This window comes from Vibrio ostreae, from assembly GCF_019226825.1.
Lineage (GTDB): Bacteria > Pseudomonadota > Gammaproteobacteria > Enterobacterales > Vibrionaceae > Vibrio > Vibrio ostreae.
This window is the reverse complement of the sequence record NZ_CP076642.1, coordinates 1-57248: the sequence shown is the minus strand read 5'-3', so window position 1 is coordinate 57248 and position 57248 is coordinate 1. Positions and strand designations below refer to the sequence as shown.

Below are 57248 nucleotides of genomic sequence, written 5' to 3'. Positions count from 1 at the left end.
AGATCCCCGCTTGCTCAAAACGCGGCGGCACGCTCAATTTTCCTTTGCCTGCCGGACGACGAATCCACCACATAACGCCCCCCGTCACTGCAATCAGAATAAACGACAAACAAAACACCACATTTAGCCATTTGTTTAGCGGGCTCAGATCACCCTGGTGCAGCGATACGCCAGCTGCCATCGCCTTGGCAAACAGAGTGTAGTCCTGCCAGGTCACGCCCATCAACACCTCGCCACTGTACTGGTCGAAATGCATCGTTTGATCGTCACGCGGATCATGAATATCGCCGGCCATGGTATTGGCGGTGACAGTGTAAACGCCTGTCGCGCCGGTCGGGAAAAACACCCGATAATAACCAAATCCCATCTGCTTGGCCTTCGCCATGATGGTATCGATATTCAGCGCGCCATGCCCCATGGCATGCACTTCGCCCATGCCCATTTTGGAGTGATCATGCGCCTCTTCCGGTTGCCCGCCGGCCATAGAGGGCGCGCCGGCAGCCATCGGCTGCTCCTCCATTACCGGATGCGTCGACTCGGGCATCGGCGTCAGTTCCAGGTTCCACGGCAGTTCTTTTTCTGTACCGTGGTTAAGGCTGGCATGCGTCATCGGCTTGGATTGCGGTTTTTCACCGTAGGTGTAGTAAGTCGGAAATGAGTTCCAGGTCTGAACAAACGTCTTGCCCCAGAACCCGGTCCAGGACAGACCGGAAATCAGGAAAAACAACAGGACAATAGAAAGCACGCCACCCAGATTCGCGTGCATATCACGCATCACGATGCGTGAGCCGCTGCCGAAACGGATTTTGAGAAAGCCCGAACGACTGGCGTTATCACGTGGCCACCATAAATATAACCCGGTCACGAGCAGCAAAATTCCCAGGCTGGCAGCAATTTCCAGCAGATAGTCTCCGGCATCACCGATCAACAAAGTGGCATGAATGCCATTCGCCAGCTGGTACCAGCTTTGAGTGCGGTCGATACTGCCCAGCACTTCCCCGCTGTATGGATTGACGGTAATAAACCGATCGCTGCCATCAGCCATCCGCACGGAAAATTTATTGGCAACATCAACGGCCTGCGCCGGGATAAACTCCGTCACAATGCCATGAGGATAAGCACTTTGCACCGCGGCCAGTTGCTGCGAAACCGCCACCTGATGGTGTTGGGGTGTTACCTGCAGGATATCGCTGTAGCGAGCCTGCTCAATTTCACCGTCAAACATCATCACGATGCCAGTAACCGCCAGGATTAAAATAAACGGCACGACAAATAGACCGGCGTAAAAATGCCAGCGCCAGGTTAAAAAGTAGAGAGATTTTCCGCGCTCGACAGATTCGTGAGACGCGGCAGACATTCTCGACATGGAGTTTCCTTATACGATTCGGACGAACGGCTCCCTTCCGCTAAGACTGCGGGGAACCGCCTGAAATATGAATTATTTTGGGTTATTAAGATTTAACGTCGAGTCCTGGCAACGCCCGCCAGCCCACAATCATCGTTGATGCATCAAGAAGGCTCGGACGGCTTGCATCGGCAATATAACGCTCAGGACACATGACCGAATGGCGGGGCGCGGGGAATCGATAAGCCAAAGCGCTGCTTGCGCGCAGTGAATGCATAACGCTCTGCGGTGAATAGCGCTCTGCTTGCAACAGACTGAATGGTGGTCAGCCCGGCATAGTGAAAATTAGAGAAGTGCGCGCACGGGCAAGGTTTACCATGCTGCGAATGAACTTTGGTGTGTTTGGGGTGAGTATGACCTTCAGACGGATGCGCCGTCTCTACATCACCGCCGGCCAATACGCAAAATGTTTGCCAGATATTCTGCTGGCCGCTGTGCGCATTGAGCACCGGCATCAACGTCACCAGCAGCCAACTTAGGACACTGGTACAGATCATAATGCGGTGAAAACGGCAAAGGAGGTTCATAAAGGTTCTCAAACAAATTGCCGCTACTATACAGACTCAGCAAAGTACACCGACTCAGCAAAGTATACCGACTCAGCAGAGAATGTATATCTGATGGCAAAAATCAGCCCCGTAGTATCGGCGTAGTATCGGCGTAGTCTCGATCAACGTTCGTTTAACCGGCACTACGGAGCAGAATAAACCACAATAATGGGTAATGATCAGCCGAACAGGCGTTTCCAGATACTTGGATTACGGCCTTCGTGATACTCTTTTTCAGATTATCGACACCACGCAGTGACGTTTGCGCCGCTTCGAATTCACCATTTGCTAGTTCGTTCTCGATTTTATCCAGCGCGACACTCAGCTTATTAAAGCCTTCCAGGTAATAATCCTGTTTTTCCGGCGGATACTCACCCTGTTTGGCATGGGAGATCAGCTCGTTGAGTTGCGCGACCGGCGCTTTCATTTCCTCGATGCTCTGAGCCTCAGCGGCATGTTTAAATGCCACTTTCATCTGTTTCATCGTCTGCTTCAGATCGACCTCAGCAGCAAAAACCTGGCTGCTAAGTAACAATGCAGCACTCAGTATCATGCCTTTCTTCATTATATCTGCCACCCTTTGAGTTCAGTCGCCATAGTGTACTTGAATCTGATCATCCAATTTAAGCTGAAATTGTTTCAAATACTTACATTCGCCGCCCGGCTGACCAAAAACATTAAAGGTTCTGAAACGCTTCAACCGGATGACGTCCACGTAAAGCAAGAAATTGCACAAACTGCGCTGCGGTATGCGTGATGACTTTTTCCGACGCGATTCCTACCCGGTCCAAAAGCTCGCTGGCCAAGGCTAAGTTACCGACATCCTGGCAAAAATGCGCATCACTGCCCGTGGTAATCCAGGCTCCGCACGCTTTGGCAATTTGTGCAATTTCATAGCATCGGTCAACGCTACCTGCGCGGCTGTGCCCCTTCAGAGTACTGTTATTAATTTCAATCGCGACATTGTGCTGTGCGGCACAATCAATCACCGGCTGAAAATCAAAGTCAAAATGCGGATTACCAAGATGGCCCAGAGCATCAACACGGCCGCTGCGAATGACGTTCAGCAGCGCTTCGGTATGTTGTGCTTTCGTGCCTGGGCGAAATACCGGCTCGTGAAAACTGGCAATGACCCAATCTAGGTTCTGATCCACTGAAGGATGGATATCTATCTCTCCGGCGGTATTGAGTATATTGGATTCAACGCCACGAACCACCGCGACACCGTGCAGAAAACGCGGTAAAACGCGTTGATTGGAGAAGAACCAATAGTGCGGTGCTCCGGGCATCGACTCTGAATGGTCTGTGGTACAGAACATGGTCAGATCCTGCTTGGCCGCTGACTGGGCATTCTCAATCAATGTGCTGTAAGCATGCCCGCTGGCATACGTGTGGGTGTGGGTATCAACCGCTAATTTCATCGCTACTTCCCTCCGTTATTCAATCAGTTTAACAATATCCCCTGGTGGATACCAATCTCTGAATGGTGCTGCTGATGACGACTGAGATGTGAACGGCCCTGCTTAACGACACGAAATTTGTGAGCCCTAAACAACTTTCAGCAAAATAGAAACTCGCTAATTGGTTGATTTTTGCAAGTTATGGAACTTGAACAATACTTATACCATCGTCGAACTAGAGATGGCTTTATGACCAAACGTTGCTACCCGCTGAGCATTCAAATCAGTACATTATTTGTCGTTTTAGTAACATTAGTTGGATCAGCATTAATTGCTGTCAGTTACTATCATTCACAGCAGTTACTGACCACCAGTGCCAAAGAGCTCAGCCATGAAAATAGCCGCAAACTTGAAGCAGCGTTTAGTCAGAACGCGTCACCGGTACTGACGACTCTCGATTTCATGGCTTTTAGTCACTTTGTCGATCAGGGTTTGCCGCCCCAGGAAGCGAAAAACTGGTTTGCGGCGCTAAGCCTGGTGTTTAAACGTAATCAGGATTTAATTGCACTGTATTACGGTAATAATCAGGGCGACTTCACGATGATAAGGCCGCTTAACAGTGCCGAATCACGCAAACAGTTTGACGCACCTCCGGAAGCACAACTGTTTATTAACCGCACCCGGATGGATGGCAGCAGTATCGTATTATTTGTCGATAGCGAACTGAATACTATGATGACTCGCCAGAGCCACGACAATACATACGACCCACGAGAGCGCCCGTGGTACATTCAGGCTCAAGACGATGGCATCACACGACTCACCGAGCCCTACTCTTTTCACTTTCTCCAAACCCACGGTGTCACACTTTCCAGACGCTCTTATGATGGTCAAACCGTGGTAGCGGCAGACTTCACGTTAAATTCACTCTCTAACCAGATGGCCCGTATCGGTTATTCGCCCGATGCCAAACTTGCGCTGTTCGATCATCAATTCCGCCTGCTGGCTGAACACAATACCGGGATGACGGTGAGCGACAGCGATCAGCAAACCAAACAAAAACTGGCCTCCGGTATTTTCGGTTCGATAGCCAACCGTATCAGCAGCCAAACCTTATACACCACCACCCATTTTGCCTCTGACGAATGGTCCGTCACCCTGACCCCGGTGACGCTCAACGAGCACGTCCATCTGCTCCTGGCGGAAGCAACGCCTCAAAAAGCGCTACTAGCTAACCTGCTGTCTATGCGCGATCAGCAAATCATGGTCGCCATTTTTCTACTGATGGGCTGTTTCCTGATTGTCTGGTTCACGGCGCGGCGTCTGGCCAGTCCGCTGGAAAACCTGGTGGTACAGACAGATAACATCGCGCGCTTTGATTTTCAGAAAACCCGCTATCCGAAAAGCGTGATCAAAGAGGTGGCCGATCTTACTCAGTCCATCGAATTGATGGAACACACTCTGCACGACCTGCTGAAACTATTGCGTGAAACCGCTTCGAATCAGGACTTTGATGTGCTGGCGAAAACCATTACTCATCAGAGTTACATCGTGACCAGAGCGGAAACCATTTTGCTCTATTTGTATTCGAATGAATGTCAAACGTTCACGATTGCCGCCAATCATGCAATTATTCCGTTCAAAATCGATATCAATCAGTTAGTTCAGGACACACCCTGGCTACTTTCTGAACTGAAGAAAGGGGAACTGGTTCACCTGACTCGTGATGACAATATCCTGCGCAAACACAAAGACTATTTGTTTAACAGCGATATCTATCTTTTTCCGTTACTTAACCGCCATCGTCAGCTCGTCGGCGTACTCAATCTCAGCTATGAACGTACCACCACCAAGGCACAACTCGATAAACACGCGTTTTTACGTGAGGTACTCAGTTTTGCTGAAATAGCCAAAGACAATATCGACAAAATGCAGCAGCAAAAAGATATGCTGAATGCCTTCATCGCCTTGATCGCCTCTGCCATCGATACCAAATCTCCATACACTGGCGGACATTGCCAGCGTGTCCCCGAGCTCGCCAAGATGCTGGCCAAAGCTGCGGTGGAGGATCATCATTACTTCCCACGCTTCACCATGAACAGTGAACAATGGGAAGAGCTTAATCTGGCCGCCTGGATGCATGACTGCGGTAAAGTCACCACGCCTGAGTTCGTAGTTGATAAAGCCACCAAGCTCGAGACCATTTATGATCGTATCCATGAGATACGCATGCGTTTCGAACTGCTCAAAATGCAAGCTGAAGCCGAGTATTGGCAAGCCGTTGCTCAGGGCGGCGACCCAACTGAACTTCAACAGCAACTGGACAGCACCCGACACACGTTAGACGAGGAGTTCAGTTTTGTCGCTCAATGCAACATCGGCTCTGAATTTATGCGTGATGAGGACATTGAACGCTTGCAACAAATTGCCAGGCGTCAATGGAAACGGACTCTGGACAACAGGCTGGGCGTTTCCCATCTGGAACAACAACGTTACCCTGACAATGAGAGCCTGCCCGTTATGGAAGGCTTGCTGGCCGATAAACCAGAGCACCTAATCACCTGGGCCAAAGACACCCAACCAGCAGCGGTACAGCAGTCAGAGTTCACACTCAAACCGCTCGATGTCCAATACAATCGCGGCGAGCTACATAATTTGAGTATTCGCAGTGGTACGCTGACCGATGAAGAGCGCTTCGTCATTAATGACCATATTATTCAGACTATCGAAATGCTGCGTCGCCTGCCCTATCCGGAACATCTGCAGAATGTGCCGGACATTGCCGGCAACCACCATGAACGTATGGATGGGAAAGGTTATCCGCGCGGGCTGAACGAAGAGCAGTTATCAATCCCGGCCCGGATCATGGCCATCGCTGATGTGTTTGAAGCTCTGACATCCAGTGACCGGCCATACAAAAAAGCCAAAACGCTGACTGAGTCGATAGCCATCATGACCCAGATGGCAACCTCGGGCCACATTGACCCTAAACTGTATGTGCTGTTTCTGGAGACCGGTGTTTATGCTGAATACGCCCAGCGCTTCTTAAATACGCAGCAATGTACCGAGGTCGATATTGGCGAAGAGATTAAAACCGTTAAAGCCTTTATGAAGGCTCAGTTTTAAAAACAAGGCCGGTTCGGAGATAAATTCAAACTAAGTTTACCAGTCAGTACCTTTAAAAATTAGTAAGTTAGCTAAAAAATAACTCAATTATTGGTCGATTGCGCTATCAATAGTTGATGTGTGTCAAATTGTCGTAGACAATACCCCTCCGGGCGAGATCTCATATTTGCTATTTATGTGATCTCCCTATCGGTTTTGCCTATCGACAATATAGGCATCACCTTCTTTCTATTTGTGTATTGCGCTGCTAGGGTTGGCGCATGCTAACTACCTCGTTTTTAAGGGAAAGATGATGGTAATACCTGAAAACAGCAGCATCGTGATTTTTGGTGCTTCGGGCGACTTAACTTACCGTAAGTTGGTTCCTGCTCTGTATCATCTGTATGCAAGCAAGCAATTGCCTGAGTCCTTTGCTATTTTGGGCGTGAGCCGTACTGAATACAGTGATGAATCATACCGCGAGAAGCTGAAACGCTCGCTTCAGGAACTGGAGAAAACAGAACCTGAAATCCTTGATGCCTTCTGTGAACACCTTCACTATCAAGCTATTAATACATCCGACCAGGATGATTACTCAAAACTGACCACCCGCCTTGACCAACTGGCTGATAAATACAACCAGACTGAACGCAATACACTCTTCTATCTCGCGACGCCGCCAAGTCTTTACGGTGTGATCCCTGCGTGTCTTGCCTCTCAGGGTCTGAACGATGAATCCAATGGCTGGAAACGCCTGATCATTGAGAAACCGTTCGGTTACGACCTTAAATCCGCTCAAGAGCTGGATATCGAAATCCATAACCACTTCAAAGAACATCAGATTTACCGCATTGACCACTATTTGGGCAAAGAAACCGTGCAAAACCTACTGGTTTTCCGTTTTGCTAACGGTATGTTTGAACCACTTTGGAACCGTAACTTCATCGATTACGTTGAAATTACCGGTGCGGAGTTCCTGGGCGTAGAAGGCCGCGGTGGTTATTACGATGGTTCAGGCGCAGTGCGCGACATGTTCCAGAACCACCTGCTGCAAGTTCTGGCCATGGTGGGTATGGAGCCGCCGGCGGCTATCAACGCCAATTCCATTCGTAACGAAGTGAATAAAGTCCTGCAGAGCCTGCAACCGCTCTCCGATGACGACTTGCGTAACAACCTGGTATTGGGTCAGTACACCGAATCTGAAGTTCGTGGCAAATTCCTTCCGGGCTACCGCGACGAACCGGGCGTGGCTGAAGATTCACGTACCGAAACCTATATGGCACTGAAGATGTTTATCAACAACTGGCGTTGGAATGGCGTACCATTCTACGTGCGCAGTGGTAAACGCCTGCCAACCCGCGTGACTGAAGTGGTTATCCACTTTAAGCGTACGCCGCACCCAGTGTTTGGTCAAAATGCGCCAGAGAACAAGCTCATCATCCGTATTCAGCCTGACGAAGGCATTCTGATGAGCTTCGGTCTGAAAGAGCCGGGCGCAGGCTTTAAGGCAAAAGAAGTGTCAATGAACTTCCACTATGCCTCTCTGGAAGAGACCAAAATGCTGACAGCATACGAGCGCCTGCTTCTGGATGCACTGAACGGTGATGCGACACTATTTGCGCGCACGGATGCCGTGGAAGCGTGCTGGCGATTTGTTCAGCCAATTCTGGACTTCAAACAAGATCCTCAATCTCTGTACGGCTACGCCTGCGGTACATGGGGACCTAAAGAATCCGATGACCTGCTGAGCAATGATGGCCGTGAATGGCGCTTCCCTTGTAAAAATCTGACCAATACGGACTATTGCGAACTATGATCAATCACAAAATTCTGCCAACCGCGGATGCCGTTGTGGAATCACTCGCGAATGATATGAAGTCATTCAGCGAGCTGGGCCGCCCGGTACACATTTCTCTGTCTGGCGGCAGCACACCAAAAATGCTGTTCAAACTGTTGGCTTCTGAGCCATACGTAAGCTCTATTCAGTGGCAAAACCTGCACTTCTGGTGGGGTGATGAGCGCTGCGTAGCGCCGGATGATGCAGAAAGCAACTACGGTGAAGCGAACACTCTGCTGTTCAGCCAAATCGACATCCCGGCTGGTAACATTCACCGTATTTTGGGTGAAAACGAGCCTCAGGCAGAAGCTGAACGCTTTGCTCAAGAAATGGCTGACGTGATTCCATCAGACAATGGGACGCCTGTCTTTGACTGGATCCTGCTGGGTGTCGGCGCTGACGGCCACACTGCTTCTCTGTTCCCGGGTAAAACCAACTACGATGATGAGAACTTGTCTGTCGTCGCCTCTCACCCTGAATCAGGCCAGCTTCGTGTGTCTAAAACCGCGAAGGTACTGGAAGCAGCAAAACGTATTAGTTACCTTGTTCTTGGCGCTGGTAAGGCCGAGATCGTTTATGAAATTCACACCACTCCTGCTGAAGATCTGCCGTATCCAGCAGCGAAAATCCAGTCTTCGGCTGGTGAAACAGAGTGGTTTTTAGATTTAGACGCAGCAGCGAAGATTGCGTGAAGGAGAGAAAAATGAAAGGCGATATTGGTGTAATTGGCCTGGCAGTCATGGGCCAGAACCTTATCCTGAACATGAACGACCACGGCTTTAAAGTGGTGGCACATAACCGTACTGCGGCGAAAGTCGACGAATTCCTGCAAGGCCCGGCGAAAGGCACCAACATTGTAGGTGCTTACACCCTGCAAGAGCTGGTCGACAAACTGGAAGCGCCACGTAAAGTGATGCTGATGGTTCGCGCTGGCGCTGTGGTTGATGCATTCATCGACCAACTGGTTCCTCTGCTGGACAAAGGCGACATCATCATCGATGGCGGTAACACCAACTACCCTGACACCAACCGTCGCGTTGCGGCTCTGCGTGAAAAAGGCATCCACTTCATCGGTACGGGTGTATCCGGTGGTGAAGAAGGCGCACGTTTCGGACCTTCTATCATGCCTGGCGGCGCGCCGGAAGCATGGGAAGCGGTTAAGCCTATCTTCCAGGGCATCTCTGCAAAAACTGATGCGGGTGAGCCTTGCTGTGACTGGGTTGGCAACGACGGTGCTGGCCATTTCGTGAAAATGGTACACAACGGCATCGAATACGGCGACATGCAGCTGATCACTGAAGCATACCAGTTCATGAAAGATGGTCTGGGCATGTCTGCAGATGAAATGCAGGCCGTATTTACTGACTGGAACAAAACTGAGCTGAACAGCTACCTGGTGGAAATCACGGCTGACATCCTGGGCTACAAAGACGAAGACGGCGAAGCACTGGTTGAAAAAATCCTCGACACCGCGGGCCAGAAAGGTACCGGTAAATGGACCGGTATCAACGCACTGGACCTGGGCATTCCACTGACTCTGATCTCTGAGTCTGTGTTCTCTCGTTGCCTGTCTGCCCTGAAAGACCAACGTGTTGAAGCCGAGAAGCTGTTCGGCAAAACCATCACGCCGGTGGAAGGCGACAAGCAAGAGTGGGTGGATGCACTGCGTCAGGCTCTGCTGGCTTCAAAAATCATCTCTTACGCACAAGGCTTTATGCTGATGCGTGAAGCGTCAAACGAAAACGGCTGGGATCTGAACTACGGTAACGTCGCTCTGATGTGGCGTGGCGGTTGTATCATCCGCTCTGCGTTCCTGGGCAACATCCGTGACGCTTACGAAAACAACGCTGAACTGGCTTTCCTGGGCTCAGATGACTACTTCAAAAACATCCTGACCGGCAGTCTGGCCGCATGGCGTAAAGTGGCAGCGAAATCGCTGGAAGCAGGTATCCCGATGCCATGTACTACTTCAGCGCTGACGTTCCTGGATGGCTACACCACGGCTCGTCTGCCAGCGAACCTGCTGCAGGCACAACGTGACTACTTCGGTGCGCACACTTATGAGCGTACTGACCGTGCACGCGGTGAGTTCTTCCACACCAACTGGACAGGTACCGGTGGTGACACAGCGTCAACAACATACGACGTATAAGACGTGTTGAGGGGGAATTCACCCCCCTCTTCTACGCCTGAAAATTAAGCATCAGGGAGGATGTTAACTTAGTTAACATCCTCTATTTTTTGTCTGAATTCAGTTACAGAGAAACCACGATGACATTTTATAAAGACTATGTATTTGTTCCACAGGAAGCGGAACATGAAACACATAACGGAAATGAGTGTTCATCTGAGCAGAAAGCTCTGCGCCTGGCGATGGTAAAACACGCCCAGCAACAAGGTGGATGCTAATCCCGCTGAAAAAGAGACTCTCGTTTCGATTTAGCACGGCGGAACAGGCTGAAGGCATAAATAAGAAAAGCACCCTGCGGTGCTTTTCTTATTTATGCTTCTTGTTATGGCCTTTACCCGGGTTGTTGTGTCCATTAAAGCTATGATTATCCTTTTTACCGCCTTTGGCTTTATGCTTATGAGTATCACAATCGCCGCCACCCACTTTTATGCCACCAGCCTCAACGGACATACAGTCAGTCGAAATATCTAACTTATCGCCGATGCTGATCCCGGCCTGTGCGCCGCTGCAAGCCATCAGTAAGGCCAGAACAATTCCTGTACGTTTCATTCTAGTTATCCTTGTCAGTTTACTAAGCTGCGCATTTAACTATTGTCCGGCGCTGACCTCAATAGCAGACACCAAGCCTGACAGTAAAATGACTCGCTCTATACAGGCCACTTATAATATGGCATAACACCGTGCGTCTGAATGCACAGATCCGACACTAGAAAGATGACTTCAGTCCATCACATTGCTGACGGGCTTCATTATTCTCAGGTCCACTTTACGGCACCGTTTAAACATTGCGCTTAAACACGCACCCGCGGGTGCGTTTTTCATTGTTGTCACTCCGTCAGCAACAACGAACAAAACTTCAGCATCTGAACATCAATTTACGATTACAATCGGGTTTTGAGTTGAATGTTATCTCAATAACCTTTAGTTTATAGACGTCTAAACGTCTTTGCGCTTAAACATCCAAAACAACAACAGAGGGTTTATTTATGTCAAATCATACAGTCAGTGTTCTCGATGGTGGAATGGGTCGTGAATTAGAAAAACGTGGCGCGCCGTTCCGTCAGCCCGAATGGTCAGCACTGGCGATGATCGAAGCTCCTGACATTGTCCGTGATGTTCATTGCGCATTTATTCAGAGTGGCTCTCAGGTCATTACGACCAACAGTTATGCCTTAGTTCCTTTTCATATCGGTGAGGAACGCTTCAAGCGTGAAGCTCAGTTACTCGCTCACCGCGCCGGTGAAGTGGCTCGTCAGGCTGTAGCCCTGGAAGGTAACACCGCCCGGGTCGCCGGCTCACTGCCACCGCTGTTTGGTTCTTACCGCGCTGATCTGTATCAGGCCGATCGGGTCGCAGAGATCGCTACACCTTTGATCGAAGGACTGAAAGATAATGTTGATTTTTGGCTGTGTGAAACCCAAAGCCTGATTGCCGAACCAGTGGCGGTCAAAGCACTGCTCGACAAACTAGATAGCGAACACAAACCGCTGTGGGTATCATTTACACTAGAAGATTCAGAGCCGACTGATGTACCGCGCCTGCGCTCAGGCGAATTGGTTGAAGATGCCATCAATGCGATGCTGGCTCTTAACGTTAGCGCCATCTTGTTTAACTGCTGCCAGCCTGAAGTGATTCAGGAAGCCCTGACCATCGCCAAGCGTTGCCTGGACACAGCAGGGGCACAGCAAGTTCAGCTTGGTGCGTATGCCAACGCATTTCCTCCTCAGCCAAAAGACGCGACCGCCAACGATGGCCTGGATGAACTGCGTGCCGACCTGACACCGCCAGCCTACCTACTGTGGGCAGAGAAGTGGCAACAACAAGGCGCCAGCCTGATTGGCGGCTGCTGCGGTATCGGTCCGGAGCATATTGCTGCGCTGCATCAGCACTTCGCTTAATCGGAGCGAGTGATGCAACAACCGCAAAAAATCGGCCTGACCACGCTGACTGCTCTGGTGTTCAGCTCCATGGTCGGCGCCGGTATTTTCAGCCTGCCACAAAATATGGCAGAAGTCGCTGGTGTGGATGCCATTCTCACAGGCTGGCTTATTACTGGCGTAGGCATCTTACTGCTGGCCGGCTGTTTTTTACATTTGTCCCGTCTTAAGCCTGAACTGGATGGGGGTATCTATACCTACGCCCGCACAGGCTTTGGCGACACTGCAGGCTTTTTATCCGCCTGGGGCTACTGGCTGTGTGCCACAATTGGCGTGGTCGGTTACCTGGTGGTTGCCTTTGCCGCCATTGGCGCCTTTGTCGATACACCACAATCGGTCATTTTTGGCGACGGAAACACCCTGCCCGCATTTATCGGCGAATCGCTTATCCTGTGGGCGGTACACTATCTGGTGCTGCGCGGTATCAAACAGGCAGCCTTCATCAACCTGCTGGCAACCCTGGCAAAATGTCTGCCACTGATTGTGTTTATTGTCCTCGCCTACTGGGCATTTGAGCCGGCAACGTTTAACTTCGACCGTGCGGGTCAAAGCTTACAAACCCCGTTCATTGAGCAGGTAAAAGGCACCATGCTCATTACGCTATGGGTGTTCACCGGCATTGAAGGGGCAATCGTATTATCGGTGCGTGCCAAACGTCGCAATGATATCGGTAAAGCGACCTGTCTGGGTGTGATATTTGCGCTGATTCTGTATGTGTCCATTACTCTGCTATCTCTGGGCGTAATGAGCCGGGCAGATGTCGCCGCCCTGAATAATCCATCCATGGCCGGGTTGATGGCACACATGAGTGGTAGCCTTGGCCAGTGGGTAATCAGTCTCGGACTTATCGTATCAGTTCTGGCCTCTTACCTGAGCTGGATCATGTACTCAGCAGAGGTGCCGTGCACTGCTGCACAGCATGGCGCTTTCCCGCGCTTTTTTGCCAGACAGAACGAACAAGGCACATCACCGGCCTCGCTAACGCTAACCAGCGTGACAGTCCAGTTATGCCTGGTGCTGATCATGTGGACCGGGGAGAGTTATAACACTCTGGTACTTATCTCGACTTCGATGATCCTGATACCTTACTTCCTGGTGGGTGCTTATCTGGTCAAAATCGCCTTCGGACAAGCCGCAAGTTGGAACATCAAAGCCATTGGTCTCGGCGCCAGCCTGTATGGTTTGTGGCTGATTTACGCCGCGGGCCTCAACGCTCTGGTCTTATCCACCCTGCTCTATATTCCGGGTCTGATGGTGTTTTACTACAGCCGTCGTAAACATCGTCAACTGGCATCGGCCACATGATCTGCTGACACCCCCTGCTCATCAGGGGGCTGTCGCACACTAGTGCCAACATCCGCGCTGAGTTCCTGCACCAACTGTTGCCAGTCGTTAATCTCCCCTCGAAAATAGGCAATTTGCTTATCTGACGCCAAGCGTACAATCTCAACCAGATACTTATCGGAAATGGCTTGATTGTATTGAAATTTAGCACGCAGAACCGGACTGTAGAACTGCTCGGGAGCAAACAATAACGCCTGTAACTGCGCGCTGAACAAAGCTTCATTGTGTCGCAGTGTAAACAAATGAGTTAACTCGCGCCGCAGGCGGCTGTGAAAGGCAACCCAGTCTGCCGTGGTCACTTTCATCTCGTTTACCCACTGCGAAACCACGTCCTCTTGCTGAGCGCTAAGGCTGCCAAACCACTCCTCCAGATTGTCTGTTATCCGTTCCCGATAACGTACGCGAGCCTGACTTTGAGTCGTGTCACGATACTTTTCGGCAAACTCTTGCTGGCGCTCAGTTAATCCCTGCATAAATTGCTCAATCTGAGCATCGCTCAGAGTATTAGCCAACAGATACGCATCCGGCAGGAGATGCATTACCAAGCGCTGATAATGCTGCTGCACCTCCGTTCGGTGCAAGTCGAGTTGCCGTGGGCTAAATTGATCCGGTTGCAGTAAGGACAGCTGCTCTAACTGATGCAGGTAACGTGGCATCTCTTCCTGTTGTTGCCAGGTACTGAACGAGGCAATTTTATCGCTCAGCAATGCTTTCTGCGTCGAGTTCAATTCCACGTAATCTTCAACATAATCAATCACAAACCAATCAATATTGTTGTAGACAAACTTGGCACCGCAACCGGTCAGCACCAGCGCAGTGATGATTATTGCTATCCATCTTACCATCGGGCACGTCCTTTCTCGCTCTGTCAGTAACCATAGACTGCGTTCGAAGCTTATGCGACTTTTAGCGTATTCCTCGCGACATTCTGCTTCAGAAAATTCTTTTAACTTAACAACATAATCTATTTATTATACGGCAGGATTGTTGGTTTTTTGAGCTTGGGAGTTGGATCTCATTAAACCGTTTTTACTTCGGTTAGTCTGGTCAGGCACTCCAAAATTAGACCATGTATCAACATGGCTGCTTGTCTGAACAAACGCTACCAATAAAAAGTGAACCTATGCAGTTACACGAGCAATTAGCGCAGCGTATCGTCGATCGCGCGCAGAAAATCATCAAGTATCCGCTGAATGTCATGGACGAGACCGGCATCATCATTGCCTCCACTAATCCGGCGCGGCGCTATCAAAAACACGGCGGAGCCGTTCTCGCCCTGACGGAACTCAAACCTATCGAAATCTCCGAAACCATGCTGCCAGAGTTCCCCAATGTTAAGCCGGGCGTCAACTTACCGATTGTGTATAACAACGCAGCGATTGGCGTCATTGGTATTTCCGGCCCCTTGGTGGAAGTGCGTCCGTTTGGCGAAATGGTAAAAATGGCGGCTGAAATGGTGGTCGAATACACCTCGATGATGGAGATGACCCGCTGGAGTGAACGTAAGCTTGAAGAACTGCTACTGGAATGCATTGACCGAAGTTCCTCGCTGGAACACATCACCAATATGGCCGCTCAGCTCAAAGTCGACATCTTCAACCACCATGCGATGTGTGTGATTGAAGTGGACAGTTCAGAGGCGCAAAAAGAGGTGGTCAAAGTACTCAACAACTGGTCACGTAAGCGACTGAAAGCCGAATACTCTTATAAGTCGAGCGTAGTGCTGCTGAATGTCTCCGAATCGGAACGCGAGGATGGCAAAGCGATTGATGACTGGCAAAGTATCCGCAGCTATTTGAGTGAGTCGCTGAAGGTACCGTTTCAGTGCTCTCTGGGCGCGGTTTACAGCCAACCTAAGGAACTGCCGTTTGCGTTTGAAAGCGCGATGGCGGTGATGAAATGCGGGCAACGTCTCAATCCGAAGCAGCAGTTCTACCCTTACCACGAATACGAGCTGCCGGCACTGTTTGAGGGCTGCTTATCTCACTGGCAACGAAATAAGCTAGCCACTCATGCACAACAGCTTGAACTCCACGATCCGACACTGATCAATACTGTGTTGTGTTGGTTTGAAAATAACTGTGATATCAAAAAAACGTCTGCAAAATTATATGTTCACCCTAACACGCTGCGTTATCGCATAAAAAGGGTGGAAGAGATCTGTAACATCAATTTGCACCACTACAATGACATGTGTTGCCTGTATTTTAGTTTGATTTTATAGAGTATTAGCAGAGCTGTTGCCCGACTTTCAGGGCAGCAGCAATATTGTGTGCGCTGCGAATCACGTTGAATTTTGCCTGAGCAACAATCTCCTCAAAGGTCGTCACCTTGTAGACGGAGTCAAAGGCAGCATCAATTCCGTGGGAGTACACGGCCTCGATATCATCCCCCAACGCACCGACAATGGCGATAACAGGGAGATCATAACGTTTGGCAATACTGGCAACACCAACCGGTACTTTGCCATTCACACTCTGACTGTCGAGGCGCCCTTCTCCGGTAATCACCAGATCCGCTTCTTTAATCAGCTCCTCCAGCCCGACCGCTCGAGTCATGATCTCGATACCTGGCTTGAGCTCTGCATCGAGAAACGCGTAAAACGCGGCTCCCATCCCGCCCGCAGCCCCTGCACCCGGAATGTCACTCACTTTACGCTGCAGATCTTGCTCGACAATTACCGCGAAGCGGGTCAATGCCGCATCCAGTTGCTCGACCATTTGCACAGTTGCCCCCTTTTGCGGGCCGTACACATGTGAAGCGCCATTACTTCCGGTCAGCGGATTACTGACATCACAGGCCACTTCTATCAGACATTCTTTGAGGCGGGAATCCAGCGCGCTGACATCGATATGAGCCAGCTCCTGTAACGCAGCACCGCCAAACGGCAACTCGATTCCGCTGGCATCGGTGAACGACACCCCCAATGCCTGCAGCATGCCACAGCCTGCATCGTTGGTCGCGCTGCCGCCAATACAGAGGATCAAATGACGGATACCCTGATTCAAGGCATGCTCGATCAATTGGCCGGTTCCGTAACTGGTCGCGACCAGCGGGTCACGTTTTGCGCTCGGAATCAGTTCAATACCGCTGGCCGCCGCCATTTCAATAAATGCGGTTCTCTTATCTCCGGAGACACCATAAAAAGCATCATGTTGTTCACCGAGTGGCCCGACCACATTCACCGTGACCCGTTCGCCACCGGAGGCATCGACTAATGCTTCCACGGACCCTTCTCCTCCATCCGCGGTCGGACACTTCACATACTGCCAATCCGGAAAAACCTGTCGGAATCCCGTTTCAATCGCTTCTGCGACTTCAATCGCGCTTAAACTTTCTTTGTATGAATCAGGGGCGATAACAATTTTCATCAATAAGCACCACTTGATAGAAATTATGAAGCAGCAGGTTGTCACAACCTGCTGCATTTTATTTAGCTCGCTACCGTAACCTTAGCCAGTTTTTCGTAATGCAACGCTAAAGCACAATGATCTTTTGATGCCAGGTCATCCGCTTTCAATGCCTGCATCATCTCCATTACTTGTGCGGTAAGCGGCAATTGTGCCCCAACTCCGTGCGAAGTATCCAGCGCGTTAGCTAAATCTTTAATATGCAGGTCAATGCGAAACCCAGGTTCAAAATTACGATTCAGTACCATAGGCGCCTTGGCATCCAGTACGGTACTGCCGGCCAAGCCGCCACGAATAGCTTGATAAACCAGTTCAGGGTTCACACCTGCTTTGGTTGCCAGAACCAAAGCCTCAGACATCGCAGCGATATTGAGCGCAACAATCACCTGGTTAGCCAACTTAGTGACGTTGCCAGCACCGATATCACCGGTATGCACCACAGATCCTGCCATGGATTTCATCACATCGTAATACTGTTCAAACAAACCCTTGTCACCGCCGACCATGACGGACAAGGTGCCGTCAATCGCCTTCGGCTCCCCGCCGCTGACCGGTGCATCCAGCATGCTCACACCCTGCTCGGCCAGCACTCTGGCGATCTCCTGGCTTGCCAACGGAGCAATGGAGCTCATGTCTATCAGGGTCAGTCCGGCATGCGCGCCTTCAATTAGGCCATGCTCACCCAAGGCAACTTCTTTGACGTGCGGTGAGTTCGGCAACATGGTGATTACCACATCACACTGCTGTGCAACCGCTTTTGGTGATGTGGCCGATTCTGCACCAGCATTGACCAGCTCATTCACTGATTCCTGATTGCGATCCAGTACCACCAGAGAGTAACCCGCTTTAAGCAGGTTTTTGCTCATAGGTTTACCCATAATGCCGAGGCCAATAAATCCGATTTTCATAACACTTCCTCTTGCCTTGATTTACTTAATAAATTTCTGACACAGTGCCTGTGTCGCTGCTTTGAATGCGCCTAAATCACTCCCCACCGCCACTAAGTTGGCACCCCATTCGAGGTAACGCTGCGCGTCTTCATACACCGGAGCCAGAATGCCGATGGTTTTGCCTTTCGCATGACCTTTTTCAAACACCATACGAATGGCACCCTGCACGTCCGGATGGTTAGCATTGCCCAAATGCCCCAGTGCGGCCGCCAAATCGCTCGGTCCGACAAAGACCCCGTCAATTCCCTCAACACTGAGAATACTGTCGAGGTTATCCAACGCTAACTGGCTCTCGATCTGCACCACCACAGCAATGTTGTCGTTGATATCCTGAAAATAATTGGTGGTTGTACCGTAGCCATTACTGCGGTGTCCGACCGAAACGCCGCGAATGCCCTGTGGCGGATAGCGCGTCGCCGCCACCGCAAGTTCCGCTTGTTGCTGTGTTTCCACAAACGGGACGATAAGATTGTAAAAACCGATATCCAGTAAACGCTTAATAACAACCGGATCGTTCACTGGCGGGCGAACAACAGGCACACTGCGACTGTCCTTGAGTGCCATTAACTGCGGGATGAAAGTCTGAATGTCATTCGGTGCATGTTCACCATCGAGCAAAACCCAGTCAAAACCGGCCAGGCCAAGGATTTCCGTGGTGATGGGACTTGCCAGGGCACTCCAGCAACCGATTCTTTGCTCCTGATTCAGCAGCGCACGCTTAAAATGATTCGGGTAAGTGTTTTCGTTCATTACGTTATCCTCTGTCTGCGCTTAACGAACCAAGCACGGTTTTTTGTTATCGAATGTCCAGTTAGGAATCAGGTACTGCATGCCAATGGCGTCATCGCGTCCGCTCAGTCCCATATTTTTGTAAAGCTCATGTGCTTTCTCGACCTGAGCCATATCAACCTCAATGCCCAGGCCCGGCTTATCAGGCACAGCAACAAAGCCGCCACGAATCTGCAATGGCTCTTTAGTCAGGCGCTGATTGCCTTCCTGCCAGATCCAGTGGGTATCAATGGCGGTAATGTTGCCCGGTGCCGCGGCGGCAACCTGGGTAAACATGGCAAGCGAAATATCGAAATGATTATTGGAATGTGATCCCCAGGTCAGGCCCCATTCGTGGCACATCTGCGCCACACGTACCGAGCCTTCCATGGTCCAGAAATGTGGATCTGCCAAAGGTATGTCGACCGACTGGAGCGAAATGGTATGCCCCATCTGACGCCAGTCGGTGGCAATCATGTTGGTTGCAGTCGGCAGGCCTGTGGCGCGGCGAAATTCGCTCATCACTTCACGGCCGGAATACCCCTGTTCTGCACCACACGGGTCTTCGGCATAAGCCAGAACACCTTTGAGTTCTTTCCCGACCCGAATCGCTTCTTCCAGAGACCAGGCACCGTTAGGATCAAGCGTCACCCGAGCCTGCGGGAAACGGGCAGCGAGCGCTTTGATCACTTCCGCTTCTTCCTCGGCGCGCAGTACACCGCCTTTCAGTTTGAAGTCGTTGAAGCCATACTTTTCGTAGGATGCTTCCGCCAAACGCACAACCCGCTCAGCGCTTAACGCTTCTTCATGGCGAATGCGGTACCAGTCGCAGTTATCCTGCGGCTGACTCTGATAAGGCAGGTCGGTTTTGTTGCGGTCACCGATAAAGAACAGGTAACCCAGCATCTCGACTTTATCGCGTTGCTGACCCTCACCCAGCAGAGACGCCACCGACACGTTCAACGCCTGGCCGAGCAAATCAAGCATCGCAGCTTCAATAGCGGTCACAGCATGGATGGTCGTTCTAAGATCAAAGGTTTGCAAGCCACGCCCACCGGCATCACGCTCAGCAAACGCGTGGCGCACCTGATTCATGATATTTTTATATTCACCCAGGCCACGGCCGATGATAAAGCCGCGCGCATCTTCGAGTGTTTTACGGATACTCTCTCCTCCCGGAACTTCACCCAAACCGATATTGCCGGAATTATCCTCCATAATGACAATGTTGCGGGTAAAGTAAGGGGCATGTGCGCCACTGAGATTGAGCAGCATGCTGTCGTGACCGGCTACCGGAATCACCAACATATTTTCAATAACAGGCATACCTTTTTCAAAATTCATACTATTCATCCTTTAAGCTATTTTTTTATCAGCACGCGTCTGCTTCTTTGTTTTAAACACTGAGCGAATTGCATACATGACCGACGCCAGAATAATCACCCACAAGCACATGGCGATGGGGCTCTTGGTGAAGAACACCGACAGGTTTCCGTAAGACTCAATACTTTTGACGAAATAGACTTCGGCCGATTTGCCTAAAATAAATCCGATAATAAACGGCACTACTTCGAGACCAATTTTGGGGGCCACCACGCCGAACACACCAAATAACACCAGAGTCCAGACATCAAACATCACACCGTAGTTAATGGCATAGGCTCCGATGACACACATCATCACAATGATTGGATAGAGAATGTACTTAGGAATCATCACCACTTTAGCGACGTGACGAATGGCGAAGTACATGATGGCAAACATGACGAAATTGGCGAAAAACAGTGAGAGGATCATAAAATCCCAGGTTTCGAGATTTTCGTTAATGAACAATGGACCGACCTGAATACCCTGCAGGGTAAAGGCACCAATCAATACCGCGGTTGTTGAATCGCCCGGAATGCCCAGCGACAGCAAGGGAATCAATGCGCCACCAGTCAGACCATTGTTAGCCGATTCGGAAGTAATAATGCCCTCTGGACAGCCCTTACCCATTTGCTCCTTATTCTTACTGATGTTCTTTTGCTGGGTATAAGCCAGCACCGAAGCGGCACTACCACCGATACCGGGTAACATACCGACAAAAGTCCCAATCGACGAAGAACGAATCAGGTTAAACCACTGCCCGTTAAAGACTTTCCAGTCAAAGCGCGTTTTGCGATCCAACTGGATCATGTCCCCTTGCACATGATCAGCCTGGCTGACGCGGCAACAGGCGGTGATGATCGCGGCAAGCCCGAACATACCGATCAGCACAGGAAGCAGCGAGAAACCAAAACTCAGTTGATCTTCCAGTGCCTGTGGCATGAGACGATATTCGCCATTACCGCCAACAGAAATGTCGTACGCGCCGATTAGGCTGATCAAAATGCCAAGCAAGCCACTGAAGATGCCCATCAGGATGTGTTTTGAGAGTGAGGAGATCACTGTCAGTGCCAGAAAAATGAGCAGGAACTTTTCAACCGTCGAAAATTTAATCGCAAAGTTTGCTAAGAAAGGGGCAAAGAAATACAGCACCACCGCACTGAACAAACCGCCAAACAGTGACGAAGCGACCGCCACTTTGAGTGCTTTTTCTCCTTGCCCTTTCTGGGCCATGGGATAACCATCAAATGTTGTGGTGATGGAAGAAGGCGTACCGGGAATATTGAGCAGTACTGCAGGAACCAGGCCTCCCGAGATGCCACCGACGTACAGTCCAAGCAGCAGTGCCAGGCCATCATTCAGACCGAGTGAGTAGGTTAATGGCAGGCAGACCGCAACCGCTAACGTCGCTGTCATACCAGGTATGGCACCAAAGATAATCCCAATCAGGACCCCGATGGAGCTCAGTAAAAACATATTGACAGATAAATGTGACAAAATTTCCATAAGATATTCCACATTCAGTTTCACGTAATAAATTTAAGGCAAGGTAATACCAAACATCTGCCCTAAAACGACCCAGGCAATCACTGGTGATAAAATTGAATTTATTGTTATATAGATAACTTTTCTCTGCGTTATTTCTTTTTCCATTAGAAATGGAATGATGAAGAGAAAAGGAACGGTCGCAATCAAAAACGCATAGCCAGTATTAGGGAAAATTTCTCCCAGCTGTTGCATAATTAATATGTAACCACTAATAAGGGCCAGAAAAAAGTAAGCTTTATAGTTGTTATTATTGATGATCTTTTGCCAGGAAAATGACTTCACACTGGCTGCTATTATTTTTCTCTCTTTGACCAAAATAATCATAAGCAGACAGATTAAACAGGTGATGATTATTTTTGGAAAAAACCAATGCGATTGTGCAAAGTCAATATTTACATCGAGCATATCGTTTCCTTGTGTAGGGTAGTTTTGATTTTGTTTGAATTAGTATATGACTATCGACCAAGCGAGGGCTTTATTAAAAACTCCAAAAATAGCATTAAGTTAACGGGCTATTTTGTAGGATCCAACAACAGGGTGTGACACGGACACAAAACAATTAAGCTATTGTTTTTATTAAATAAAATAAATACCTATAATAAATTCATGCCAGGGTCGCTTTTGTGCTTCTTTACAAAATGCAGATGCAAGTAGAAATCTGATAGCCATCACAATCCTTACCGTAGCCAGATCTGTTTTCTAAAAAATGGCCTGACGGAATTACCGTCAGGCCATTTTTACTAAGTAGTGAATAGTGAAATTACTTATCCACTGATGGGCGTGTTGGTTGCTAACGCAGCCAGTTGGTTTTACTCAGTTCAACAATCTCATCGCCACGACCGTTAATGATCGCTTTGAGCATGTAAAGACTAAACCCTTTCGCGTGCTCTATATTGATCTGGGGTGGCATCGCCAGTTCTTGTTTTGCGGTATCCACTTCCAGAACCACCGCCCCCGGATAATGCAGCGTTTCGCTCAGTGCCCCCGGCAGCGCCTCGGGATCAGTGACATGAATACCTTTGATACCACATGCCTGGGCGATCTCGGCAAAGCTCGGGTTCTGCAGATCGGTATCATCTGATAAATAGCCTCCGGCTTTCATCTCCATCGCAACAAACCCCAGAGAACGGTTATTGAATACGATGATTTTAACCGGTAAATCCAGCTGATTGAGAGACAACAGATCCCCCATCAGCATAGAGAAGCCACCGTCACCACACAGGGCAACAACCTGACGAGTGCGATCCAGCGCCTGCGCGCCCATCGCCTGTGACATCGCATTGGCCATTGAGCCATGGTTAAACGAACCGATCAGGCGGCGCTGACCATTCATTTCCAGATAACGGGCCGCCCACACAGTCGGGGTACCGACATCACAGGTAAATACCGCATCCTCTGCCGCTTGCTCACTAATTAAGCGCGCCAGATATTGCGGGTGAATCAGACCACGTCCGGTTTTACCACTGGCCAGATCATCCAGACCTTTACGCGCCTGCTTATAGTTCGCAATACAGTCGCTCAGATGTTTGGATGAACGGCCACTACTGATAAAAGACAGCAGCTTGTCCAATGTCGCTTTCGTATCCCCCAGCACACCAAATTCTATCTGAGTATGACGACCAAGAGAGGCGGGGTTATTGTCGATTTGTACAATTTTGGCATTCTCCGGATAAAATGCCCGGTACGGGAAGCTGGTACCAATAAGCAGTAAAGTATCCGCTTCACGCATCGCGTGGTAACCGGAGGCAAAGCCAATCAAACCGGTCATCCCTACGTCGTACGGATTGTCATATTCGATGTATTCTTTCCCGCGCAGAGCGTGCACAATCGGTGCCTGCAGTTTTTCTGCCAGAGCCACCACCTCTTGATGCGCACCTTTCACTCCGGCACCAACCATCAGCGTCACTTTGTCGCTGCTGTTGAGATACTGCGCTAACTGTTCAATATCCGATGTATGCGGCGTATACAAAGCCGGTTTAGGCAAACTCCACTTCGGTAACACCCCTTCCGGCATCGGTTTCAGCGCTATATCGCCTGGTAGTACCAGCACGGCCACATCATTGTGCAGGATAGCCTGACGCATCGCGGTTTCAAGCAAGTAAGGCATTTGCTCTGGGTTGGAAACTAACTCACAGAAAACACTACATTCTTTGAATAATTCCTGGGGGGTGAGTCTCCTGAAAATAGTTGGTTCCTATTTCTGCAGAAGGGATATGTGCCGCAATCGCTAACACGGGAACCCGATTACGGTGACAATCAAACAGGCCGTTAATCAAGTGCATATTGCCGGGCCCGCAAGAACCGGCACACACAGCCAACTGCCCGGAAAGATGGGCTTCAGCGCCGGCGGCGAACGCCGCCACTTCCTCATGGCGGGTTCCCAGCCATTCGATCTGACCAATTTTTCTCAGGCTGTCACTCAGCCCGTTCAACGAGTCGCCAGTGACTCCCCAAATGCGTTCCACGCCAGCCTGGCGCAACGTATCTGCGATAAAATAGGCGATAGTTGGATTACTCATACGAAAATCTCCACGTCGGTGATTGATGCGAAAAATCTGCAAAGCAAAGGAGTGCATTCAAAAAAACCGTGCGTGTTATCTCGTTTTTTATCATCCTCTCTCTATAAAACTTGTTCAATATCAATTTATTTAAATTCTTGTAATGTTTTTTTATAAAAGATGATTTTTTAGGCATAAAGAGCATAAGCAAACCGCAGATAGCAGTTAGTTGATAGCAGCCTAAGGAGCAGATCAGCCGCACATATGGTGAGTAAGAGGCCACTCGGACAAGGCAGAAGCCAGATAATGCTCCCGGCGAGCGGGAGCACTGAGCGGGAAAGTATGTTAAGAGATGATGCTGTAAAACTTCATGTCTGCTGTCAATCTCTCGGCTTGATCCTGAATGACGTGATCCGGAACATTCTTCTTATATTCATCACAGCATTGGTTAGTCATCACCATACTGAAAACGGTGTATTGATGCTGTTCTGCCAACTGGTAAAAATATTCCATATCTTCACATTTGGAGAAGGAATTGGTGACCGCTATCTTGTTAGCCCCCTGCTCCATCAGATTTTTGACTCCGTTGCGGCAATACTCATCCGCATAAGGTTTTAATTTTTCATTCCATCGGTTCTGACCATACTGCCGATAGTAATCCCAGCACGAGACGATATTGTCATTGGCCAATAAGGTCCGGATAAATTCTGTTTTACCGGTGCCAAAAGGCCCACGAAGAATATACAGGTATTTCATGACATCTCCTCAAATCAAAGGGATAGAAACGCAGTTATGATTGAGACCTGTCTTTGCGGATCACTCAATCTTTGCTGCAAAAACGATGAACAGTAGCATCGCCCCTGATGATTAAGCCCACAGAGTGGGCTTAATCATGGCTATCACCACCATAAAAAGCGAACTCTCGTCACTCGGTGATATTGGCAAGCACTTGTTTGTATTTATCGTTTTTCGCCTGTAGATGCTTGAGGGCATCCGCTGAATCGCGATAGTTAGGCACAAAGAAAGCCTTCTCAAACGTTTTTTGAATTTCGCCCTCGGCATAAATCTCTTTTAACGCTTTATCGATATAGGCGATCTGGTCTTTCGGCATTTTCTTGTTGTAGAGGAAGAAAAACTCTTTATCGAACGTGAAGTTACTTTGCGCATCCATCGGCACCACTACATTGGGCTCAGCATAAGAGAAGATCTGTTCCTGACTCAGACTACCAAAGCCGTTTTTGTTGACGTCCGCAATGGTATCTTTGGTTGAGGTTAACCAGACAAATTTCATCGCCTTCTGATCCGATTCAGGCAAGCGGGTAAATTGTTCATTCGCCGGTAAACTGCCCTGGATCATATCAGCCAAACCATCAAACAGCTGTTGGTTCTTATCAGCCTGAGAACCGGTATTCACCGCAATAAAATGACTTTCCTGCCCCGGATACTTCATCTTAATGGCATTTTTTACCGCGCTGTAGCCAATTTCAGAAACACCACCCGGCTGAATCGCTACGCGGATTTCTTTGCCTTCACCAACAGCATTGATGATGTCATCCAGCGTATTGTAGGGTGATTTTTTCGGCACAAGATAAGCGTTAGCCGGGTTAATCGCGAAAGTGGGGCCAATAATATATTGGTTGAAAATATCGTAGTAACCGCGAGTGCCGTACAGATTACCCAGGTATGACTGATCGTGGAAAATCATAATGGTGCTGCCGTTGCCAACACGTTTCAGCGTGCTGAATGCGGCACTTGAGCCCACCGCATCTACTTTGATGTTGGTATCAAGTTTTTTTGCCAGCGCTTCAGAAATAATGGCTGCGGCCTGATAGGTATCGCCTCCGGTCGATTTCGAGCCGATCACCACACGGATATTGCCAAAGTTCGGCTTATCAGCACTCATCGCGACCATAGGCAATGCCATTAAAGAGAAGGCAATCGCATGTTTAATCAGTTTTTTCATAAATTCCTCTCGTTTCACGTTAATTGTTGTCTTTGTTATATCTCTTCTATCGGTTATCTCGGTTATCAGGTTACCGGAGCCGGATTAAACACAGCCAGTGCGTTATGCAAGCCCCACTGGTCGGAATACGTTTGCTTATCACCGCTCGCCACGGCCAGAATGTGGTTAAAAATTTCCCAGCCCATCTCTTCGAGTGAGCTTTCTCCGGTCGCCACCGTACCAGCATTGATATCCATCAGATCATGCCAGCGGCGCGCCAACGAGGAACGTGTCGCCACCTTGATGACAGGCACTGCTTCCAGTCCGTAAGGTGTCCCACGGCCGGTGGTAAACACCTGTACCGTGATCCCCGATGAGACTTGCTGAGTGCCGCAGACAAAATCGCTGGCAGGCGTGGCCGCAAAAATTAAACCTTTTCGGGTCGGACGCTGCCCCGGAGAAAGAACTTCAACAATCGCGCTGCTGCCTGACTTGGCAATGGACCCAAGCGCTTTCTCAACCACGTTGGCCAGTCCGCCTTTTTTGTTACCCGGAGAAGGGTTTTCTCTGCGATCGGTTTTTCCGAGGCTAAGATAATGATCGTACCAGGCCATCTCTTCCATCAGGCGCCGGCCAACCTGCTCATCAATACAACGGGGCCCCAGCAGATAAACCGCATCACGCACTTCAGTGACTTCCGAAAACATCACGGTGGCGCCACAGCGGACCAGCAGATCGGACGCATAACCCACGGCAGGGTTCGCCGTGACACCTGAAAACGCATCACTGCCGCCACACTGCATGCCCACCACCAGCGCAGATACCGGACACTCTTCACGCTGGCGCTGATTGAGTTTTTTCAGATGCATTTCAGCGGTTGCCAGAATGCTGCGCACCATGGATTGAAAACCAATATGGTTTTCACTTTGCAAGGAGATAATACTTTCGGGTGCGACGTTAATCGTCTCGACATCATCCGTTCCCTGCAGCAGCCTTTCCGGCTGTAACTTTTCACAACCGAGGCCAACCACCATGACCTCGCCGCCAAAATTAGGGTTCAGAGCCAGATTATGTATGGTGCGGATCGGCACCACAGATGCAGGAGCATTGATCGCCACACCACAACCGTACAAATGATTGAGTGCTACTACGCCATCCACATTCGGATACTTAGGCAGCAGATCCTGTTTAATCAGGTTCACCACGTAATCAACCACACCGGCAACACAGTGAACGCTGGTGGTAATACCGAGCAGATTTTTCGTGCCGACACTGCCGTCCGGATTGCGATAGCCTTTGAAGGTGTAATCTGACAAAGGAGGCAATGGTTCGGGGACTTTTGTGGCGAGAGGAATGTCATCCAGCGGCGGGGCTTCCGGAATGTCGACTAAAAATTCGTTGATCCATCCACCCTTGGGGATTGAAGCGTTAGCAAAGCCAATCACTTCACCATAGCGCACGATGGGCTCGCCGGGAGCGAATGGCGCCAGGGCCACTTTATGGCCCTCGGGAATGTCTTCCTGTAAGGCAAAATCGTTATTAAATAAGGTTCCCTGCGGCAACCCACCATCGTTGACCACAATAGCGACATTGTCTTCCGGATGAACTTTGATATAGCGAGGCAGCACATTTTTCATAATCTGACTTCTTATTTTTATTCAACTCATAAAAATTAAAACATCAGACCCTGCATAACATCAGAACTATTATCAAAAAATTTACTTTTTATTCAGCCCGGTTTTGTAATAATTCACAAAGGCAGAGATACACATCACAAGCGACCCACAAAAATAGAACTTTGGTCTAAGAGTGATTCAATGTCACTAATTTTTAATAATTAAAATTTAGTTATATAAAGAGATCGCAGTCACAAATAAAATCACGTCACGATCACACAGAACTAACTCATCATCATTTATAAATAAAATTCACTTAAACAGCGAACTATTTACTAATTTAATTTATTCAACAAAATCATTTGAAATAATTTAAAATGATCATACAGTGGCATAATAAATCATATAACGATAATCAGTTGGCTTTAATATCTGTTGGCTGTAATAGACCGGAAATATATAGTGATGTGGTTAATCATTTTGCGTATACGGTTTTACTGGCCCGGATTTAATGCCGTCCTACCTTGCTAAAATCAGGAGATTGGTAATGAAACCCAATGTTGTACTGTATAAATCCATTCCGGATCCGGAACTCAATAAATTACATCGTCACTTTAATCTAACCTGCTTCGATGGCGTGAATGCGCAGAACCGTGAACAATTTCATCATGCTCTCACCCATGCCGAAGGCATTATTGGTTCGGGGGTCAATATGCCGGCACCGTTGCTCGATACCGCCACCAATCTCAAAGCCGCAGCAACCATTTCCGTCGGTACGGATCATTTTGATCTTGATTACCTTACTCAGCGCGGTATCCCGCTGATTCATACACCTGGCGTATTAAACGAAACGGTCGCCGATACAGTGATTCTGTTGGCATTGGGCGCCGCCCGCCGCGCAGTTGAACTGTCTAATATGGTTCTGGATGGACGCTGGACACAAAACATCGGACAGCAACATTTTGGGGTTGATCTGTACGGCAAGACCATGGGCATCATCGGTATGGGCCGTATTGGCTGCGCAGTCGCAAAACGTGCCCATCATGGCTTTGGTATGTCGATTTGCTATCACAATCGCTCGGCTAACCCGGAAGCAGAACAGGATTTCGCGGCTCAGCGTCTGGAACTGGATGAGTTACTGCAAGTCTCAGACTTCATCGTTGTGCTGGTGCCTCTCAGTGAGCAAACCACCAAATTGATTGGCGAGGCGCAGTTTGCCCGGATGAAACCCAGTGCTGTCTTTGTCAACGCGGCACGCGGTAAGGTTGTCGATGAACAAGCCATGATCACGGCTCTGAAAAACAACATGATTCGGGCTGCCGGGCTGGACGTGTTTGAAGTCGAACCTCTACCCGCCAACTCTGAGCTCACCAAACTCGACAACGTATTTCTGCTGCCGCATATCGGTTCAGCGACCAGTGAAACACGCCTTGCAATGGTGGAGTGTGCGGTCGACGGGTTTATCGCTGCGATGAACGGCGACTACTCGCAAGCGTGCGCCAACCAAAAGCGCTTGGCGGCCTTAGCAGAGATCTGATCGCTCGTCAGGATCTGCTCACAAGCCGCCACTGTTCTTTCTCTGAAAAAAGCCCGGGCAATCTTGATTATCTCAGCCATCAGGGTGGCGAATTTGGTGTGATCCTATACAGTGAACATATTGATACTTTATCCTGCGTTAACTGGGTATTGCTCATAGTTAGCGCATGATAGCAGATGTGTGCTGATAGCCATCTTTCGTCTTTGTCCTGACTTTGTTTTGGATCTGATTTTCTATATGGAACGGTATGAAGCTCTCCTTGCGCCCCGCGACCGATGCAGATTACCTGTTCGCGTTTGAACTCAAGAAACTGTGCGAGCAGGATGTCATCACCCGTCAATTTGGCTGGGATGAAGAATTGCAACTGGAGTTACATCGCCAGGAATGGCGTTCAGGCCTGCCGACCCTGATTTGTGCTGACGGGATTGCTGTCGGCACTTTTCGTCTTCATCTTCATGATGATCGTTTTCATTTTTCGCGCTTTTTTATTCTCCCCGCCTATCAAAACCAAGGCCTGGGCAGTGAAATACTGACATTCGTAACGAAACGTTGCACCCAGTTACAACGTGCCTGTCTGCTGTGCTGCATTCAGGGTAACCGTGCGACTGAGCTGTATCAACGTTTTGGATTCAAGACTTATCGTCAAGATTGTCAATTTATTCATATGAAATTTCAGCCAACCGATGATTAATGATCTTTTCTTTCACCGACAACGCCGTATCGCTGATGCAATTAAGTCAGAGCAGCGCAGACATCACAAAGCACTAAGGACTTGCCCCAGTTAGCCACTCACCTCAAACAACAAGTCAGCTTTTTCAGATAAGCGCCGGCTCGTTCGGATGACAAATTGCGATCCGCACGAGTGTTTTTCATCCCGACATCAGGCTGGTCAGTTCGAATTAAGCCCAATCGCCTGTTATAACATCCGCTTTATCTTGACGCCTTTCCGACAACTCATACAATCAAGCTATTAATCATTAAGCTGCTGGCACCGCTAAACGAAGCGTTTTTGTACATCCGATATCTGCCGCACAAACGCTGTTCCCCCGAAAAATAGACAGCAAGGTGCTCGCTGGATCTGATGCAAAAACTGGCGTAAGGAAAAACCGCTATGGACAGAACGGTACACATCAAAAACGCGCAGGAAATAGCCCAAATGCGTACAGCAGGCAAACTGCTGGCACAAGTGTTCGACATGCTTGATGAGTTCGTCATTCCCGGCCGTTCGACCATGGAAATCAATCATAGAGTTGAGGATTTTATTGTCCGGACTTTAGGTGCACGCCCTGCCAGCAAAGGGCAATATGGTTATCCCTATGCGATTAACAGCTCTGTTAATGAGGTTGCTTGCCACGGCGTGCCGGCCCCCCGAACAGATCCCTGAGCGAGACAGACATCCTCAATCTGGATGTCACACTCGAACATGAGGGTTTCATTGTTGATTGCAGCAAAAATTATCTCATGCCGAACGCCGATGCGGCCGCCAGAGCATTGGTCAGTGCGAGTCATCAGGCGTTGTGGGCAGGGATCAGGCAAGTCAGGCCCGGTGCCATGCTGGGCGACATTGGCTACACCATCCAGCGTTTTGCTGAATCACATGGTTACAGCGTTGTTCGCGAATACTGTGGGCACGGTATTGGCCGCGAAATGCACGAAGCACCGCAGGTTTTACATTACGGCCTGCCCAACCGCGGCCTGACACTGCGCGAAGGAATGGTATTTACCATCGAACCCATCCTCAATCTCGGCGGTGACAAAGTCTATACCCGGCAAGATGGCTGGAGCGTCGCGACTTCAGATAATCAACTCTCCGCCCAGTCAGAGCACACGGTACTGGTGACCGCCACTGGCTACGAAGTCCTTACCGCTCAGCATCCGATTGGCTCACCGGCAGCGTAACGCCGCAGTTCAGCGACACGGGCTTGGTCAACCCTGTCTTAGCCAGGCTTTAGGTACACTGACGTAAACGCTACACATCGATGTGGCGGGCAATCATAATCACTTCGTCGGCGCTATAGAGATCGCTCAGGGTCGCTTCGACTTCCGCTCCCAACGCCTGGCGATATAGATTCTGAGCCCGGTTATCGGCCCGGGTAGTGATAAGGATATGTTTCAGAGTGGAACCCTGATTACGTAACTGCTCTTTGACCAGAGGCAGGGAATCGGTGAGTAGCTGACGACCAATCCCCTGGCCCTGATGAGAGGGTTCAACGGCCAGTTGTTCCAGTTCCAACACGACCTGGGGACGAAAGCCGCTTTTCTGCGCCCAGATGATATAACCGACCACTTCCCCTCGTTTCTCTGCGACCAGACAAAACGTACGTGGCGCGGCTTTAAAACTGCACTGGAGCCATTGCTGTGAATATTGCTGACGCGGAAAAGCCACCTGATGGATCAGAGCGGCCGCGGGGACATCCTGCGCCAACATAAAACGAACTGCCATAATCACCTCTGTTTCGGTTTTGTGCCTGACCACGATACCACTGCACAAATCAAATTTCTTTTCTTTTCAAAGGCTATTTTCATTGCATAATAAAAACCCCGGCACAGGCCGGGGCTTTGCAGAGATCAGGCGTGGCGCTGATTAACTGTTATAGACATTCTCGTCCAGTTCGCGTTCGCTTTTCGCAACCAGAACGGCCACCATCATGTCACCACAAACGTTAATCGTAGTACGCGCCATATCCAGAATACGGTCAATACCGGCCACAATCGCCAGGCCCTCTACAGGCAGGCCAACCGTGCTCAGTACCAGAGACAACATGATAAGACCCGCACCCGGTACACCCGCAGTACCAACCGATGCCAGTGTCGCGGTCAGAATAATGGTCAGGTAGTCTGAGGTTTGCAGATCGATACCAAATGCCTGCGCGATGAACAGCGCGCACACACCTTGGTAGAGTGCCGTACCATCCATGTTAATGGTTGCCCCCAGCGGCAGAACAAAACTCGACACACCTTCAGACACACCCATGTCCTGGCGAGTCGCTTTAATTGTCGCAGGCAAGGTACCTGAACTGCTCGATGTGGTAAACGCAACCGCTGCAGGGTTAGTAATCGCACGCAGATATTTGATTGGGTTCAGTCGACCCAGCACGCTCAGCACGCCGGAATAGAACACCAACACATGGATCAGCGCACCCAGGTACACTGCACCAATCACTTTGATCAGTGGCAGAAGGACGTCCAGACCATAAGTACCGGCAACCCAGGCCATCAGACCAAAGATGCCGTACGGAGCCAGTTTCATCACCAGTTCAGTCAGCTTGTACATGGCTTCCGCCAGGCTCTCAAACAGTTTCACTGCCGGTTCACCTTTTTCACCCACCAACACCAGGGAAACACCAAGACCAACCGCAAAAACGATGATTTGCAGAATGTTACCCGCCGCCAGAGCATTGACCGGGTTTTGCGGGATCATCGCCAGCAGCGTCTGCACCAGCGGGGGCGCACTCTTACCAGCATCATCAAGATCTTTCGCAACCATGTTCAGTCCGGCGCCAGGTTCAAGCAGAGCAGAAAGGCCAAGACCAATGGCAATCGCAACGGCGGTCGTTCCCAAATACAACACCACGGCTTTGACGCCAATACGCCCCATCTTGCGGGTGTCTTTCATCGATGTAATACCAACGATCAGAGAACAGAACACCAAAGGCACGATCAACATTTTAATCGCGTTAATAAAGAGAGTACCGATTGGCTTAAGCAATGCAGCACTCGGGCCCATCAGCGCACCAACGATAATACCGGCCACCATACCAATCAGGATTTTTTTCCACAGCGCCATGCCTGACCAAAAACCCTGACGGGATGACTGTACTTGATTGTCCATTTCTTTCCTTGTGTGTTGATAGTGTAAACGACTAAAAAAAGCAAAGGCGTAATTACACAATAAAAGTCGCCTGACGTAAACTGTGATAAATGACTATTTTCACTCCCTGACAAGGAATAATTATCCAACAAAACTGACTCAGAGCTGGGTCAAATGCAACTTTCCCCATATAAATTTTCATTGATCTTGTGCGTTTTATTTCTATTTAACCGTACGCCGTTTAAAAAACAGCTCACACTATTCGCGACATATTCAGGGCAATATTTGCCAAATCGCTTTGATTTTAATCCCATTTCGCCAACATGACATTGGAATATCACCGACTTTTTCCTATCTTCATTTAGTGGTAATACGTTTTATGACCACCACTTTTTGACCGAACTAAGGGATTATTAATATGAAAAAGTTATTCGCAGTGGCTACGTTACTCTCTACCTTGCCGTTTGCTCAGGCGGTTATGGCTGATGATGATATTGGCTGTGGTTTGGGTACCATGATTTTTGACGGTAAATCCGGAAAAGTGGTCAAAGTGCTCGGCGCGACAACCAACGGTACATCAGGCAACCAAACCTTTGGTATCACATTCGGAACTCTGGGCTGTGATGGTACCGGCACGATTGATTCACGTCAGAAGCTGGCGATGTTTATTGACGGTAACATGGACAATCTGGCACGTGATATGGCCAAAGGTCAGGGTGAAACACTGGCAACCTTGTCTGAAGTCTGGGGCATCCCGAATGAAGATAAAGCAACCTTCAACACCATGGCGAAACAAAATTTTGCCGTGGTTTATCGTTCTGAAAACGTCACCTCTAATGAGGTACTGAATAACCTCAACACATTGATGTCGAACGATTCTAAGCTGTCTGGCTACGCAATGTAACCGCTTCTTTCGTCTTACCCTTCTGTGCCTCGTTGCAACAACGAGGCACCTTTTTATTTCAAGAGTCGTTATGCAGTGGAAGCGTTGTATTTTCATATTACTGGGCGGATTACATTCGTCCCTGAGCTTTGCCTCCGTAGAGCCCGGACCGTTACCTGAACTGAACGTCATAGCCTTAAGCCAGGATAACTATTGGCTCAAATTGGGCCATTACCTGCCCGCGCTGAGCGGCGGTTACGTCAGCACCATTGATTCGGATAGCTTTTTTTAGCATCGCAGGGCAAACATCAACCTGCGCAGGAGCTTCAAGCAACGATTCAGGCGCTGTATCAGGGCCCAGCGCAAAGCCGCCATCAGGCGCGCTGCACGTTTCCGGCCCGTTATCAATGGCTGGAACAACAACAAGGCAAGGCACCGCCTGAGTTAAATTGCCCTGAATTAAAAAAAGTGGCAGCAGGCGATGGATCCGGAAAAACTGACCCTGGTGTTTCCAACTGCCTTTATGAATAATCCTTCGTCCATGTTTGGCCATACCCTGCTACGGGTCGATGCCAAGAATCAGAACCAGAACAATGCACTGGTCGCTTATGCGATCAACTTTGCCGCAGAACCGGACAGCGCAGATAATCCGGCCCTTTATGCACTCAAAGGATTGGTTGGCGCATATCCAAGCCGCTTTACCGTCATGCCGTACTACAAAAAAGTGCGTGAATATAACGATATCGAGTCGCGGGATATCTGGGAATACCCGCTCAATTTCACCGCTGAAGAAGTGGATAGAATTTTGCTTCATCTGTGGGAAATGGAACAAGCCGAGTTCGACTACTACTTCCTGGACGAAAACTGCTCTTATCAATTATTGGCTCTGCTGCAACTGGCCAATCAGAATCTCGATTTAGTCAGTCAGTTTCCGGTCACCGCCATTCCTTCCGATACGGTGAAAGTTCTGGTTGAAGCCGGATTAACTCAGCCTCCGCACTATCGGGCTGCGTTTGGTACCCGGCTGAATCATGAATCGGATCTGGTCAGCGAGCGTATTTACCTCGCCACGCGGCGCCTGAAAGAGCAAGGTATTTACCCTTCCAAAGCCGAGTTTACTGAGTCAGAGCGGGCGGCAATTCTCGAATTCGCATATGAATGGCTTAATTTTGAACTTTACGATGACGGCCTTGAACGCGATATAACCGCCAAACAACTGACCCAAATCTTGATCAAGCGCAGTCAGATCAACCGAGAATCCCCTTTTCCCTCGGTGGTGCGGCCGGAAACGTCACCGGAACAGGGACACGGGTCAGCTCGTGTCGGCGTCGCGCGTAATCTGTATCAGCAGCAAACCCACTCAACATCTGTCGAGTGGCGTCCGGCTTACCACGACATGTACGATGCGCTGGATGGCTTTATTCCCGGCGCGCAAATTAACTTCCTCGACACTAAACTGAGTCTCGACGACAGCGGCACCAGCCGGCTCGATCATCTCAATATCATCGACGTACTGGCCTTGGCGCCCAGCAACCGAGTATTTGACAGCCTGGCATGGGGATTAAAAATCGGCTTCGACCGACCCGATGCCAATACCGACAGCCGCTGGTTTGTCGAAGGCGGAGCAGGCAAAGCCTGGGGACAGGCTGATGGATTACATTTCTATACCCTGCTGAAAGGCGAACTCAGTCAGGGCAGATTAACCGGTTATGATGTTATCGCCGGGGCCGGTCTGCAGTCAGGGCTATTCTACTCGATCAATAACCGCCAGAGACTGGGTTTGAATGCAGCCTGGATTGCTTTGGCAGGCGATGAGGTCGATGACCATTTCTCCGTAAATGCGACCTGGAACTGGAGCGTACGGCCTAATTTCGCTTTCAGGGCCAGCCTGAATTATCAGCAATGGCATCAGGAAGAAGTAAGCTCGCGCCTCAGTGCTTACTATTATTATTGAGCCTGAACAATGAGCCAATCCATCAAAAACATACGTAAAGCTGATGGTTTGCTGATAAAACTTGATTAATCTGACCTATGATTGAAACAACCTTTGAGATGATGACTTGAGCGCAAAACTTAAGGAGAGCCAATGAAAAATAAAACGTTAATGTCTGCTTTTATTGCTATTTTAGTTACTCAGCTAAGTGGATGCGGGGTATTGCTGCACCCGGAGCGGGAAGGACAGCGCGGCGGTAAAATCGACCCGGCGATCGCGATTCTCGACGCTGCGGGCTTAATCCTGTTCATTGTTCCCGGGCTAATCGCGTTTGGCGTTGACTTCTATTACGGCACCATTTATCTGCCAAATTCAGCCTCGATTGATCTGGACGAAGATGAGCTCAACATGCTGAAACAGCTTGACGAGTCGCAACGGATGGATGCGATTGCCAAAATCGTGTCGGATAAGACCGGTCAGCATATTGCGGCCAAAGATTTACAATCTTATCAGGCCAACTCTATCGACGAGCTCAGCTTCTACGTTAACAACAGCGAAGCAACTCCAGTGCAAGCAGGTTAAACCTATTTTGCGCAGCGGCCACGTCATTGAGACGTGGCCGTTTTTGTACACACCAGTAGACATCGTAAAACGCCAGCGCTATGGTTGATAGGAATATTGTTGCCTTCCAGCAGAGACCGCATACCGTGGCGTCACGCTATCCGCCTCCTGCCCGCAGCGTACGAGCAGGATCATTATCCATTTAATCTACGACCACTTAACTTAAGGAAGTTTAGTCATAAACGTCCCTTGCGGAACAACCGGCAGATACTTTTCATAGAATTGCAGGTAAGCCTGCTCCGGGTTCAAATCTGCAAACAACTCCGGATACAGAGCTTTGGCGTAAAACTGAATCATTGCGCCATCCATAATCGTTCGGCATGCGCCGTGATACGCAGCGTACATGCGATTATTTTTCACCGCATTCAGTGACGACCAGCCCAAACGCTGTTTAAACCCTGCTAAAGCCCGCTGCGAGACCTGCTCTTGCACACCCTGCCCTATCTTCATCCCGTTGTCAGCACTGCTGGTTTCATAACCGGTAATCACAATCACATCCGGGTTGCTGGCAATGATCTGTTCCGGGTTGAGTTTACCCCACCATTCGACAAACGGCTTAGAGATGTTCTCACCACCAGCCGTGGTGCTGATCGCCCCCCACATATTCTTACCAAAGGTGTAACCAATATCAGCCACGCCATTGGCGCCAAATTCCGTGTAGATCGTCGGCTTCGCAAGGCCGGCTTTCTCCAATCGCTGTGAAATCATCGCCACATTATCCTGATATTCAGTGGCAATCTTTTCAGCACGCGCCTGCTGACCGGTAATCTCGCCAATCAAACGGGTACTTTTCACATGCCGCTCAACCGTCTGCGCATTGTAATCGACCACGACCACTGGTATACCGATTTGTTCTAAGCGTTCCATTTCTGACGACAACGCTTTATATTGCCAATCGGCCAGCATGATCAGATCAGGCTGCAACCCAAGCACCTTTTCGAGAGAAAACGCGTTGGTGTCCACCCGGCCAATCTCCGGAATGTCGTCTAATGATGGACGGTGCTTAACGTACATCTCCCAGTTCATCGCCCTGGCCTGCCAGATATATTTAGACATACCGACGACATTGTCGTATGCCGCTTCCGTACCGATAGCCATATAATCTTCAGGATAAAAACCGACAATAACCCGTTTGGCGGGGGCATCGAATGTCACCTCGCGCCCCAGAACATCAGTGACGGTCGTCACCGCTGAAAAGGCAAAAGAACTGGTCGTCAGGGAGATAAGAAGTAAAAGCTTTCTGAGCATCGAAAATTCCATCTTCAGGTTAAAGCGAATAGCATTGATATGACTAAAATTGTCAGTGATTATGCATCACATTATAAATGGCCGCAATGAAAATCATTATCAGTTAATCGCTACACCAATGTATGATTGCGCTATACGCAATCTCGATACATACCGCCTTGTAAAGTTTCACATTTTTTGTCATGGTTTTAGAGTAATCTTTCGTATAACGGTCAAAGTCTATTCCCCAATCAACGAGTGGAGGCAATGATGGCTTTTAAAACTCCGCCTTTAACAACGACCGACGATGGCGCTACCCGCCGTGTTGGGTTCGAAATCGAGTTTACCGGGCTGACAATCAGCGCAGTGACACAAATTATGCAGGATACTTTCGGCGGTGAGCTAGAGAAGAAGTCCGCGGTTGAGTATGACTTGCAGACCCCAGAATATGGCAAGTTTAAAGTTGAGTTAGACTGGGAGTTCCTCAAGAACACCGCGCTGGAAGCCAAGCTTAAGGATCACGGACACGAGTGGGTCGATTTTTTACACAAAATTGCTCTATCAGTGGTACCTATAGAAATAGTTACTCCTCCATTCCCTCTCGATAAACTGGATCATTTAGATAAACTGATACCAGCCCTGAGAAATGCCGGGGCAAAAGGTACAGATGATTCTGTCATCGCCGCTTTTGGTGTTCACATTAATCCGGAAACCCCATCATTAGATGTTCACACCCTGCATGCCTATCTGAAATCGTTCGGACTATTACAGTGGTGCCTCGACAAAGCGCATGACGTTAACGTATCCCGCAAAATCAGCCCGTATATCCAGTTGTATACTGAAGATTACGTTGAAGTACTGCTCACCAAACAGTACCAGACTATCGATGAGCTGATGGATGATTACCTGGAACATAATCCAAGTCGCAACCGCGCTTTGGATATGCTGCCGCTGTTTGCGTCCATTGACCAAGACAAAGTCAAGCAGACGGTCAAAGACACCAAAATTAATCCAAGACCTACATTTCATTATCGCCTGCCCGACTGCTTGATCGAGAATACCCACTGGAGTTTTGCAAGCTCATGGAACATCTGGCATTTAGTTGAGGTATTGGCAGCAGACCCAGAAGCGTTAAACTTTTTAGCCCGCCGCTTTAAAGCAATGTCTCTGCCTGTAATCGGCGTGAAACGCAATGATTGGATCAAGGAAGTCAAACAGTGGATAAAAAGCCGAGAATTGGAGTAACCGGTAACCATCGCAGTTGGTCACCCTCCTGGTGGTGCACGAAGCTGGCGCTGGCACTTGCCGGCGCTCAAGCAGAAAGGATTAGCGTTAAACATCATTGGTCCGGTCAGCCACTGGATGGTCTGATCGTGGGCGGGGGCGATGATATCGATCCCGAGCACTATGGAGGCCAAGCCAGTGAAAAAGATGAGTTTGACCCCGAGCGGGACACATTAGAGATACGTTGGATCAAGTGGGCATTAGAACGCAATACTCCCTTATTAGGGATATGTCGCGGCTCGCAACTAATCAATGTCGTTCTCGGCGGCAACTTATATTCCGATATTTCCGTATTGCGCAAACGAACCTATAACCGCCCGGGCCTGCTGCCAACCAAGCAAGTCTTTGTCGATACAGACTCACATTTGTTTGCCTTGTGTGGCAAATCGAAATTACGGGTCAACAGCCTGCATCATCAGGCGATCAAGGATGTCGGTAATGGCCTGCGCGTCGTCGGTCGAGATCTTGACCAATTCACTCAGGCAATTGAAAGTAATCAAGAAAAGCCTATCTACGGCGTGCAGTGGCACCCTGAATATCTGTTTTATCTTCCCAGCCAATTTAAGCTGTTTCGCTGGCTGGTGCGCTCAGGCTGAGCGTATGGGTGAAGTATTTACCCAGGATGCAGAAGTGAAAGTGACCGCCAGTTCAATGCGGTGATTGGCAATAACATCAAAACGAGCCGTAATGCGGCGCTTTGCCTCTGTAACTCAGTGGCTTTGGCCCCAAGCGCTGCAACTCAGTCTTCAATCGAAGAGCTGTCAAATACCGACAGGTCCAGTTTCAGGCTGTCACCCAGCCACCAGGCATACAGAGTATGATCTTCGATTTCATCACCGGTTAGCGCATGAACCAGTACCGACAAACCATTACGGTTTTCGTCCAACCAAGGCACTAACTGATCGAAATCGTGTGAAGTAAACTTAATCTGGCAACTCCATTTCGGGTGAGGGCCCACCAGTTTTTCGTGCACCCGACCGATTTTCACAGGGAAACGCTCCCCCGCTTCATGCACCAGTCGTGAGGCAAACTCCAGCGTTTGCGCATCAAAGTACACATGAGCATGGTAAGCGCGATGGGAATTTACCGGTCGTTTATTCTCTGTCATTATTTTTGCCTCCACGTCTTAAAATAGTAAAGAATTCATTAAGGATCGAGTCGCTTGCCCTTTCCGACCACGTTGTCTCATCCGTATATCGATGGATTATCTGGCCAGAGAAGAAGCCGGCTCAGCTTGGCGACCAAACCAACGCTGGCCAAAAACGTTAATCACCAGCCCGACCGCAATGACCACTACGCCTGCGATTTGATACAGAGTAAGGCTCTCATCCAGCAGCAGCCAGGCGCTCAGTAGTCCGAATACCGGAACCAGCAACGAAAGCGGAGCAACCAATGCGGTGGGATAACGGCTCAACAAGTAGCTCCAGCCGCCATATCCGACGATCGTGGCAAGTAAAGAAAGGTAAACCACCGAGAACAAATTATGCCACTGCATATTGAGCAGCGACTCAGCAATGGTCTGAGGTCCTTCAATCCAGAGTGAAGCAACAGCAAACGTGAACATTGGTACTAACGCACTCCACACGATCAAAGACATGGTCGGAACGGCGTAGTTTTGCATGATCACCTTATTGGTGATGTTACCCAATGCCCAACAGGTGGCCGCGCCGATGATTAACAGCAAGGTAGCAGCTGTCAGTGATGCGGTTCCCGCGCCTTGCGCCACTGCGAGCAGATAAATCCCCGCTCCCGCAGTGATGACCGCTATCACATTATGGCGACGAATTTTTTCTTTCAACAGCACACAACCAAACGCCAGAGTAATAAAAGCCTGCGCCTGTAACAGCAACGAAGCTAATCCTGCGGCAAGGCCGATACTCAGCGCCCAGAACAATAAGGCAAACTGACCAAAACTGATGGTCAGTCCGTAGGCCACCAGCCATTTCAGCGGTAAGGTGGGACGCTTGATAAACAGCAGGGCAGGAAAGGCCACCAAAGCAAACCGCAAGCCTGCCAGCAGCAGCGGTGGCATCCCCTGTAATCCGACTTTGATAACCACGAAGTTCACACCCCAGACCAGCACAATCGCCAGGGCCAGGAATCTGTCTCGTAATGACATCTTGTATCCTTACAAACGTCCGACAGTGTCAGGAGAGACGCGAGCAGCCACCTGCTCAGCGTTTGCCTTTCAAGGGTAAGTTTGACATTGAGTGAGAAAAAGGAATCCTCAGACTGCCCTATTCCCGTATATAAAACAAGCGCCAGACAGGACGGGTCATAATAATGGCCTGAACAAGGTATCCAGCTTAGGATGCACCACACGCCGCTTGACCGTAACCGCGTAGAAGTTTTCGAATACGCTTGGCAGTACCAGATAACTTTTCAGAATGCCGTTATCGAGTTCGTCTTTTACTACCACGTCCGGCATTACGGCCAGTGCGCCGGTGTCACGGGCCAAAAGACGCAGCATCGCCATATCATCAGATTCGGCGATAATGTGGGGATGTAGCTGATATTGAGCCGCAAAAGCATCAAAAGCAGCGCGCAGCGGATTTTCTCCGTACGGTAAAACCCAACGGCGGTCGCGATAACTGGCGCCGAGATCTTTGCCCAGATCTAACCCCGGCGGCCCGATGATCGACACCGCCTGACGCGCCAGAACCCGGCTTTGCCAGTTCTGTTTATTCGAACCTCTGACCGGAATGTTAGTCAATGCCATATCGAGCTGGTGTTCTCCCAAAGCGGTCAGCAAACCGGTCTGACTCATCGACTGTAGGGTGTAACGACAGTCTTCCTGGTTGATAAGTGGCTGAATAAACTGCTCTATAAAGTTACGCGAGATAGTCGATAGGATTCCAATCCGGATGGTTGCGCCAGGTAATGCTTTGCCACTGGTCAATAATTTTTCCAGCTCTTCACCATTTTTGAAGATTTCTTCGGCATAGCTCAGCGCATGATATCCGCTCTCGGTCAGGGTCAGTGCACGCCCTTTTCTGGTGAACAACTGCACATCCAAAGTTTGCTCTAACTGCTTGATTTGTGAAGAAAGAGCAGACTGAGACACATGCAACTTCTGCGCAGTCTGAGTCAGGTTACCCTGCTTGGCGACTTGCCAGAAATAGTACAGATGATGGTAGTTTAAACGACTCATAATTCTCTAAAACAGAACGATTCATAAATTATTATATATTTTACTTAACAATCAGACAGTTTCACAATAGCCGCGACTTTTGGAACTGTGAGGATAGTCATGTTTTCTCTGTTTTTAGTGACGCCCCTCAAACTGATGTTACTCGGTTTGGTGGCGATTTTAGGATTCACTATCGTACGTTATAGTTGGGTGGCCTTCAGTGGCGAAGCGGATCGCGCTCGCTTTCTTCGTTCCCTTATCATGACAATTTCAGCCGTCGTTGTAGTGATACTCAGCGACCACCTGCTGCTGTTCTGGGCAGCCTGGGTCAGTGTCAGTCTATGTCTGCACCAACTGATTCTGTTTTATCCGCAGCGCCCGCGTGCTCAATTGGCTGCGCACAAGAAGTTCCTGCTGGCTCGTTTCAGCGAACTGCTGCTGGCCGGTGCCTTCTTTGCGCTTTACCATCAGTTCCAGACACCTTACATCAGCGACATCGTCCGCCAGACTTCGTTTGCTCACAGCAGTCTGCACCTTAATATTGCTGCAGTACTTTTGGCATTGGTCGCGATGATCAAATGTGCTCAATTGCCTGTACACGGCTGGCTGATGCAGGTGGTGGAAGCACCGACTCCGGTCTCAGCACTGCTGCACGCCGGTATCGTCAACCTGGGCGGTATCCTGCTGCTGTTCTTCGCACCGGTATTGGCATCCAGCAGTATCGCTTGCTGGCTCATCATCGTCTGTGCCGGTATCAGTACCGTCATTGCTGGTCTGGTCAGCACCACCCGCATCAGTATCAAAGTGAAACTGGCATGGTCGACCAGCTCGCAAATGGGTCTGATGCTGGTTGAAATTGCCCTGGGTCTGTATGAGATGGCTCTGCTGCACCTGTTTGCCCACTCGTTTTATAAAGCGTACTCGTTCCTTAACAGTGGCAACACGGTTAACCACTATCTGGCCGCCAAACTGGCCGGTGAAGTCAAACCTAAGGTTCGTAACTGGTGTGTCGCGTTGCTGCTCTCTTCACTGATGCTGGCTGTTGCTCAATGGCAGTTTGCTGTGATGACCAGTTTTGCCGCCACCATATTGGTGTGGTTCGCACTAAGTGCTTTGATTGTGCCGAGCGTGACCGCTTGGGATAAAACCATGCTGCCACGTCTGATGATCACATTGGCATTCGCGGCAGGCCTCTTGACCCTGTACACCACAGCCAAACATTCACTGGCACAGATTACCGGCTTGAACGTCCCGCTCAACCTGGCCGCTGATGGCCTGGTCGCGCTGATGTTTATCCTGCTGTTTGCTCTGTCACTGGCACTACAATATAGCCCGCATGTCGGTTGGGTTAAACGACTGTTTATCTGGCTCAACGCCGGTGCGTATTTGGACGAATGGGCGACCCGCCTGACCCTGAAATGGTGGCCAAGCCAGTCACTGCTTGAACTGCAACAAGCTCAAGTGCAAATGGAACCAGAGGCAAAATAATGATCGAACAAAAACACGCGCTTCCATACGCAACAATCGCCAAACAAGTTTCCGCTTCTATCGCACCGGCCTGGCCGCTGGATCAGTCCATTGCGGTTAACCCTTGGTGGCAACAACGTCATGACAGTATTGAAAAGACCTTCGCCGAGCAGGCGGTTCTGACCGGCGAAACCAGCCTGATGGACAAAAGTTACTATCAGCAGCGCTGGAAGACCGAGATTCAGCCGCAACATCTGGCCTCAGCGATTGAGCAGCTTGGCGTCGACATGACCATAGCCCAGCTGGAAGAAGACATTCAGCGCCCGCAAGCACCGCTGACCCGCTGGAAAACTCTGGGCATGTTGATGGATGAAGAAATCCCTTCCACTCAAGGGCACAGCTGGGTGCAGGAAATCGTTCAGCAGGTCAGCCAGTTCATCGCGCTGTACCACCAATACCCGGAACGTTTCGATTCTGAAGGTAAAAACGGTGAACACCTGTACCAGAGCTGGCTTGAAGTCGTTGCACGCGACAAAGGGATCAAAACCTTGCTGGGCGTCGATCTTTTGCCTTATTTCCGTACTTTACCCGGCTCGATCTATGACCTGCTTGATACCGTCGGACCGCTGTGGCAGGACATCTGGACCGATGAAGACGGCGCTTACGCATCGCTGCGTGCCCTGTTACATCAATTGTCCGGCTGGGCGGGATGGCAATCCTGGCAAGACTGGCAGGCTAACCTTGCCAATAAGCAAGCCGATCTGCCCCATGCGCTGGGACTGACTGCTATCTTGCTGGCCTGGAACAGTGTCCTGATGCAGTGGCTGCAGAAAAATCATCTGGAAACCGCGCTGAAAATCCGTCAGTTACTGCGCCATCAAGCGACTAATGTTCGCCAAATGTACCAGTTAGCGGAACAGCAACTGGCACCAATCTGGGTATGGCAACGCGCCCTTGAACTGAGTGTACAAAAAGACTGGATCACTCAAGTGCAGAACGTCACTACTCAGCAAGACCCGAATCGTCCTGAACTGCAGGCTATTTTCTGTATTGATGTACGTTCGGAACGTATGCGTCGTGCGCTGGAAGCACAAGGCAGCCACATCGAGACACTGGGTTTTGCCGGCTTCTTTGGTATCCCTATCGCTTATCAGACTCAGGATGGCAATATTCATCGTCCTCAGTTACCGGGCCTGTTGGCTCCTACTCTGGTTGCGCAGCAGACCCAACTGCAACCGGATCGCTGGCTGCGGGTGACAAAACTGGGCTGGCAGAACAGTCTGGAAAAACCATCCTCCAATCTGGGCATGGTCGAAGCCGGTGGCCTGCTAAAACTGGTCAGCCTGTTTAAACGGGTAGTGATGCAAGATGGGACTGAAAACCCGATTAACCGCGATGCGCGTGGTAACGAAGAGTGGCAACTGAAACGTAACCAGATCACGCTTAGCGTGCGTGAGAAGGCAGAACTTGGCGCCGGGATTCTTAAAGCAATGGGCATCAGCCAACGCCTGGCAAAAGTCGTGCTGTTAACCGGTCACGGTAGCCAGACCTGCAACAACCATACGTCATCGGGTCTCGACTGCGGTGCGTGTGGCGGTCAAACCGGCGAAGTCAACGTGAAAGTCCTGGCGAGTCTGCTCAACGACTCCGCTGTGCGTCTGGTTATGGCAGAATTTGGGGTGGTTGTTCCGAAAGACACCCACTTCTTTGCCGCGCTGCACAATACAACCACCGACGATTATCAGGTGTTTGATGCGCCCGATGCACCGCTTTCCTGGAAACAGAACCTCAGCGCAGCCAGTGACCACGCGCGCCGAGAACGTGCCAAACTGTTCGATGGCACCAAAGCGGAAGATAATGCGCAATTAAGCCGCTTCTTTAAGCAACGTGCCACCAACTGGGCTCAGATGCGTCCGGAATGGGGTTTGTGTAACAACGCTGGCGTGTTTATCGCACCACGTCACCTGACCCGCGGACTCAATTTTGACGGCCGGGCCTTCTTACATGAATACCATGTCAGTCAGGATCCGGAGTTCAGCCAACTGGAAAAGATCATGACTGCGCCTCTGCTGGTGATGAACTGGATTAATCTGCAATATTATGCGTCAGTCACGACGCCGGAAAAATACGGCAGTGGTAACAAACTGCTGCATAACGTGGTCGGTGGCCATATTGGTGTGTTTGAAGGCAACGGCGGTGACCTGCGTATTGGTTTATCTCAGCAATCCGTGCATGACGGCACAGAGTACCGTCATCAGCCTGTGCGCCTGAGTACTTTTATTCAGGCTCCACAGTACGCCATTGAGGCCATTATGGCTCGCCATCAGGACGTTGCGTCTTTGGTGGATAATGGCTGGCTGTTCCTGTATCAGATTGATGACAACAACCAGGTTTGGCAGTATCACAACAAGCAGTGGGTAGCCGCAGTCTGATGGCACCAAGCGTTTACGCAAAGAGCCGCTCGCGCGGCTCTTTTGCTTTCCGGAAACCTAGGTTGTGTTTACTGACACCCGGAGTTTATTGCCAGATAATCTGTTGTTCTTCCCTGCGCCATCCATTCCATACTCTAACCGCCTTTCCAATCAGGCAGAGTCGGTTAGCTACCAGCGTTCAACCAAACTAAACCTATTTATAGAGCTTAAGACATTGCGTGAGAATGGCTGTCTTTATAGGCGCTGATCCACTGGTAAATAATGACGAGCAAAATACACAACGCCAGGGCGATACGGGTCGCCCCCAGAATGCCCTGCCAACCCCAGGTTTGATAGAAAGGCTCCAGAAAGAACACACCTAAGCTGGCACCGGAGTAATAGAACAAACTATAAAGTGCCTGAGCGCTGCCTTTTGATTGGGTCACTTTACGACCAATCAAAGTACTGGCCTGAGCATGACAGAAGAAGAAACCGACCGACACCATCACCATACCAATCACCATACCAATCACCATGGTATAGATGTTCGCCCAGCTCATCAGGAAGTTGGCCATCAGCATGATGACGGCGCCAAACGCAACACCCGCGATCTGGCTGAACTTCTTGGCAAATTTACCGGCCAGCGAAGAGCTGGTCGTTCCGCCGAGCAGAGTCAGGAACATCAGACTGCGCACATCACTTGGCAGGTTATACGGAAACTCGCTCAGCACCAGCATCAGGTAATTAGACAAGTTAACAAAAGTGCCGAATGCCAGACCAATCAACAGATAAAGGATCACTAACTGCGGATTTTTCAGATGATAGCCATACGCTTTCAAACACTTACCCACTTTAAGTGGCGCCGGCTTAAAGTGGCGTTGCGCAGGTAACAGATAATAGATGATGGCATACAAAACCAGGCTGAGGCCGGCAATCACATAACCGGCATAGTTCCAATTGCCCAGATATTCGGTACTCAGGCCACCAAGTAAGCGGCTGCAAATCCCGCCCAGCGTATTCGATGCCACGTAAAAACCAACCGCACCGGCGAGCCAGCTTTTTCTCAGCTCTTCGCCCATCAGTGGCACCGCCAGCGCCGGCGTCACCGCCAGAAACACACCCTGCAAAAAGCGCAGCGTAAGAAACAGCTGATAGTTGTGCACCAACGGCAAAACCACAGACACCAATAAGCCAATCGCCGTCCCGACCAGCAGCACTTTACAACGACCTATCGCATCCGACACGCTGGCGAAAATAAGCAGTCCTAATCCCATACCCAGCAAAGGTGCAGACATAGCCAGGTTAGCGGCCAGAGAGCTTACCTCAAATTCTTTCTGAATCACGGGCAACAACGGCTGCAACCAATAGATATTGGCAAAGGTGACTATCGAAAATAGACAAACACAAATAACGACTCGGCTGTAATGGGCTGTTTTTTTCACTGCTAACGACTTACTCAGGTGACGGAACAAGGGAACGGGTTACAGCGATAGGGTATCGGTCCATAAGCAATAAAAAAATATTTTGTATTTATCTAATCCATAGATAAAATTTATACCCTAAGAAAAAACAATGACATCGGCATTCAGTTCAGGTAAGGGATGAACACATATGGAACTCAGACAGTTAAAGCACTTTGTCACTGCCGTGGAACAGGGGTCGATTTCAGCCGCAGCCCGGGTACTCAATCTGGCTCAGCCAGCCATCAGCAGCAGCATCAAAAAGCTCGAACAGGAGCTGAAAACACCGCTGTTCAACCGCCGTGACCGCGGCATCAGTCTGACCAAAGCGGGCAGCGAATTCGTATTGCATGCACGGCAAATATTACGCCAGGCAGACGACGCTAAACTGGCGATGCAAGCCATGGAAGGGTTGGATCAGGGGCAGGTCGATATTGCCGTACCGAGCATGCTGGGCTCCTATTACTTCCCGCCTCTGCTGATGGCCTTTCGCCATCAATATCCCAATATCGATATGAGTATTCAGGACACTGGTACCCGCAATATTCGCCGTATGCTGCTTGATGGCGAGGTTGAACTCGGTGTGGTAGCAAGTAAAGATCTCACTCCGGAACTCGAAAGCGGCCCGTTAATTCGCGAAGAGATGGTCGTCTGTATGTCGGTCGATCACCCGTTGGCCGAAAAAGAGGTCATCGAATATGCCGACTTTCTCTCCCATGATTTGGTGCTGTTCCGCAAGGGCTACTATCACCACATTCTGCTCGATCGTATCTGCCGCAAAGAGAACATCAAGCCACGGGTGGCATTTATCAGTAACCTGTTACCACTGATCAAATCCGTTATCCGCCAGGGCTACGCCATTTCTCCGATGTGGCAGGTTGCCATCCGCGAGGATGACCAGATAGTCACCCGCCCATTTGCCGAAACGTTTGAAATAGATCTGAGCCTGGCCTGGCGCAAAGACAGTTACCTCTCGCGCGCCAACCAGGTATTCCGTGATTTCATTTTAGCTGAGGTGAATGGGCATTAGGGCTTTCCTCACTTACCTTCTACATAAACAGCTAAACCCACCTCTGCTAAGCTTAAGTAACAGATAAAGTTGAGGTAGCAAGAAGGATGAACGCGCTGGAAAAACTGCCATTACATCGCTCTATCAGTGCCAATATCTCGGGGCGGGATCTGTTTATCGGGGATGTGCACGGTGACTTCACTTTGCTGATCCATGCGCTGAAGATGGTTCATTTTGACAAGTACCGCGACCGGGTGTTTGCGGTGGGCGATCTCACTGACCGGGGCAATGACTCCTGGCAGTGTCTGACCCTCGCCAGAGAGAAATGGTTTTATCCGGTATTGGGTAACCATGAAAGCTTCATTCTGCAACGTTACGATGAATCGCCCGACCGGCAAAGCAACTGGCTGCTCAATGGCGGTGAATGGTGGCTACAACTCAGTCCGGCACAACAAGCCCTTGCGCGGGAAATCGTAGTGAGCCAATACAGTCTGACGCTCAGTGTCGCGGTGGGCAATAAGACGATCGGTGTTTTACATGCCGAGTACCCGTATTTCAACTGGCCACCACAGGCTGAGTTTATTGATGAGGAATTGCGCCATCGGATGCTGTGGGGAAGAGACGATATTCTGAGAAGCAGCGCGCAGTTAATTGATAACGTGGACTTTGTCGTGTGCGGACACACACCTCTCGATTGCCCTAAGATCAGAAAAAACAAACTGTTTATCGATACAGGCTCCGGCTACGAACCCAATAATTTTATCCCTGATCCTCGGCTGAGCGTCTGCGAGTTTCATCCGAACGCCATCGAAATACGTTCGTTTAACTTACACGATGAGAAACGCACTGAAATCGAATTGGTCTAGCATGCAGACTTCAACGCTTAGTCATGCGTTAAGGCTTATTCTGGCTTTGTTTCGACTAAACGCACTTTCTTACCTTTCACGTACCATAATTAGTCTCACCCTTAACAGACAGCAAGGCGTAAAAGACATCACATTTCTCTTGCATGTGAATTAACAAACGATCAATAGTAATACCACTCAGAAATTGTCCTGCCTTGACGTGGAAATGGATATAGTAAAACGTTTTTATCAATGCTTAGTTTTTTTGACTATCACTGTCATTACAATCTTAGTCGTTGATTATATTACTTATCATATTCAGAAAGACGAACAACTGAGATTTAATCAACTTGCCTATGAAGAAGCGGTGCAAGTCGCCGAGCAAATTATCGCGGTATTGAATACAGCGCAGACTTTGCCACAGCCTAAATGTGACTCAGAGACCTTAAATTCTCTCAGAGTACTCACTCACCATAACAGTAAAATTTATGACCTCGGCCTTATCGAAGGCGATACCGTGATGTGCTCTGCAAACTGGGGCAAACTGGGTCCGATTAAAATTGCTTCCAATAATGAAACTGCATTTTTAAGCTTTGTGTTTTACTCACAAGTCAGTCATCTGTTTCCGACCGATCAAACCTATAGCCTGGTACAAAAAGGTCGGTTTTTCTCTGTCGATGAACCCAATCTCTATGCATCTTTGATAAGACAGCAACCTCATTTCTGGTTTCAAATAAGCACCCATGATGGCCAGCACGTGTTTTATCGTTATCAACCAAACAAATCAAAGAAACTATTATTCCCGCCATTAGAAATACATACGAAGTTATGTCATGATGATTACAATTTCTGTGTCTATATTGATAATTACGCTGCAGGGTTAGCGCATTATCCTCCTGGCATATTTTTTGTTTTATTATTCATCGCAGGGTTGTTTGGTCTTATTGCCACCTATGCCTGGTTCAGTTTTTTCAAAAGCGTAATTATCTGGAAAGCCGCTTTCGTAAAGCATTAAAAGAGAAAAGCTTAACTATGGAGTACCAACCAGTAATCGCGGTGAATGACCGCCACATTATTGGTGTTGAAAGCTTGGTACGCTGGCATGACAGCAAGTTTGGCCGAGTATCTCCTGAAGTATTTATTGCTATTGCAGAAAAGCTGCATCTTTATCCGAAGTTATCTTATTTTATCGCCGAACACTCGGTTACAGAAATGGCGCCGATATTACAGAGGTATCCAACCTTTGCATTGGGCATAAATATTGATACCTATGAAATACAGGATCAGAAATACCTGCCTTACCTGTTTGAACTGGTTCAATGCTACAACATTAATCCGGATCAGATCAAAATCGAGATCACCGAGCGCATTTCTCTGCCACTAACTGAACTGTCGGATTTTTCCCAACGGGCAAAATCGTTCGGTTTTAATGTGGTGCTGGATGATTTCGGCACCGGTGTCGCCAACCTGGTGTGGCTGACCGAGCTCGATTTTGACTTTATCAAAGTAGACCGGATTTTTGTGAATGCATTGAATTACGATGTGAAACGCAAGATGGTTGGGCCGATAATGGAACTGCTCACCAGTTTAAACCGACCAGTGATATTTGAAGGGGTTGAAACCCAGCGCGAGCACGACATCATCAAGCAAAACTGCCATTGGGGCTATATTCAGGGTTGGTACTTTTACCGTTCAATGCCGAAACCCGAACTGGACCAACTGCTGGCTAAGCAAGCGTTAACGCCCGGGATTCACAATGGCCCACAGACACCAAATCTGGCACAACTAAAAGTAATTTAATAACCGACGATCTTTTCGCTCACTTTAAGTCATCTATCTTTACCGCCCTACCTGGGTGCTCTTGGCTATGCTTAAAACAACACAAAAACGCAACCGAGGCACTGATGAAAAAGCCATTACAAGTGGTAGTAACCGGAGGCCCTGGCGGCGGTAAAACCACCGCTCTGGATCTGTTTCGACGCGAACTGGGAAAGCAGATCGTTGTGGTCCCCGAAGCGGCAACGCTGCTGTTTTCAGGCGGCGTAACCCGCTGTAATAACGAGCAGGCGATAAAAATGGTGCAGAAAACCATTTTTCAGCTGCAGAGAAACCTGGAAGATATTCATAAACTGCAGTATCCGGACCGTTTATTAGTCTGTGATCGTGGCTCTCTCGATGGCCTCGCCTATTGGCCCAATTCGGAAAGTGACTTCTTCAAGCAGGTTAACTCCACTTTCGAGAAAGAGATCGCCCGCTACGACGCCGTGATCTTTTTTGAGTCAGCCGCGGCTTCGGGTAAAGACATCAGCAGCAATAATCCAACCCGTAATGAATCTCTGGCTCAGGCGGCCAAGTTGGATAAAAAGTTACAGCGTATCTGGTCACGCCATCCACACTTTTATTTTGTCGGCAGCTCCGAATCCTTTGTCAGAAAAATCATGTTCGGCATTATGACGCTGGAGAATGTGATTAATCGCTACCCTGCGCCTTAAGCGGGTTCAAGCGGATTTGTGGCAAAGCATGTTAGAACGACATCCTATATAATTCGTGACTTCACTTTCCTTAACAACTGCGGATCATCATTATGTGTCAAACGGTGCCAACCCATCTCGATCAATATTTTCAGCTCGCCTGCGATACCACCATCGAAGGTTTGAGAAAAGGCACCGGCGGCCCATTTGGCGCCACATTAGTACGCAACGGTGAAGTCATTTGTGCGGTCGGCAATACGGTGTTGGAACAAACCGATATTTCCGGCCATGCCGAAATGGTCGCAGTGCGACAGGGGTGTAAAACTCGACACCCTGGATCTGTCCGATTGTGTGATGTACGCCACCTGTGAGCCGTGCCCGATGTGTGTCGCGGTGATGATGTGGGCCGGTATCAAAACCTGTTATTACGCGTCGTCACACCGTGATGCGGCCGCGCATGGCTTTTCCGACCAACACCTGCGTGATTACCTTGATGGCTCGGACAAATCGGCCTTCGACATGATTCATGTCACTCAGGGAAGAGAAGACTGTCAGGCCATCTGGGATGAGTTCACCCGGCTGAGTGCTAAACCATAAGGTGTTAACACGAGCGAATTTATACCGAGCCTGCGTTGTCACTGATGACCGTGGTCGCAAATAAATGGATGTCGATGTCCTTGCTCCAATAGCCCGGCGGCCAGCCACCTTTGGCTTTTAACGCGGCCACGAACTGATCGGGCTCGGGCAAGGCTTGCCATACCGAGGGCAGGAAGACGGCGCGATGACGCTGATCTTCAAGCAATAAGCCATCGATGGCTGGCCTGAGCCGCTGCAACAATTCAACCTCACCCAGATTTTCGACGGGAGTGAACGTAGACAATACTGAAACCTCAACGCTTAATCCCGCCTTGTCTTGCACTGTCAGCGGCGCAAAGCGCGCGTCTTTAAATCCACTGGCGTAAGCATTGTGACAGACGTTTTTCCATAACGCTTCATCGGCCGACAACGAACCAATACAGCCGCGCAGTTGCCCGTTGTGATGCAGAGTAACAAAGCTGGCGGCAGGTTGGCTCAGGGTTTCACTTTGCGGCGCATTCGGCAGCTGAAAGCCCCGACCAGCGAGCGCCTGTTCCAACACCTGCCACACCAAATCGAGCAATGCCCGGCGCTCGTCATCGCTGAGCTTAATACAAGACAAAACTGGCATAGCCCACCACTTCCTCATCAGCCTTGACAGCGCGATGCTTGCGTTTTGCCATCACCTCACCTGAGTTGGTCTGAGCCAGACACTCAATCTGCCAGGCCTGATCTCGGGCCAATTCCAGTAAGCCGTTAATGGCATAGCAGCCACAAGCCTGGTGAGAATGAATATCCGTACTCAGGGCAGACACCCGCTCAACCGTATCGGCGTCAATACGCTGCGCCTCCTGATAAGGATGATAATGACTCAGGTCACTGCTCACCACGATCAACGTCTGGTCTCCTAACGATGATAACGTCAGTATTTGTTTCAGCTTAGTCGGCTCACTCGGACCGACCACCAACGGCAAGACAGTAAAGTTGGCAAGGCAATGCTGCAAAAACGGCAGTTGCACTTCCAGTGCATGCTCCCAATGATGAGCGCGCTCAGATTGAATCACCAATTGCCGCTGCAATAACATTTCAACACCTGCCTTATCAATCTTTACCTCACCTAAAGGCGTGATAAACACATCACTGTCAGGTACAGCTGCGCCCTGCAAGGCGACATGATGACTGGGGCCGAGCAACACAACATGAGTGATCACCGAACGAAACGGTGCCAGACACTGATACGCCTGTGCGGCCACCTCACCGGAATAAAAGTAGCCGGCGTGAGGAACAATCAGCGCCTTAGGCTGGATTGTATTGCCGATGTCCAGAGGCAGGTTCATGGCCCAGATAGAGCGTCATTTGACGTCTCAGTTCATTCGGGGTGCTCGGATAAAACTTTCCGGCCACGGCGGCGTCACGATACTTCATTAGCTTTGTGCCCACATCCCATCAACTATACTTTCAGTGTAGGTCATGATGCAGCAGACAGAAGGTATCGGTTATGCAAGGTTCTCCACCCGACTATTTCCCGACCCGTTACTGGCATAAACTGGCCGATGGCCGGGTATGCTGCGATGTCTGCCCGCGCCAATGCACCCTGCGTGAGGGCAAACGCGGCGCCTGCTTTGTGCGTATTCATCACCAGGGCGAGATCGTTCTGACCAGTTACGGCCGTTCATCCGGCTTCTGTATTGATCCGATTGAAAAGAAACCGCTCAACCATTTTTATCCCGGATCCAGCGTACTGAGTTTCGGGACGGCTGGTTGTAACCTCAGCTGTCAGTTTTGTCAGAACTGGGATATCAGCAAATCACGCCAGTTCGATACCCTTTGCGATACCGCGATGCCCGAGGAACTGGCGCAAACCGCACTCAAATACGGCTGCAAAAGTCTGGCGTTTACTTATAACGATCCTGTGGTGTTTATGGAGTATGCCATGGATACTGCGCTCGCCGCGCACCAACTCGGACTGAAAAGCGTGGCAGTCAGTGCCGGATATATCTGTGACCAGCCAAGAGAAGCGTTTTATCGCTGTATGGACGCCGCTAATATCGATTTAAAAGGGCTTCAGCGAGCATTTCTATCACAAGATCTGCCATGGCCATCTACAACCGGTGCTCGATACGCTGCTCTATCTGAAACAAGAAACGGATGTGTGGCTGGAAATCACCACCTTACTGATCCCGGATGAAAACGACAGCGATCAGGAGCTGCATGCGATGTGTCAGTGGATTGCCGACCATCTCGGCCCGGATATCCCCTTGCATTTCAGCGCCTTTCATCCCGACTTTAAAATGCGCACAAGCCGAGAACACCGCTCGATACCTCGCTGCGCGCCCGCGCTATCGCCCTTGCTCACGGCCTGCACTTTGTCTATTGCGGCAACGTACATGATCCTGCCCTCGGATGCCACCTATTGCCCGGCATGCCATCAACGGGTGATTGAACGTGACCGGTATCAGCTTGGTGATTATGCCCTCGACGACACCGGGCACTGCCTTCATTGCGGGCATCAGCTGCCCGGCCGTTTTGCCGGGCCACGCGAAAATTTCGGACCGCGCCGCATCCCGGTCGCGGATCCATCGTTAGCGTGGCATGCAGACCGATCCGCCGTCAGGCGGGCTTGATATTCTGGTTCATACAGAACAAATTATCCGGGTCATATTTTTTCTTGATCGCCTGCAATCGCTTGAAGGTCGGTCCGTAAGCGGATTCGGTGCGGCCGGCTTCATCCTGAGTGAGAAAAATTAATGTAGGCCCCGCCACTGGCAAATGGTTTGCTTTTTCTGAAAAATCTACGCGCCCACTCAATACAGGGCTTCATCATCTTCTTTCGCAGTCCCAGCGACCGTGAACATTGAGTACATAATTAGCATCACGGGCTGGAATATGCCATCGCATCCGGTTCGGGGCGTCCGGTGGCACAGCCTAGTGAGGGCAATAAAAATTTCGCACTGCGGCGATGGCAGGCTGGCCGCATACTCAATCGCGCAATCAATCGCACCTTCACTTAGCCCAGTAAAGTTATGTGATTCTAATATTGCGAGCCCCCGGCGTCAGCAAGGGATCAAACGCCTGCTGCCAGTCACAGAATGGCTGTACGCCAATAGGTTCACTATGCACATCACCAAACCGACGTAATGGCGCACCAGCTTTTTCGCCTTCCGCCGGATCGCCGACGTAGCACATCGCCAGAGCAATGATTTCCTTACCATGCACGTCTTCGGATAAAACGGCAGTGGCGGTGCTTACGGGCCACCATCCACACGCTCAGTTCATCCGGCGCGGTTTGGGTAAAGCGGGCAAACTGCGTCAGAATCGATTTGGCCTGCGCAAAAGGGAATACCATCAAGCCGCTCAATACATTTGGCCCCACTGGATGCAGTTTGAACTCAAACTGGGTCACGATGCCAAAGTTACTGCCGCCGCCGCGCAGCCCCCAAAACAGGTCGCTGTTTTCTGTTTCGCTGGCGAGGATCTGACGCCCGTCCGCAGTGACGACGTGAGCACTGACCAGACTATCGATGGTCATGCCATAATTGCGGCTCAGCCAACCGAATCCACCACCCAGGGTTAAACCGGCAATCCCGGTAGTGGAATTGATGCCGACTGGCATTGCTAGCCCATGCGCCTGGGTCGCCCCGTCCACATCAGCCAGGGTGCAGCCCGGACCGACTCTCGCCAGACGCTTATCGGATCAACTTCGACCTGATTCAATAGCGACAGATCAATCATCAGACCTTCATCGCACACAGCATTACCCGCAATATAGTGGCCGCCACCGCGCACGGACAATAATAGTTGGGGCACGCGGGCTAGATTAACTGCCAACACTACATCGTCCGCACATGTGCAGCGTGCGATGATACTGGGTTTACGGTCAATCATGGCATTCCAGATTTGACGAACTTCTTCAAAGGCGGGATTGGTCGGCAAAATAACTTCACCACCAAATTGATTTTTAAAAGCCTCAATTTCTGAGTTTTGTAAGTTTTTCATACGATTTACCTCTCATGTTTTCCATGAGTCATCGCAACAGTGAAACCCCGTTAATTCGATCTGCGTCCAGCGTACTATTTATCAGACTTAGAGTTAGCGTACCTGTGTCGTGCTTAATCGCGACAGCGCCCGAAATGATGCAGGCACTTTATGAGTTAAAAGCCTAGCAGAAAGAAACCTCTTTATTTGAGTGGATAAAAAAATTAGCCCCCATAGAGGGTTCAGAACAAATAAAAAATCATAGCTTTATAACAACAATATAAAATGATAAAAATATTAATTAATTCGATAAAACCCATTCACACAGCCAAGCCGTGTTGACCTTTCAATCAGAACTCTTGATAACTACGCGTTTCGAGCTGGATGCAAAATTCTCATCCCAATCAAGGAAGATGGTGTAATTCCGTCACTGTACCCGCAACTGTAAATAGCCAGCCAATTGAGCGTTATTCATTTTTAGCAGCCGGTCGTTCTAAACAGTCACTTTGCTTTTGAAAATGCGTTCCTGGTTACAAGTCAGATACTTGAAGCTCAAATTTTACCAAGTAACACCGGGGCGGAAGACCTGGTACTGGTTTATGATTGGCTTCGCTCCATACTGCCAGTAGTCAGTTTTCTTTGCCTTAAGGTTTATTCTCCTTGAGGTAACAATGCGTTTTCTATTTGTGTTATTTTTCGCCTTGTTCACGGCTCAGTCGTAGCGTCCCCCACTCTGTTTCTGCT

58 protein-coding genes, 1 pseudogene and 1 riboswitch (1 of these 60 running past the window's edge) are annotated in these 57248 nt (G+C 49.7%); of the genes and pseudogenes, 29 read left to right on the top strand and 30 right to left on the bottom strand.

Translation table 11 applies throughout. The features are described from left to right. The 4 genes and pseudogenes from KNV97_RS00265 to KNV97_RS00250 all read right to left on the bottom strand — a co-directional run. On the bottom strand, positions 1-1366 hold the 5' portion of the coding sequence (locus KNV97_RS00265; RefSeq protein ID WP_218561813.1) for a PepSY-associated TM helix domain-containing protein. The gene continues 134 nt to the left of window position 1, outside the view; the window shows 1366 of its 1500 coding nt (coding positions 1-1366); the start codon lies at positions 1364-1366; its stop codon lies off the left edge, out of view. A gap of 182 nt (positions 1367-1548) precedes the next feature. Then, positions 1549-1932 carry a DUF2946 family protein gene (locus KNV97_RS00260; RefSeq protein ID WP_218561793.1) on the bottom strand — a complete coding sequence of 128 codons (384 nt, stop codon included), beginning with the start codon at positions 1930-1932 and terminating at the stop codon, positions 1549-1551. A 200-nt stretch (positions 1933-2132) separates the two neighbouring features. Then, a pseudogene (locus KNV97_RS00255) lies at positions 2133-2518 on the bottom strand (cytochrome b562). Positions 2519-2630: 112 nt separating this feature from the next. Further along, entirely contained in the window at positions 2631-3374 is a 744-nt protein-coding gene (locus KNV97_RS00250) for a phosphatase (RefSeq protein WP_136486946.1), read from the bottom strand. 228 nt (positions 3375-3602) lie between these two features. Here KNV97_RS00250 and KNV97_RS00245 point away from each other — a divergent pair, with 228 nt between their 5' ends. The 5 genes from KNV97_RS00245 to KNV97_RS00225 all read left to right on the top strand — a co-directional run bounded on the left by KNV97_RS00245 (position 3603) and on the right by KNV97_RS00225 (position 10704). Continuing rightward, positions 3603-6479: an HD domain-containing phosphohydrolase gene (locus tag KNV97_RS00245; protein ID WP_218561812.1), complete on the top strand. Its 2877-nt coding sequence runs from the start codon at positions 3603-3605 to the stop codon at positions 6477-6479. 292 nt (positions 6480-6771) lie between these two features. Then, positions 6772-8274, top strand: a complete 1503-nt coding sequence (zwf, locus tag KNV97_RS00240) for a glucose-6-phosphate dehydrogenase (RefSeq protein ID WP_168797043.1) — start codon at positions 6772-6774, stop codon at positions 8272-8274. Next, positions 8271-8987 (top strand): 6-phosphogluconolactonase, encoded by a 717-nt coding sequence (gene pgl, locus KNV97_RS00235; protein WP_136486952.1) that lies wholly within the window; start codon positions 8271-8273, stop codon positions 8985-8987. The genes zwf and pgl overlap by 4 nt, the downstream gene beginning before the upstream one ends. 11 nt (positions 8988-8998) lie before the next feature. Then, positions 8999-10447, top strand: coding sequence for a decarboxylating NADP(+)-dependent phosphogluconate dehydrogenase (gnd, locus tag KNV97_RS00230; protein ID WP_218561792.1), 1449 nt, complete (start codon positions 8999-9001; stop codon positions 10445-10447). A gap of 119 nt (positions 10448-10566) precedes the next feature. Continuing rightward, positions 10567-10704: a hypothetical protein gene (locus tag KNV97_RS00225; protein ID WP_168797053.1), complete on the top strand. Its 138-nt coding sequence runs from the start codon at positions 10567-10569 to the stop codon at positions 10702-10704. A gap of 88 nt (positions 10705-10792) precedes the next feature. Here the strand turns inward: KNV97_RS00225 and KNV97_RS00220 are convergent, their stop codons facing one another. Beyond that, positions 10793-11035: a CG2 omega domain protein gene (locus tag KNV97_RS00220; protein ID WP_218561791.1), complete on the bottom strand. Its 243-nt coding sequence runs from the start codon at positions 11033-11035 to the stop codon at positions 10793-10795. A gap of 437 nt (positions 11036-11472) precedes the next feature. Between KNV97_RS00220 and KNV97_RS00215 the strand changes: the two genes are divergently transcribed. Next, on the top strand, positions 11473-12384 hold the full coding sequence (locus tag KNV97_RS00215) for a homocysteine S-methyltransferase family protein (protein WP_206208439.1): 912 nt from the start codon (positions 11473-11475) through the stop codon (positions 12382-12384). A 12-nt stretch (positions 12385-12396) separates the two neighbouring features. Further along, positions 12397-13728 carry a basic amino acid/polyamine antiporter gene (locus tag KNV97_RS00210; RefSeq protein WP_218561811.1) on the top strand — a complete coding sequence of 444 codons (1332 nt, stop codon included), beginning with the start codon at positions 12397-12399 and terminating at the stop codon, positions 13726-13728. Here the strand turns inward: KNV97_RS00210 and KNV97_RS00205 are convergent. After that, positions 13707-14612: a DUF6279 family lipoprotein gene (locus KNV97_RS00205; RefSeq protein ID WP_218561810.1), complete on the bottom strand. Its 906-nt coding sequence runs from the start codon at positions 14610-14612 to the stop codon at positions 13707-13709. The genes KNV97_RS00210 and KNV97_RS00205 overlap by 22 nt on opposite strands. Before the next feature lie 278 nt (positions 14613-14890). On the opposite strand from KNV97_RS00205, the gene KNV97_RS00200 reads away from it, so the two are divergent. Continuing rightward, positions 14891-15991, top strand: a complete 1101-nt coding sequence (locus KNV97_RS00200; RefSeq protein ID WP_168797054.1) for a sugar diacid recognition domain-containing protein — start codon at positions 14891-14893, stop codon at positions 15989-15991. 4 nt (positions 15992-15995) lie between these two features. On the opposite strand, the gene KNV97_RS00195 is transcribed toward KNV97_RS00200, so the two are convergent. The 11 genes from KNV97_RS00195 to garD all read right to left on the bottom strand — a co-directional run bounded on the left by KNV97_RS00195 (position 15996) and on the right by garD (position 27885). Continuing rightward, positions 15996-17138 (bottom strand): glycerate kinase, encoded by a 1143-nt coding sequence (locus KNV97_RS00195; RefSeq protein ID WP_136487368.1) that lies wholly within the window; start codon positions 17136-17138, stop codon positions 15996-15998. 62 nt (positions 17139-17200) lie between these two features. Further along, complete coding sequence (gene garR / locus KNV97_RS00190; protein WP_136487369.1) at positions 17201-18085, bottom strand: 2-hydroxy-3-oxopropionate reductase; 885 nt, start codon at positions 18083-18085, stop codon at positions 17201-17203. Between the two features lie 21 nt (positions 18086-18106). Then, entirely contained in the window at positions 18107-18877 is a 771-nt protein-coding gene (garL, locus tag KNV97_RS00185) for a 2-dehydro-3-deoxyglucarate aldolase (protein WP_218561786.1), read from the bottom strand. A 21-nt stretch (positions 18878-18898) separates the two neighbouring features. Next, entirely contained in the window at positions 18899-20239 is a 1341-nt protein-coding gene (gene gudD, locus KNV97_RS00180) for a glucarate dehydratase (RefSeq protein WP_218561785.1), read from the bottom strand. Between the two features lie 12 nt (positions 20240-20251). After that, positions 20252-21766 carry a tripartite tricarboxylate transporter permease gene (locus tag KNV97_RS00175; RefSeq protein WP_136487372.1) on the bottom strand — a complete coding sequence of 505 codons (1515 nt, stop codon included), beginning with the start codon at positions 21764-21766 and terminating at the stop codon, positions 20252-20254. 33 nt (positions 21767-21799) lie between these two features. Next, complete coding sequence (locus KNV97_RS00170) at positions 21800-22213, bottom strand: tripartite tricarboxylate transporter TctB family protein (RefSeq protein WP_136487373.1); 414 nt, start codon at positions 22211-22213, stop codon at positions 21800-21802. Between the two features lie 385 nt (positions 22214-22598). Beyond that, on the bottom strand, positions 22599-23915 hold the full coding sequence (locus tag KNV97_RS00165) for a thiamine pyrophosphate-dependent enzyme (protein ID WP_218561809.1): 1317 nt from the start codon (positions 23913-23915) through the stop codon (positions 22599-22601). Between the two features lie 34 nt (positions 23916-23949). Then, positions 23950-24327 carry a thiamine pyrophosphate-binding protein gene (locus KNV97_RS22080; protein ID WP_218561808.1) on the bottom strand — a complete coding sequence of 126 codons (378 nt, stop codon included), beginning with the start codon at positions 24325-24327 and terminating at the stop codon, positions 23950-23952. A 324-nt stretch (positions 24328-24651) separates the two neighbouring features. Further along, positions 24652-25062 carry a hypothetical protein gene (locus KNV97_RS00155; RefSeq protein ID WP_218561783.1) on the bottom strand — a complete coding sequence of 137 codons (411 nt, stop codon included), beginning with the start codon at positions 25060-25062 and terminating at the stop codon, positions 24652-24654. A 169-nt stretch (positions 25063-25231) separates the two neighbouring features. Then, positions 25232-26269 (bottom strand): hypothetical protein, encoded by a 1038-nt coding sequence (locus KNV97_RS00150; protein WP_218561807.1) that lies wholly within the window; start codon positions 26267-26269, stop codon positions 25232-25234. A 65-nt stretch (positions 26270-26334) separates the two neighbouring features. Continuing rightward, positions 26335-27885, bottom strand: coding sequence for a galactarate dehydratase (gene garD / locus KNV97_RS00145; protein ID WP_218561780.1), 1551 nt, complete (start codon positions 27883-27885; stop codon positions 26335-26337). A 526-nt stretch (positions 27886-28411) separates the two neighbouring features. Between garD and KNV97_RS00140 the strand changes: the two genes are divergently transcribed. From KNV97_RS00140 to map, 4 genes are all read left to right on the top strand, one after another. Then, positions 28412-29401: a 2-hydroxyacid dehydrogenase gene (locus KNV97_RS00140; RefSeq protein WP_218561806.1), complete on the top strand. Its 990-nt coding sequence runs from the start codon at positions 28412-28414 to the stop codon at positions 29399-29401. A 247-nt stretch (positions 29402-29648) separates the two neighbouring features. Further along, the gene (locus KNV97_RS00135) at positions 29649-30092 is read left to right on the top strand and encodes a GNAT family N-acetyltransferase (RefSeq protein ID WP_218561778.1); all 444 of its coding nucleotides are present in this window, start codon (positions 29649-29651) and stop codon (positions 30090-30092) included. Between the two features lie 420 nt (positions 30093-30512). Continuing rightward, positions 30513-30785, top strand: a complete 273-nt coding sequence (locus tag KNV97_RS22295; RefSeq protein ID WP_456119791.1) for a M24 family metallopeptidase — start codon at positions 30513-30515, stop codon at positions 30783-30785. Then, on the top strand, positions 30749-31300 hold the full coding sequence (gene map / locus KNV97_RS00130; RefSeq protein WP_456119790.1) for a type I methionyl aminopeptidase: 552 nt from the start codon (positions 30749-30751) through the stop codon (positions 31298-31300). Before KNV97_RS22295 ends, map begins: the two co-directional genes overlap by 37 nt. A 70-nt stretch (positions 31301-31370) precedes the next feature. On the opposite strand, the gene KNV97_RS00125 is transcribed toward map, so the two are convergent. Together KNV97_RS00125 and KNV97_RS00120 are read right to left on the bottom strand one after the other, a co-directional pair. Continuing rightward, positions 31371-31844: a GNAT family N-acetyltransferase gene (locus KNV97_RS00125; protein WP_407701875.1), complete on the bottom strand. Its 474-nt coding sequence runs from the start codon at positions 31842-31844 to the stop codon at positions 31371-31373. Between the two features lie 141 nt (positions 31845-31985). Then, positions 31986-33233, bottom strand: a complete 1248-nt coding sequence (locus KNV97_RS00120; RefSeq protein ID WP_206208441.1) for a dicarboxylate/amino acid:cation symporter — start codon at positions 33231-33233, stop codon at positions 31986-31988. Between the two features lie 397 nt (positions 33234-33630). Here KNV97_RS00120 and KNV97_RS00115 point away from each other — a divergent pair, with 397 nt between their 5' ends. From KNV97_RS00115 to KNV97_RS00100, 4 genes are all read left to right on the top strand, one after another. Further along, positions 33631-34116 (top strand): DUF3015 domain-containing protein, encoded by a 486-nt coding sequence (locus KNV97_RS00115; protein WP_136487381.1) that lies wholly within the window; start codon positions 33631-33633, stop codon positions 34114-34116. Between the two features lie 315 nt (positions 34117-34431). Further along, positions 34432-34626 carry a DUF7843 domain-containing protein gene (locus tag KNV97_RS22290; RefSeq protein WP_456119793.1) on the top strand — a complete coding sequence of 65 codons (195 nt, stop codon included), beginning with the start codon at positions 34432-34434 and terminating at the stop codon, positions 34624-34626. Continuing rightward, the gene (locus KNV97_RS00105) at positions 34619-36049 is read left to right on the top strand and encodes an Lnb N-terminal periplasmic domain-containing protein (protein ID WP_256611625.1); all 1431 of its coding nucleotides are present in this window, start codon (positions 34619-34621) and stop codon (positions 36047-36049) included. Before KNV97_RS22290 ends, KNV97_RS00105 begins: the two co-directional genes overlap by 8 nt. 132 nt (positions 36050-36181) lie before the next feature. Continuing rightward, the gene (locus KNV97_RS00100) at positions 36182-36610 is read left to right on the top strand and encodes a hypothetical protein (RefSeq protein ID WP_136487383.1); all 429 of its coding nucleotides are present in this window, start codon (positions 36182-36184) and stop codon (positions 36608-36610) included. A 201-nt stretch (positions 36611-36811) separates the two neighbouring features. Here the strand turns inward: KNV97_RS00100 and KNV97_RS00095 are convergent, their stop codons facing one another. Next, a complete protein-coding gene (locus tag KNV97_RS00095; protein WP_218561805.1) occupies positions 36812-37897 on the bottom strand; it encodes an ABC transporter substrate-binding protein in 1086 nt (361 codons plus the stop codon). A 246-nt stretch (positions 37898-38143) separates the two neighbouring features. Between KNV97_RS00095 and KNV97_RS00090 the strand changes: the two genes are divergently transcribed. Further along, a complete protein-coding gene (locus tag KNV97_RS00090; RefSeq protein ID WP_256611587.1) occupies positions 38144-39121 on the top strand; it encodes an amidoligase family protein in 978 nt (325 codons plus the stop codon). Beyond that, the gene (locus KNV97_RS00085) at positions 39094-39756 is read left to right on the top strand and encodes a gamma-glutamyl-gamma-aminobutyrate hydrolase family protein (protein WP_136487385.1); all 663 of its coding nucleotides are present in this window, start codon (positions 39094-39096) and stop codon (positions 39754-39756) included. The genes KNV97_RS00090 and KNV97_RS00085 overlap by 28 nt, the downstream gene beginning before the upstream one ends. 143 nt (positions 39757-39899) lie before the next feature. Here KNV97_RS00085 and KNV97_RS00080 read toward each other — a convergent pair whose 3' ends face one another. The 3 genes from KNV97_RS00080 to KNV97_RS00070 all read right to left on the bottom strand — a co-directional run bounded on the left by KNV97_RS00080 (position 39900) and on the right by KNV97_RS00070 (position 42311). Then, positions 39900-40268: a DOPA 4,5-dioxygenase family protein gene (locus KNV97_RS00080; protein WP_136487386.1), complete on the bottom strand. Its 369-nt coding sequence runs from the start codon at positions 40266-40268 to the stop codon at positions 39900-39902. Between the two features lie 96 nt (positions 40269-40364). Next, complete coding sequence (locus tag KNV97_RS00075; protein ID WP_136487387.1) at positions 40365-41279, bottom strand: EamA family transporter; 915 nt, start codon at positions 41277-41279, stop codon at positions 40365-40367. A gap of 156 nt (positions 41280-41435) precedes the next feature. Continuing rightward, positions 41436-42311, bottom strand: a complete 876-nt coding sequence (locus KNV97_RS00070) for a LysR family transcriptional regulator (RefSeq protein WP_136487388.1) — start codon at positions 42309-42311, stop codon at positions 41436-41438. Positions 42312-42410: 99 nt separating this feature from the next. On the opposite strand from KNV97_RS00070, the gene KNV97_RS00065 reads away from it, so the two are divergent. Both KNV97_RS00065 and KNV97_RS00060 read left to right on the top strand, forming a co-directional pair. After that, entirely contained in the window at positions 42411-43778 is a 1368-nt protein-coding gene (locus KNV97_RS00065) for an NADH-quinone oxidoreductase subunit L (RefSeq protein WP_218561775.1), read from the top strand. Next, on the top strand, positions 43778-46189 hold the full coding sequence (locus KNV97_RS00060; RefSeq protein WP_218561774.1) for a DUF2309 domain-containing protein: 2412 nt from the start codon (positions 43778-43780) through the stop codon (positions 46187-46189). Before KNV97_RS00065 ends, KNV97_RS00060 begins: the two co-directional genes overlap by 1 nt. A 206-nt stretch (positions 46190-46395) precedes the next feature. Here the strand turns inward: KNV97_RS00060 and KNV97_RS00055 are convergent, their stop codons facing one another. Continuing rightward, the gene (locus tag KNV97_RS00055) at positions 46396-47610 is read right to left on the bottom strand and encodes an MFS transporter (RefSeq protein ID WP_218561773.1); all 1215 of its coding nucleotides are present in this window, start codon (positions 47608-47610) and stop codon (positions 46396-46398) included. A 169-nt stretch (positions 47611-47779) separates the two neighbouring features. Between KNV97_RS00055 and KNV97_RS00050 the strand changes: the two genes are divergently transcribed. From KNV97_RS00050 to KNV97_RS00025, 7 genes are all read left to right on the top strand, one after another. Beyond that, a complete protein-coding gene (locus tag KNV97_RS00050; RefSeq protein ID WP_136487392.1) occupies positions 47780-48658 on the top strand; it encodes a LysR family transcriptional regulator in 879 nt (292 codons plus the stop codon). 86 nt (positions 48659-48744) lie between these two features. Beyond that, positions 48745-49503, top strand: a complete 759-nt coding sequence (locus KNV97_RS00045) for a metallophosphoesterase (protein ID WP_218561772.1) — start codon at positions 48745-48747, stop codon at positions 49501-49503. Between the two features lie 205 nt (positions 49504-49708). Next, positions 49709-50497 (top strand): CSS-motif domain-containing protein, encoded by a 789-nt coding sequence (locus tag KNV97_RS21815; protein ID WP_256611622.1) that lies wholly within the window; start codon positions 49709-49711, stop codon positions 50495-50497. Between the two features lie 17 nt (positions 50498-50514). Next, on the top strand, positions 50515-51282 hold the full coding sequence (locus KNV97_RS21810; protein ID WP_256611620.1) for an EAL domain-containing protein: 768 nt from the start codon (positions 50515-50517) through the stop codon (positions 51280-51282). 104 nt (positions 51283-51386) lie between these two features. Then, positions 51387-51974, top strand: a complete 588-nt coding sequence (locus KNV97_RS00035; protein WP_136487395.1) for an AAA family ATPase — start codon at positions 51387-51389, stop codon at positions 51972-51974. Between the two features lie 92 nt (positions 51975-52066). Further along, positions 52067-52324 (top strand): tRNA-specific adenosine deaminase, encoded by a 258-nt coding sequence (locus KNV97_RS22180; protein ID WP_218561804.1) that lies wholly within the window; start codon positions 52067-52069, stop codon positions 52322-52324. After that, on the top strand, positions 52242-52550 hold the full coding sequence (locus KNV97_RS00025) for a deaminase (RefSeq protein ID WP_256611618.1): 309 nt from the start codon (positions 52242-52244) through the stop codon (positions 52548-52550). The genes KNV97_RS22180 and KNV97_RS00025 overlap by 83 nt, the downstream gene beginning before the upstream one ends. Before the next feature lie 19 nt (positions 52551-52569). On the opposite strand, the gene amrA is transcribed toward KNV97_RS00025, so the two are convergent. Both amrA and amrB read right to left on the bottom strand, forming a co-directional pair. Next, positions 52570-53160, bottom strand: coding sequence for an AmmeMemoRadiSam system protein A (gene amrA / locus KNV97_RS00020; protein ID WP_218561769.1), 591 nt, complete (start codon positions 53158-53160; stop codon positions 52570-52572). Next, positions 53138-53866, bottom strand: a complete 729-nt coding sequence (gene amrB / locus KNV97_RS00015; RefSeq protein ID WP_256611616.1) for an AmmeMemoRadiSam system protein B — start codon at positions 53864-53866, stop codon at positions 53138-53140. The genes amrA and amrB overlap by 23 nt, the downstream gene beginning before the upstream one ends. Positions 53867-54027: 161 nt before the next feature. Here amrB and amrS point away from each other — a divergent pair, with 161 nt between their 5' ends. Beyond that, on the top strand, positions 54028-54717 hold the full coding sequence (gene amrS / locus KNV97_RS21805; protein WP_256611614.1) for an AmmeMemoRadiSam system radical SAM enzyme: 690 nt from the start codon (positions 54028-54030) through the stop codon (positions 54715-54717). Further along, positions 54680-55153 carry a hypothetical protein gene (locus KNV97_RS21800; protein WP_256611612.1) on the top strand — a complete coding sequence of 158 codons (474 nt, stop codon included), beginning with the start codon at positions 54680-54682 and terminating at the stop codon, positions 55151-55153. The genes amrS and KNV97_RS21800 overlap by 38 nt, the downstream gene beginning before the upstream one ends. Here the strand turns inward: KNV97_RS21800 and KNV97_RS21795 are convergent. The 4 genes from KNV97_RS21795 to KNV97_RS22170 form a co-directional block, all read right to left on the bottom strand. Beyond that, positions 55140-55292 (bottom strand): BBE domain-containing protein, encoded by a 153-nt coding sequence (locus KNV97_RS21795; protein WP_256611883.1) that lies wholly within the window; start codon positions 55290-55292, stop codon positions 55140-55142. The two genes, KNV97_RS21800 and KNV97_RS21795, sit on opposite strands and share 14 nt — an antisense overlap. Positions 55293-55550: 258 nt before the next feature. Then, positions 55551-55745: a hypothetical protein gene (locus KNV97_RS21790; protein ID WP_256611610.1), complete on the bottom strand. Its 195-nt coding sequence runs from the start codon at positions 55743-55745 to the stop codon at positions 55551-55553. After that, positions 55735-56175 carry an FAD-binding oxidoreductase gene (locus KNV97_RS22175; RefSeq protein WP_256611608.1) on the bottom strand — a complete coding sequence of 147 codons (441 nt, stop codon included), beginning with the start codon at positions 56173-56175 and terminating at the stop codon, positions 55735-55737. Before KNV97_RS22175 ends, KNV97_RS21790 begins: the two co-directional genes overlap by 11 nt. Continuing rightward, positions 56145-56525 carry an FAD-binding oxidoreductase gene (locus KNV97_RS22170; RefSeq protein ID WP_256611606.1) on the bottom strand — a complete coding sequence of 127 codons (381 nt, stop codon included), beginning with the start codon at positions 56523-56525 and terminating at the stop codon, positions 56145-56147. The genes KNV97_RS22175 and KNV97_RS22170 overlap by 31 nt, the downstream gene beginning before the upstream one ends. A gap of 343 nt (positions 56526-56868) precedes the next feature. Beyond that, positions 56869-57070: riboswitch (cobalamin riboswitch) on the top strand. The last annotated feature ends 178 nt before the right edge of the window (positions 57071-57248 follow it).

Excerpts from the sequence above, each read along its gene's own strand:
- KNV97_RS00260 (WP_218561793.1), bottom strand. The coding sequence starts at position 1,932 with ATGAACCTCCTTTGCCGTTTTCACCGCATTATGATCTGTACCAGTGTC.
- KNV97_RS00250 (WP_136486946.1), bottom strand. The coding sequence starts at position 3,374 with ATGAAATTAGCGGTTGATACCCACACCCACACGTATGCCAGCGGGCAT.
- KNV97_RS00245 (WP_218561812.1), top strand. The coding sequence starts at position 3,603 with ATGACCAAACGTTGCTACCCGCTGAGCATTCAAATCAGTACATTATTT.
- zwf (WP_168797043.1), top strand. The coding sequence starts at position 6,772 with ATGGTAATACCTGAAAACAGCAGCATCGTGATTTTTGGTGCTTCGGGC.
- pgl (WP_136486952.1), top strand. The coding sequence starts at position 8,271 with ATGATCAATCACAAAATTCTGCCAACCGCGGATGCCGTTGTGGAATCA.
- gnd (WP_218561792.1), top strand. The coding sequence starts at position 8,999 with ATGAAAGGCGATATTGGTGTAATTGGCCTGGCAGTCATGGGCCAGAAC.
- KNV97_RS00225 (WP_168797053.1), top strand. The coding sequence starts at position 10,567 with ATGACATTTTATAAAGACTATGTATTTGTTCCACAGGAAGCGGAACAT.
- KNV97_RS00220 (WP_218561791.1), bottom strand. The coding sequence starts at position 11,035 with ATGAAACGTACAGGAATTGTTCTGGCCTTACTGATGGCTTGCAGCGGC.
- KNV97_RS00215 (WP_206208439.1), top strand. The coding sequence starts at position 11,473 with ATGTCAAATCATACAGTCAGTGTTCTCGATGGTGGAATGGGTCGTGAA.
- KNV97_RS00210 (WP_218561811.1), top strand. The coding sequence starts at position 12,397 with ATGCAACAACCGCAAAAAATCGGCCTGACCACGCTGACTGCTCTGGTG.
- KNV97_RS00205 (WP_218561810.1), bottom strand. The coding sequence starts at position 14,612 with ATGGTAAGATGGATAGCAATAATCATCACTGCGCTGGTGCTGACCGGT.
- KNV97_RS00200 (WP_168797054.1), top strand. The coding sequence starts at position 14,891 with ATGCAGTTACACGAGCAATTAGCGCAGCGTATCGTCGATCGCGCGCAG.
- KNV97_RS00195 (WP_136487368.1), bottom strand. The coding sequence starts at position 17,138 with ATGAAAATTGTTATCGCCCCTGATTCATACAAAGAAAGTTTAAGCGCG.
- garR (WP_136487369.1), bottom strand. The coding sequence starts at position 18,085 with ATGAAAATCGGATTTATTGGCCTCGGCATTATGGGTAAACCTATGAGC.
- garL (WP_218561786.1), bottom strand. The coding sequence starts at position 18,877 with ATGAACGAAAACACTTACCCGAATCATTTTAAGCGTGCGCTGCTGAAT.
- gudD (WP_218561785.1), bottom strand. The coding sequence starts at position 20,239 with ATGAATTTTGAAAAAGGTATGCCTGTTATTGAAAATATGTTGGTGATT.
- KNV97_RS00175 (WP_136487372.1), bottom strand. The coding sequence starts at position 21,766 with ATGGAAATTTTGTCACATTTATCTGTCAATATGTTTTTACTGAGCTCC.
- KNV97_RS00170 (WP_136487373.1), bottom strand. The coding sequence starts at position 22,213 with ATGCTCGATGTAAATATTGACTTTGCACAATCGCATTGGTTTTTTCCA.
- KNV97_RS00165 (WP_218561809.1), bottom strand. The coding sequence starts at position 23,915 with ATGCCTTACTTGCTTGAAACCGCGATGCGTCAGGCTATCCTGCACAAT.
- KNV97_RS22080 (WP_218561808.1), bottom strand. The coding sequence starts at position 24,327 with ATGAGTAATCCAACTATCGCCTATTTTATCGCAGATACGTTGCGCCAG.
- KNV97_RS00155 (WP_218561783.1), bottom strand. The coding sequence starts at position 25,062 with ATGAAATACCTGTATATTCTTCGTGGGCCTTTTGGCACCGGTAAAACA.
- KNV97_RS00150 (WP_218561807.1), bottom strand. The coding sequence starts at position 26,269 with ATGAAAAAACTGATTAAACATGCGATTGCCTTCTCTTTAATGGCATTG.
- garD (WP_218561780.1), bottom strand. The coding sequence starts at position 27,885 with ATGAAAAATGTGCTGCCTCGCTATATCAAAGTTCATCCGGAAGACAAT.
- KNV97_RS00140 (WP_218561806.1), top strand. The coding sequence starts at position 28,412 with ATGAAACCCAATGTTGTACTGTATAAATCCATTCCGGATCCGGAACTC.
- KNV97_RS00135 (WP_218561778.1), top strand. The coding sequence starts at position 29,649 with ATGAAGCTCTCCTTGCGCCCCGCGACCGATGCAGATTACCTGTTCGCG.
- KNV97_RS22295 (WP_456119791.1), top strand. The coding sequence starts at position 30,513 with ATGGACAGAACGGTACACATCAAAAACGCGCAGGAAATAGCCCAAATG.
- KNV97_RS00125 (WP_407701875.1), bottom strand. The coding sequence starts at position 31,844 with ATGGCAGTTCGTTTTATGTTGGCGCAGGATGTCCCCGCGGCCGCTCTG.
- KNV97_RS00120 (WP_206208441.1), bottom strand. The coding sequence starts at position 33,233 with ATGGACAATCAAGTACAGTCATCCCGTCAGGGTTTTTGGTCAGGCATG.
- KNV97_RS00115 (WP_136487381.1), top strand. The coding sequence starts at position 33,631 with ATGAAAAAGTTATTCGCAGTGGCTACGTTACTCTCTACCTTGCCGTTT.
- KNV97_RS00105 (WP_256611625.1), top strand. The coding sequence starts at position 34,619 with ATGAATAATCCTTCGTCCATGTTTGGCCATACCCTGCTACGGGTCGAT.
- KNV97_RS00100 (WP_136487383.1), top strand. The coding sequence starts at position 36,182 with ATGAAAAATAAAACGTTAATGTCTGCTTTTATTGCTATTTTAGTTACT.
- KNV97_RS00095 (WP_218561805.1), bottom strand. The coding sequence starts at position 37,897 with ATGCTCAGAAAGCTTTTACTTCTTATCTCCCTGACGACCAGTTCTTTT.
- KNV97_RS00090 (WP_256611587.1), top strand. The coding sequence starts at position 38,144 with ATGATGGCTTTTAAAACTCCGCCTTTAACAACGACCGACGATGGCGCT.
- KNV97_RS00080 (WP_136487386.1), bottom strand. The coding sequence starts at position 40,268 with ATGACAGAGAATAAACGACCGGTAAATTCCCATCGCGCTTACCATGCT.
- KNV97_RS00075 (WP_136487387.1), bottom strand. The coding sequence starts at position 41,279 with ATGTCATTACGAGACAGATTCCTGGCCCTGGCGATTGTGCTGGTCTGG.
- KNV97_RS00070 (WP_136487388.1), bottom strand. The coding sequence starts at position 42,311 with ATGAGTCGTTTAAACTACCATCATCTGTACTATTTCTGGCAAGTCGCC.
- KNV97_RS00065 (WP_218561775.1), top strand. The coding sequence starts at position 42,411 with ATGTTTTCTCTGTTTTTAGTGACGCCCCTCAAACTGATGTTACTCGGT.
- KNV97_RS00060 (WP_218561774.1), top strand. The coding sequence starts at position 43,778 with ATGATCGAACAAAAACACGCGCTTCCATACGCAACAATCGCCAAACAA.
- KNV97_RS00050 (WP_136487392.1), top strand. The coding sequence starts at position 47,780 with ATGGAACTCAGACAGTTAAAGCACTTTGTCACTGCCGTGGAACAGGGG.
- KNV97_RS00045 (WP_218561772.1), top strand. The coding sequence starts at position 48,745 with ATGAACGCGCTGGAAAAACTGCCATTACATCGCTCTATCAGTGCCAAT.
- KNV97_RS21815 (WP_256611622.1), top strand. The coding sequence starts at position 49,709 with ATGGATATAGTAAAACGTTTTTATCAATGCTTAGTTTTTTTGACTATC.
- KNV97_RS21810 (WP_256611620.1), top strand. The coding sequence starts at position 50,515 with ATGGAGTACCAACCAGTAATCGCGGTGAATGACCGCCACATTATTGGT.
- KNV97_RS00035 (WP_136487395.1), top strand. The coding sequence starts at position 51,387 with ATGAAAAAGCCATTACAAGTGGTAGTAACCGGAGGCCCTGGCGGCGGT.
- KNV97_RS22180 (WP_218561804.1), top strand. The coding sequence starts at position 52,067 with ATGTGTCAAACGGTGCCAACCCATCTCGATCAATATTTTCAGCTCGCC.
- KNV97_RS00025 (WP_256611618.1), top strand. The coding sequence starts at position 52,242 with ATGCCGAAATGGTCGCAGTGCGACAGGGGTGTAAAACTCGACACCCTG.
- amrA (WP_218561769.1), bottom strand. The coding sequence starts at position 53,160 with ATGCCAGTTTTGTCTTGTATTAAGCTCAGCGATGACGAGCGCCGGGCA.
- amrB (WP_256611616.1), bottom strand. The coding sequence starts at position 53,866 with ATGAACCTGCCTCTGGACATCGGCAATACAATCCAGCCTAAGGCGCTG.
- amrS (WP_256611614.1), top strand. The coding sequence starts at position 54,028 with ATGCAAGGTTCTCCACCCGACTATTTCCCGACCCGTTACTGGCATAAA.
- KNV97_RS22170 (WP_256611606.1), bottom strand. The coding sequence starts at position 56,525 with ATGAAAAACTTACAAAACTCAGAAATTGAGGCTTTTAAAAATCAATTT.